Origin of the sequence: Bradyrhizobium sp. AZCC 1588 (genome assembly GCF_036924735.1) — a bacterium.
Lineage (GTDB): Bacteria > Pseudomonadota > Alphaproteobacteria > Rhizobiales > Xanthobacteraceae > Bradyrhizobium.
In genome coordinates this window covers 4646503-4704173 of record NZ_JAZHSC010000001.1, presented here as the reverse complement: position 1 = coordinate 4704173, position 57671 = coordinate 4646503, and the positions used below count along the sequence as shown (strand labels likewise).

General features: G+C 63.2%; 49 protein-coding genes, 1 other RNA gene and 1 pseudogene (2 of these 51 only partly in view). 17 read left to right on the top strand and 34 right to left on the bottom strand.

The annotated features are described in order from the left end of the window. The 11 genes from murC to rsmH form a co-directional block, all read right to left on the bottom strand. Positions 1 to 380, bottom strand: the 5' portion of a protein-coding gene (murC, locus tag V1277_RS22120; RefSeq protein WP_334418097.1) for a UDP-N-acetylmuramate--L-alanine ligase. Its footprint begins 1024 nt before the window's first position; the window shows 380 of its 1404 coding nt (coding positions 1-380); its start codon is at positions 378 to 380; its stop codon lies off the left edge, out of view. Positions 381 to 537: 157 nt separating this feature from the next. Beyond that, positions 538 to 1638: an undecaprenyldiphospho-muramoylpentapeptide beta-N-acetylglucosaminyltransferase gene (gene murG, locus V1277_RS22115; RefSeq protein WP_334418096.1), complete on the bottom strand. Its 1101-nt coding sequence runs from the start codon at positions 1636 to 1638 to the stop codon at positions 538 to 540. A gap of 38 nt (positions 1639 to 1676) precedes the next feature. Then, positions 1677 to 2828 carry a putative lipid II flippase FtsW gene (gene ftsW, locus V1277_RS22110; protein WP_334369909.1) on the bottom strand — a complete coding sequence of 384 codons (1152 nt, stop codon included), beginning with the start codon at positions 2826 to 2828 and terminating at the stop codon, positions 1677 to 1679. Between the two features lie 229 nt (positions 2829 to 3057). Beyond that, positions 3058 to 4395 (bottom strand): DUF5107 domain-containing protein, encoded by a 1338-nt coding sequence (locus tag V1277_RS22105; RefSeq protein WP_334418095.1) that lies wholly within the window; start codon positions 4393 to 4395, stop codon positions 3058 to 3060. A gap of 228 nt (positions 4396 to 4623) precedes the next feature. Beyond that, entirely contained in the window at positions 4624 to 6024 is a 1401-nt protein-coding gene (gene murD, locus V1277_RS22100; protein ID WP_334418094.1) for a UDP-N-acetylmuramoyl-L-alanine--D-glutamate ligase, read from the bottom strand. Positions 6025 to 6028: 4 nt separating this feature from the next. Beyond that, on the bottom strand, positions 6029 to 7135 hold the full coding sequence (gene mraY / locus V1277_RS22095) for a phospho-N-acetylmuramoyl-pentapeptide-transferase (protein WP_057847013.1): 1107 nt from the start codon (positions 7133 to 7135) through the stop codon (positions 6029 to 6031). 184 nt (positions 7136 to 7319) lie between these two features. Then, positions 7320 to 8702 (bottom strand): UDP-N-acetylmuramoyl-tripeptide--D-alanyl-D-alanine ligase, encoded by a 1383-nt coding sequence (locus V1277_RS22090; protein WP_334418093.1) that lies wholly within the window; start codon positions 8700 to 8702, stop codon positions 7320 to 7322. Beyond that, complete coding sequence (locus tag V1277_RS22085; RefSeq protein WP_334418092.1) at positions 8699 to 10156, bottom strand: UDP-N-acetylmuramoyl-L-alanyl-D-glutamate--2,6-diaminopimelate ligase; 1458 nt, start codon at positions 10154 to 10156, stop codon at positions 8699 to 8701. Before V1277_RS22085 ends, V1277_RS22090 begins: the two co-directional genes overlap by 4 nt. Positions 10157 to 10295: 139 nt before the next feature. Further along, a complete protein-coding gene (locus tag V1277_RS22080; RefSeq protein ID WP_334369916.1) occupies positions 10296 to 12050 on the bottom strand; it encodes a peptidoglycan D,D-transpeptidase FtsI family protein in 1755 nt (584 codons plus the stop codon). After that, on the bottom strand, positions 12047 to 12439 hold the full coding sequence (gene ftsL / locus V1277_RS22075; RefSeq protein ID WP_057847016.1) for a cell division protein FtsL: 393 nt from the start codon (positions 12437 to 12439) through the stop codon (positions 12047 to 12049). The genes V1277_RS22080 and ftsL overlap by 4 nt, the downstream gene beginning before the upstream one ends. Before the next feature lie 3 nt (positions 12440 to 12442). After that, entirely contained in the window at positions 12443 to 13438 is a 996-nt protein-coding gene (gene rsmH, locus V1277_RS22070; RefSeq protein WP_334418091.1) for a 16S rRNA (cytosine(1402)-N(4))-methyltransferase RsmH, read from the bottom strand. A 464-nt stretch (positions 13439 to 13902) separates the two neighbouring features. On the opposite strand from rsmH, the gene V1277_RS22065 reads away from it, so the two are divergent. Further along, on the top strand, positions 13903 to 14769 hold the full coding sequence (locus tag V1277_RS22065; protein ID WP_334418090.1) for an N-acetylmuramoyl-L-alanine amidase: 867 nt from the start codon (positions 13903 to 13905) through the stop codon (positions 14767 to 14769). 104 nt (positions 14770 to 14873) lie between these two features. Here the strand turns inward: V1277_RS22065 and V1277_RS22060 are convergent, their stop codons facing one another. From V1277_RS22060 to V1277_RS22050, 3 genes are all read right to left on the bottom strand, one after another. Continuing rightward, positions 14874 to 16127, bottom strand: coding sequence for an RNA polymerase sigma factor (locus V1277_RS22060; protein ID WP_334418089.1), 1254 nt, complete (start codon positions 16125 to 16127; stop codon positions 14874 to 14876). A gap of 120 nt (positions 16128 to 16247) precedes the next feature. Beyond that, positions 16248 to 16598, bottom strand: coding sequence for a YciI family protein (locus V1277_RS22055; RefSeq protein WP_334418088.1), 351 nt, complete (start codon positions 16596 to 16598; stop codon positions 16248 to 16250). 125 nt (positions 16599 to 16723) lie between these two features. After that, positions 16724 to 17155, bottom strand: coding sequence for a PAS domain S-box protein (locus V1277_RS22050; RefSeq protein WP_334418087.1), 432 nt, complete (start codon positions 17153 to 17155; stop codon positions 16724 to 16726). Positions 17156 to 17288: 133 nt separating this feature from the next. Between V1277_RS22050 and rnpB the strand changes: the two genes are divergently transcribed. Continuing rightward, an RNA gene (rnpB, locus tag V1277_RS22045) (RNase P RNA component class A) lies at positions 17289 to 17711 on the top strand. A 133-nt stretch (positions 17712 to 17844) separates the two neighbouring features. Here rnpB and V1277_RS22040 read toward each other — a convergent pair. The 3 genes from V1277_RS22040 to V1277_RS22030 form a co-directional block, all read right to left on the bottom strand. Continuing rightward, positions 17845 to 18573: an alpha/beta hydrolase gene (locus tag V1277_RS22040; RefSeq protein WP_334418085.1), complete on the bottom strand. Its 729-nt coding sequence runs from the start codon at positions 18571 to 18573 to the stop codon at positions 17845 to 17847. Between the two features lie 100 nt (positions 18574 to 18673). Further along, entirely contained in the window at positions 18674 to 19639 is a 966-nt protein-coding gene (locus V1277_RS22035; protein WP_334418084.1) for an AraC family transcriptional regulator, read from the bottom strand. A 103-nt stretch (positions 19640 to 19742) separates the two neighbouring features. Then, positions 19743 to 20459: an alpha/beta fold hydrolase gene (locus V1277_RS22030; protein WP_334418083.1), complete on the bottom strand. Its 717-nt coding sequence runs from the start codon at positions 20457 to 20459 to the stop codon at positions 19743 to 19745. 188 nt (positions 20460 to 20647) lie between these two features. Between V1277_RS22030 and V1277_RS22025 the strand changes: the two genes are divergently transcribed. Further along, entirely contained in the window at positions 20648 to 21391 is a 744-nt protein-coding gene (locus tag V1277_RS22025) for a sulfite exporter TauE/SafE family protein (protein WP_334418082.1), read from the top strand. A gap of 72 nt (positions 21392 to 21463) precedes the next feature. Further along, entirely contained in the window at positions 21464 to 22396 is a 933-nt protein-coding gene (locus V1277_RS22020) for a DMT family transporter (protein ID WP_334418081.1), read from the top strand. On the opposite strand, the gene V1277_RS22015 is transcribed toward V1277_RS22020, so the two are convergent. The 4 genes from V1277_RS22015 to V1277_RS22000 all read right to left on the bottom strand — a co-directional run bounded on the left by V1277_RS22015 (position 22378) and on the right by V1277_RS22000 (position 27916). Further along, positions 22378 to 22806 (bottom strand): hypothetical protein, encoded by a 429-nt coding sequence (locus V1277_RS22015; protein ID WP_334418080.1) that lies wholly within the window; start codon positions 22804 to 22806, stop codon positions 22378 to 22380. The two genes, V1277_RS22020 and V1277_RS22015, sit on opposite strands and share 19 nt — an antisense overlap. Positions 22807 to 22845: 39 nt before the next feature. Then, on the bottom strand, positions 22846 to 24648 hold the full coding sequence (locus V1277_RS22010) for an ABC transporter ATP-binding protein (RefSeq protein WP_334418079.1): 1803 nt from the start codon (positions 24646 to 24648) through the stop codon (positions 22846 to 22848). A 332-nt stretch (positions 24649 to 24980) separates the two neighbouring features. Continuing rightward, a complete protein-coding gene (locus tag V1277_RS22005; protein WP_334418078.1) occupies positions 24981 to 26564 on the bottom strand; it encodes a DHA2 family efflux MFS transporter permease subunit in 1584 nt (527 codons plus the stop codon). Positions 26565 to 26614: 50 nt separating this feature from the next. After that, on the bottom strand, positions 26615 to 27916 hold the full coding sequence (locus tag V1277_RS22000; RefSeq protein WP_334418077.1) for an HlyD family secretion protein: 1302 nt from the start codon (positions 27914 to 27916) through the stop codon (positions 26615 to 26617). A 188-nt stretch (positions 27917 to 28104) separates the two neighbouring features. Between V1277_RS22000 and V1277_RS21995 the strand changes: the two genes are divergently transcribed. Next, a complete protein-coding gene (locus V1277_RS21995) occupies positions 28105 to 28746 on the top strand; it encodes a TetR/AcrR family transcriptional regulator (RefSeq protein WP_334418076.1) in 642 nt (213 codons plus the stop codon). Between the two features lie 32 nt (positions 28747 to 28778). On the opposite strand, the gene V1277_RS21990 is transcribed toward V1277_RS21995, so the two are convergent. Continuing rightward, complete coding sequence (locus tag V1277_RS21990) at positions 28779 to 31028, bottom strand: TonB-dependent siderophore receptor (protein WP_334418075.1); 2250 nt, start codon at positions 31026 to 31028, stop codon at positions 28779 to 28781. 533 nt (positions 31029 to 31561) lie between these two features. Between V1277_RS21990 and V1277_RS21985 the strand changes: the two genes are divergently transcribed. The 5 genes from V1277_RS21985 to V1277_RS21965 all read left to right on the top strand — a co-directional run bounded on the left by V1277_RS21985 (position 31562) and on the right by V1277_RS21965 (position 36715). Next, on the top strand, positions 31562 to 31999 hold the full coding sequence (locus V1277_RS21985; RefSeq protein ID WP_334418074.1) for a YunG family protein: 438 nt from the start codon (positions 31562 to 31564) through the stop codon (positions 31997 to 31999). A gap of 111 nt (positions 32000 to 32110) precedes the next feature. Beyond that, on the top strand, positions 32111 to 32794 hold the full coding sequence (locus tag V1277_RS21980) for a TetR/AcrR family transcriptional regulator (protein ID WP_334418073.1): 684 nt from the start codon (positions 32111 to 32113) through the stop codon (positions 32792 to 32794). After that, positions 32791 to 35481 carry a molybdopterin-dependent oxidoreductase gene (locus tag V1277_RS21975; protein ID WP_334418072.1) on the top strand — a complete coding sequence of 897 codons (2691 nt, stop codon included), beginning with the start codon at positions 32791 to 32793 and terminating at the stop codon, positions 35479 to 35481. The genes V1277_RS21980 and V1277_RS21975 overlap by 4 nt, the downstream gene beginning before the upstream one ends. Further along, positions 35478 to 36401, top strand: a complete 924-nt coding sequence (locus tag V1277_RS21970) for an FAD binding domain-containing protein (RefSeq protein WP_334418071.1) — start codon at positions 35478 to 35480, stop codon at positions 36399 to 36401. Before V1277_RS21975 ends, V1277_RS21970 begins: the two co-directional genes overlap by 4 nt. Before the next feature lie 62 nt (positions 36402 to 36463). After that, positions 36464 to 36715: a type II toxin-antitoxin system VapB family antitoxin gene (locus tag V1277_RS21965; protein WP_334418070.1), complete on the top strand. Its 252-nt coding sequence runs from the start codon at positions 36464 to 36466 to the stop codon at positions 36713 to 36715. A 27-nt stretch (positions 36716 to 36742) separates the two neighbouring features. Here the strand turns inward: V1277_RS21965 and V1277_RS21960 are convergent, their stop codons facing one another. Then, positions 36743 to 38011 (bottom strand): extensin-like domain-containing protein, encoded by a 1269-nt coding sequence (locus V1277_RS21960; RefSeq protein WP_334418069.1) that lies wholly within the window; start codon positions 38009 to 38011, stop codon positions 36743 to 36745. Positions 38012 to 38364: 353 nt separating this feature from the next. Continuing rightward, positions 38365 to 39186 carry a DUF2147 domain-containing protein gene (locus tag V1277_RS21955; RefSeq protein WP_334418068.1) on the bottom strand — a complete coding sequence of 274 codons (822 nt, stop codon included), beginning with the start codon at positions 39184 to 39186 and terminating at the stop codon, positions 38365 to 38367. A 289-nt stretch (positions 39187 to 39475) separates the two neighbouring features. On the opposite strand from V1277_RS21955, the gene V1277_RS21950 reads away from it, so the two are divergent. Next, the gene (locus tag V1277_RS21950; RefSeq protein WP_334418067.1) at positions 39476 to 40207 is read left to right on the top strand and encodes a DUF2147 domain-containing protein; all 732 of its coding nucleotides are present in this window, start codon (positions 39476 to 39478) and stop codon (positions 40205 to 40207) included. A gap of 111 nt (positions 40208 to 40318) precedes the next feature. On the opposite strand, the gene V1277_RS21945 is transcribed toward V1277_RS21950, so the two are convergent. The 3 genes from V1277_RS21945 to asd all read right to left on the bottom strand — a co-directional run bounded on the left by V1277_RS21945 (position 40319) and on the right by asd (position 43003). After that, a complete protein-coding gene (locus tag V1277_RS21945; protein ID WP_334369942.1) occupies positions 40319 to 41032 on the bottom strand; it encodes a DNA helicase in 714 nt (237 codons plus the stop codon). Between the two features lie 529 nt (positions 41033 to 41561). Beyond that, the gene (locus V1277_RS21940; protein WP_334418066.1) at positions 41562 to 42065 is read right to left on the bottom strand and encodes an NUDIX hydrolase; all 504 of its coding nucleotides are present in this window, start codon (positions 42063 to 42065) and stop codon (positions 41562 to 41564) included. Positions 42066 to 42133: 68 nt separating this feature from the next. Next, on the bottom strand, positions 42134 to 43003 hold the full coding sequence (gene asd / locus V1277_RS21935; RefSeq protein WP_334420428.1) for an archaetidylserine decarboxylase: 870 nt from the start codon (positions 43001 to 43003) through the stop codon (positions 42134 to 42136). A gap of 34 nt (positions 43004 to 43037) precedes the next feature. Here asd and V1277_RS21930 point away from each other — a divergent pair, with 34 nt between their 5' ends. Further along, entirely contained in the window at positions 43038 to 44702 is a 1665-nt protein-coding gene (locus V1277_RS21930; protein ID WP_334418065.1) for an aminotransferase class III-fold pyridoxal phosphate-dependent enzyme, read from the top strand. Between the two features lie 216 nt (positions 44703 to 44918). On the opposite strand, the gene V1277_RS21925 is transcribed toward V1277_RS21930, so the two are convergent. The 3 genes from V1277_RS21925 to V1277_RS21915 all read right to left on the bottom strand — a co-directional run bounded on the left by V1277_RS21925 (position 44919) and on the right by V1277_RS21915 (position 47462). Beyond that, positions 44919 to 45536 carry a hypothetical protein gene (locus V1277_RS21925; RefSeq protein ID WP_334369945.1) on the bottom strand — a complete coding sequence of 206 codons (618 nt, stop codon included), beginning with the start codon at positions 45534 to 45536 and terminating at the stop codon, positions 44919 to 44921. A gap of 121 nt (positions 45537 to 45657) precedes the next feature. Beyond that, positions 45658 to 46347, bottom strand: a complete 690-nt coding sequence (locus V1277_RS21920) for a class I SAM-dependent methyltransferase (protein WP_334418064.1) — start codon at positions 46345 to 46347, stop codon at positions 45658 to 45660. Positions 46348 to 46406: 59 nt separating this feature from the next. After that, entirely contained in the window at positions 46407 to 47462 is a 1056-nt protein-coding gene (locus V1277_RS21915) for a glycosyltransferase family 4 protein (RefSeq protein WP_334418063.1), read from the bottom strand. Between the two features lie 129 nt (positions 47463 to 47591). Between V1277_RS21915 and V1277_RS21910 the strand changes: the two genes are divergently transcribed. Both V1277_RS21910 and V1277_RS21905 read left to right on the top strand, forming a co-directional pair. After that, the gene (locus V1277_RS21910) at positions 47592 to 48992 is read left to right on the top strand and encodes a TAXI family TRAP transporter solute-binding subunit (protein WP_334418062.1); all 1401 of its coding nucleotides are present in this window, start codon (positions 47592 to 47594) and stop codon (positions 48990 to 48992) included. A gap of 137 nt (positions 48993 to 49129) precedes the next feature. Next, positions 49130 to 49306 (top strand): hypothetical protein, encoded by a 177-nt coding sequence (locus V1277_RS21905; protein WP_176722067.1) that lies wholly within the window; start codon positions 49130 to 49132, stop codon positions 49304 to 49306. Between the two features lie 304 nt (positions 49307 to 49610). Here the strand turns inward: V1277_RS21905 and V1277_RS21900 are convergent, their stop codons facing one another. Together V1277_RS21900 and V1277_RS21895 are read right to left on the bottom strand one after the other, a co-directional pair. Continuing rightward, entirely contained in the window at positions 49611 to 49820 is a 210-nt protein-coding gene (locus tag V1277_RS21900; RefSeq protein ID WP_334369949.1) for a hypothetical protein, read from the bottom strand. A 1218-nt stretch (positions 49821 to 51038) separates the two neighbouring features. Further along, complete coding sequence (locus V1277_RS21895) at positions 51039 to 51320, bottom strand: hypothetical protein (protein WP_334418060.1); 282 nt, start codon at positions 51318 to 51320, stop codon at positions 51039 to 51041. A 416-nt stretch (positions 51321 to 51736) separates the two neighbouring features. Between V1277_RS21895 and V1277_RS21890 the strand changes: the two are divergent. From V1277_RS21890 to V1277_RS21880, 3 genes and pseudogenes are all read left to right on the top strand, one after another. Next, positions 51737 to 52412 (top strand): annotated as a pseudogene (locus V1277_RS21890) (L,D-transpeptidase). A gap of 149 nt (positions 52413 to 52561) precedes the next feature. Beyond that, positions 52562 to 54130 (top strand): DUF4403 family protein, encoded by a 1569-nt coding sequence (locus tag V1277_RS21885; protein ID WP_334418059.1) that lies wholly within the window; start codon positions 52562 to 52564, stop codon positions 54128 to 54130. A 102-nt stretch (positions 54131 to 54232) separates the two neighbouring features. After that, positions 54233 to 56746: a hypothetical protein gene (locus V1277_RS21880; RefSeq protein ID WP_334418058.1), complete on the top strand. Its 2514-nt coding sequence runs from the start codon at positions 54233 to 54235 to the stop codon at positions 56744 to 56746. On the opposite strand, the gene V1277_RS21875 is transcribed toward V1277_RS21880, so the two are convergent. Together V1277_RS21875 and V1277_RS21870 are read right to left on the bottom strand one after the other, a co-directional pair. Then, positions 56739 to 57284 (bottom strand): hypothetical protein, encoded by a 546-nt coding sequence (locus V1277_RS21875; protein ID WP_334418057.1) that lies wholly within the window; start codon positions 57282 to 57284, stop codon positions 56739 to 56741. The two genes, V1277_RS21880 and V1277_RS21875, sit on opposite strands and share 8 nt — an antisense overlap. Next, positions 57281 to 57671, bottom strand: the final stretch of a protein-coding gene (locus V1277_RS21870; RefSeq protein ID WP_334418056.1) for a hypothetical protein. Its footprint extends 458 nt past the window's final position; only the last 391 of its 849 coding nucleotides appear in the window; its start codon lies beyond the right edge, outside the window; it ends in the stop codon at positions 57281 to 57283. Before V1277_RS21870 ends, V1277_RS21875 begins: the two co-directional genes overlap by 4 nt.

Here is a 57671-nt window from a genome sequence, read left to right as displayed (position 1 = left end):
GCCGCGACCATCGATGTCGTCGTGGTCTTGCCATGGGTGCCGGCAATCGCGACGCAGCTTTTCAGCCGCATCAGTTCGGCCAGCATTTCGGCGCGACGCACTACCGGGATGCGCTGCGCGCGGGCCGCCATCAGTTCGGGATTGTCGCGCTTGATCGCGGTCGAGACCACGACCACGTCGGCGCCGTCGACATTCTCGGCCTTGTGGCCGACCGAGACCTTGACGCCCTTCTCCCGCAGCCGCGCGACATTGCCGCTTTCGGAGGCGTCCGAGCCCTGCACGGTGTAGCCGAGATTGACGAGCACTTCGGCGATGCCGCTCATGCCGATGCCGCCGATCCCGACGAAGTGAATGGGTCCGATCTCGCGCGGCAGTCTCATGGGTATGTCCTTGGCCGTCATCGCCATCGAAAGCGGGCGATCCAGTATTCCGCGAAGCCAGTATTCCTAAGAGCCAAGGCTCAAATCAGGCGCCGCGGCATACTGGATGCCCCGCTTTCGCGGGGCATGACAAGCGCTTTTTGGGCCACCGTCGACGTCAAATTCCGGCCGTTTTCATGACCAGATCGGCCAGCCGTTCCGCGGCATCGAGCCGGCCGACCTGGCGAGCGGCGGCGGCCATCGCGGTCAGCCGGGCGGGCTCGGCGGCAAAGGCAGAGATTTCGGCGGCGAGCCGGTCGGGCGTGAATTCTCCTTGCGGGATCCGCAAAGCGCCGTCCACCTTCGACAATACGCCGGCATTGGCGAACTGGTCCTGGTCGATCGCCCCTGGCAATGGCACCAAAATCGAGGGCCGGCCGATCGCGGCGAGTTCCGCCACGGTGCCGGCGCCGGAGCGCGAGACCACGAGATGGCTGGACGCCAGCCGCGCCGGCAGGTCGGTAAAGAACGGCGCGAGCTCAGCCTTGATCTTGAGCCGGTCGTAGACTGCCCGTACCCGCGCCATGTCTTCCTCGCGCACCTGCTGCGTCAGGGCGATGCGGCTCCACAACACCGGCTCGAGCCGTTCGATCGCACCCGGCACGATGTCGCTCATCACCCGCGCGCCCTGGCTGCCGCCGACCACCAGCAAGCGCAGCGGCCCGTTCGGTTCCGGAGGGGCAAACGGCTGCGCGGCGGCGGCAAGGATCGCCGGGCGCATCGGCGTGCCGACTGTCGTGGTTTTTCCCGCGAGCGAGGGATCGCGATCGAGCACGCCGGGCAGCGAGGTCGCGATCGCATTGACGCGCTTGGAGAGAAAACGGTTGGCGCGGCCGAGCACGGCGTTGGCATCATGAATGATACCGGGCACGCCGAGCAGCCGTGCGGCGATCAAGGGCGGCAGCGTCGGATAGCCGCCGAAACCGACCACGGCCGCGGGCTTCAGCCGCCGAACCAGGTTGAGCGCTACGCCTGTTCCGTAGCCGAGCATGACAATGGTGCGCGCCAGCGACAACGGATTACGGCCGCGCACGGTCTCGCTCGGCACCACGTCGATATTGTCGCGGGTAAAGAGCCCGCTATAGCGCAGCGCGCGGGCATCGGTCGCGAGCCGCACGCGCAAGCCCCGCTTGATGAGCTCAACCCCGAGCGCTTCGGCGGGAAACAAATGGCCGCCGGTGCCGCCGGCAGCCAGCAGAATGAGAGGCGTCGTGTCCATGGCTTCAAATAGCCGACGCCGCAGCGCTAGTCACGCCCTCAGGCGTAGCCCCGCGCCACGCCGGCCGCGTTCATCGATTCCACTTCGGTGCGCGGGCGCTGCCGCGTCAGTGCCAGCATCATGCCGACGCCATAGGCCAGCGAAATGATCGACGAACCGCCATAGGAGATGAAGGGCAGCGTCATGCCCTTGGCGGGGATCAGTTGCAGATTGACCGCCATGTTGATGGCAGCCTGCATGCCGAACAGGATCGCAAGTCCCGACGCCGCAAAGCGCGAGAACATGTCCTCGCTCGCGTAGGCCCGCGTCAGCGTGCGGATTACGACGAAGGCGAACAGCCCAACCAGCGCCAGGCACAGGATGATGCCGAATTCTTCCGCCGCCACCGCGAACACGAAGTCGGTATGGCTGTCCGGCAGGCTGCGCTTGGCGATGCCTTCGCCGGGGCCGAGCCCGAACCAGCCGCCGTTCCAGAACGCTTCCATTGCCATGTCGACCTGAAAGGTGTCGCCAGAGGCCGGATTCAGGAAGCGCCTGATGCGGCCCGCGACGTGCGGAACCAGCAGATAGGCGCTGAACAACCCGGCCATCGCGACGCCAGCTAGGCCGGCCACCCAGATCATCCGCATGCCTGCGATGAAGAACAGCGCGCCCCACACCATCAGGATCAGCATGGTCTGGCCGAAATCCGGCTCCATCACCAGAAGTGACACCAGCGTCAGCAGCAGCACCATCGCCATCGAGGTCGCCGGCATTTCCGGCCGCTTGGTCGATTCCGCAAATAGCCACGCCGCCATTACGACGAAGGCGGGCTTGGCGGATTCGGAGGCCTGGATGTTGACGCCGAGCAGCGTGATCCAGCGCCGCGATCCCTTCACCTCCGCACCGAAGACGAGCGTCGCCACGATCAAGAGAACGCTCACCACGAACACCAATAGCGCAAGACGGCGGATCTGCCTCGGCGACAGGAACGATACCCCAATCAGCACCAGCAGAGACGGCAGCAGGAACAGCATGTGCCGGCTGAAGAAATGGAACGGATCAAGCCCGATCCGCGTCGCCACCGGCGGGCTCGCCGCCAGCGACAGGATGACGCCGCCCAGCATCAGCGCCATGATCGCGCCAAGCAGCAGCTTATCCACGGTCCACCACCAGTCCGAAAACGGGGTGCGTTGGTCACGGGCGAGCATGGGCGTCCCCAAAATGGCAGAGGTAACACCCATTGGTGGCGCAGGATGGTTTATGGGGGGTTAATGAATTGCAGATGATTGAACGAAGCAGCGCACTCGTGCCCCGGATGCGGCGCAGCGCGGAGCGGTGCGCTGCCAGGCCGGGGCCCATGGAAGTGTGGGTCCCGACCGTGCGTCGCGGCATTACATGCCGCAACGCGTCCGGGACACGATTGCGGTCGGCAAGGTTTCACTTTGTCCTTGTCTCGGCTGCGATCAGCTCTTTGCCGTCCATGGTCGTGATCGTCAGCCGCACCTGATCGCCGCTGCCGCCTGCAGGGATCCGCGCGGAAATGCGATTTCCGTTCGTCGGGTCGGCTTCCACGGCGTTGTCGAACAAAATCGTATCGCCGCGCCTTAACGTGACGCGCAGCGGCGTCGCCGGCTCGATACTGAAGAACTGAAGATTCACGCCGGACGCCGCGGCCGAGAAATTGATCAGGATATTCTCGTTTGCATGCGTCACGTTGCTCATGCCGACGGTGGGGCTGTAGGTTTCCGGTATAGACAGTTCGCCGCGCGCGGGAAGCTTGGCGCGGTGGAAGAACTGGTCCGACACGCCCGCCCACAATTCGACGTAGGGCCGAGCTTCGCTCGGGTCCTTGCGTGCGTCAGTTTCGTTGGTGAACGACGGAAATCCCCACGTCCACATCTTCAAACCCCGCGTGACGGTATTGTCAGCGATGCGGATGATCCCCTCCTCGTTGTCGTGGTTGATCACACCCCAGAAATTCCTGCCCTGCATGTCGGGCGCCGCGTAGGCGATGCCCATCGTCGGCCAGTTCCTGAAATAGCGCAGCTTTTCGAAACGGCTCTTGCCTGGACCAAAGCTCTCATCACCTTCAGACAGATTGGCCGACCAGGCAGGCGTGCTGTAGGCTTGGATCGGCGCGATGATTTCGGCGCCGCCGGTCGTCTTGGGGTTCTTTGGGTCGGAGCCCGGCGCGAGTGTCGTGCACGTCCAGTACTCGTAATCGATCGCCTGGGGTTGCGGGTTGTTCAGCACCACACGCGCATCAAGCGCGGCGCGATCGGCTTTCAGCGTGACGTAGTAAGTCGCTTCGACACCCGTCGATCCCTTGAGAAACTGCGTAGGCGCCGCCGAGTACGCAAAATCGTCCTTGAGCGACATCGACACCGTCACCTCGGCGGCACTTTCCTTTTCCACCTTGAAATCCCATGGCTTCAGCCACGTCTTGCCGTGCTCGGGATCGGGAAATGTGGGGAAGATGCCGCCGTACACCATCAGCCAGTCGTAATAGAAGTTGCCGGCCTTCATCCCGTAAGGCACGCCTACTTCGGTGCGATAAAGTTGTTCGTGGCCGGTCGGCTTGTAGATGATGGAAAGAATGCGTCCGCCAAATTCGGGCAAGAGCGTTACCTTCAGATAACGATTCTCGAGCACGTAGGTCTTGAACGTGCGGTCGACGATGGTCTTCTTGTCGAGCGACCCGCTGACGAATCCGTTCTCCGCAGAGGTCGCGTACTGGACCGTGCTCCACGAAATCGACGACTCGCTTAAAGACACTCCGTCGGACACCGGCGAAGCCGCATCTACGACCTCATGAAATGCTAGGGTCGCCGCGAGCACCGCAAACGCAAAACAAGTATGGTTGCGTGAGGGAGCATGAATTGCCATTTGCGACGCCCTCGAAATAAGCAGGATGTAGGATGGGTAGAGCGAAGCGAAACCCATCAATCCAGTGCCGCTGCGATGGGTTTCGCTGCGCTCTACCCATCCTACGGATCAGCATTATCACACCACCGGCTTCACGCCCGGCAGCGCCGTCACCAGATCGCGAAACTTGGTGCCGCGGATTTCGAAGTTGCGGTACTGGTCGAACGAGGCGCAGGCCGGCGACAACAGCACCACGGGATCGACGAGCCCTGACGCTTCGGCGTCGCGAGCGGCGCTGGCCACTGCCACATCGAGCGTCTCCGAAATCTCGTGCGGCACGCGCTCGCCCAGCGTTCCCGCAAACTCCTGCGCGGCTTCGCCGATCAGATAGGCTTTTCGGATGCGCGGAAAGTATTCCGTCAGCCCCGTGATGCCGCCCTGCTTCGGCTTGCCGCCGGCGATCCAGAAGATGTCAGTGAACGACGACAGCGCATGCGCGGCGGCGTCGGCATTGGTGCCCTTGGAGTCGTTGACGAACAGCACGTTGCCGCGGCGGCCGACCTGCTCCATGCGGTGCGCCAACCCCGGAAAGCTGCGCAGACCGTTTTGCAGCGTATCGGTGGAGATACCCATCGCCAGCGCGCAGGCCGAGGCGCATGCTGCGTTCTGCGCGTTGTGCAGGCCGCGCAGCGAACCGATGCCGCCAAGCCTTGCAACCTCGTTGCGCGCGCCGCCGGAGGCCTGCACGACGGTTTCGCGCTCGACATAGACGCCGTCGGGCAACGGATTCTTCACGGAGATCCGCACCACGCGTTTTCCCGCCTGGTCGAGGCGATCGGCGATGTTGCGGCACCAGATGTCGTCGACGCCGACGATGGAGGTGCCCTGCGGCTGCACGCCGGCAACCAGCCGCGCCTTCACGGCGGCATAGTTTTCCAGTGTGCCGTGGCGATCGATATGGTCTTCGCTGACATTGAGCAGAATGCCGACGGAGGGATCGAGCGAGGGCGCCAGGTCGATCTGATAAGACGACATCTCGACGACGTGCACACGTCCCATCCGCGGCGGCTCCAGCGAGAGGATCGCGGTGCCGATATTGCCGCCCATCTGGGTATCGTAGCCGGCGACATCAATCAGATGCGCGATCAGGGCCGTCGTGGTGGATTTGCCGTTGGTGCCGGTGATGGCAACGAACGGCGCATCCGGGGCGTGACGGCGGCGCTCCCGGCAAAACAGTTCGATGTCGCCGATCACCTCAATGCCGGCCTGCCGCGCCATCAGTACTGACCAATGCGGCGCCGGATGCGTCAGCGGCGCGCCGGGGGTGAGGATCAGGGCCGAGAAATTCGACCACGACACCGTGCGTAGATCGGCCGTGGTGAAACCGGCTTGTGCGGCCTTGGCGACATTGTCGGCGCTGTCGTCGCCCGCGATCACCTCGGCGCCGCCGGCCTTCAGCGCGTGGCAGCTCGCCAGGCCCGAACCGCCGAGACCGAAGACAGCGACCGTTTTGCCTGCGAAGGAAGTGATGGGAATCAAGCGATCACCGCAGCTTCAGCGTGGAGAGGCCGGCGAGCGCCAGCATCACCGAGATGATCCAAAACCGGATCACGATCTGCGGCTCGGTCCAGCCCTTCTGCTCGAAATGGTGATGCAGCGGCGCCATCCGGAACACGCGTTTTCCGGTCAGCTTGAACGAGGCCACCTGCACGATCACGGAGACGGCTTCCAGCACGAATAATCCGCCGATCACGGCGAGCACGATCTCATGCTTCACCGCCACCGCCGTGGCGCCGAGCATGCCGCCGAGCGCGAGCGAACCGGTATCGCCCATGAAGATCGAGGCCGGCGGCGCGTTGAACCAGAGGAAGCCGAGGCCTGCGCCAAGCACCGCGCCGCACAGCACCGCGAGTTCGCCGGTGCCGGCGACGTAGCGGATCTGCAGATAATCGGAGAACACCGCATTGCCGGTCAGATACGAGATCATGCCGAAACTGGCGGCGGCGATCATGACAGGCACGATCGCAAGCCCGTCGAGACCGTCGGTCAGGTTCACCGCGTTGCCGGCGCCGACGATGACGAAGGCGCCGAAGATCACGAAGAACCAGCCGAAATTGATCACGACGTCCTTCAGGAAGGGCACCGCCAGCGACGTCGACGTCGCATCGCGGCCGAGCCGCACCAGCGCGTAGCAGGCCGCGAGCGCAATCACCGCTTCGATCAAAAGCCGCAGCTTGCCGGCAAAGCCGCTATGGCTCTGTTTGGTCACCTTCAGATAGTCGTCGTAAAATCCGACGAAGCCGAAGCCGAGCGTCACCGCGAGCACGATCCAGACATAGGGGTTGAGCGGATTGGCCCACAGCAGCGTCGCCACCACGAGGCCCGACAGGATCATCAGCCCGCCCATCGTCGGCGTGCCCTTCTTGGAGATCAGATGCGATTGCGGGCCGTCGGTGCGGATCGGCTGGCCCTTGCCCTGCCTGAGCCGCAAGTGATCGATGATCCAGGGCCCGAACAGGAAGACGAACAGCGCGCCTGTCACCATCGCCCCGCCGGTGCGGAAGGTGATGTAGCGAAACACGTTGAAGAAGCCGCGGAAGATGCCAAAACCGGGAACAGTATTGGAAAGCTCGATCAGCCAGTAAAACATTCAGGTAGGCCCTATCACGCGACTTGGTTGCGCCGCCTTTGGCGGCAAGCGCTCCGGGAACGCGTTCGTTCCGGGAACGCCTTGATAATCGTTTTCATCCTCAAACCAAGCAAATCTTGGTCATGCATGGGGTATTGACGAATCGCCTCTCGCCAAAGCAACGGGCACGCCGGGTGCGGCCAGCTTACGCCTTTGCCTGCAAGGCGGCCAGCAGCCGGGGCACAAACTTGTTCACCCAGAACATTTTTTTGCTGCCCTTGACCACCACGACGTCCCCGTCCCGCAGCAATGCGGCGATTTGTTGGGGATCGAGCGTCGCCGGGTCTTCGTGCCAGCCGAGCGCCCGCTCCGCCGGCACGAGGTCGTACAGATGGCGCATCAACGGGCCGACGCAGTAGATGCCGTCGAGGCCCGGCAGGTCCTTCGCGAGTTTTGTGTGATAGGCCGGCGCATCAGCGCCCAATTCCAGCATGTCGCCGAGAATGGCGATACGCCGGCCTGATGTCACCGGCCGCGCCTTAAGGCTGCCGAGCGCGGCCACCATGCTGGCCGGGTTACCGTTGAAACTGTCGTCGATCACGGTCACGCCGTGGGCGGCCTGCTCCACGCCGCGGCCGGTCATGATGCCGACATCGTCGAGTTCCTTCGCCAGCGCCGCCGGATCGAGCCCCGCAGCGTGGATCGACGCCAGCGCGGCCAACGCGTTCTGCAGACGATGCGGCGCGCCGGGCGTCAGGCCGAATTCGATCCGGCTGCCGTTGACCTGCGCGGCGACGTCCCAGCTCTCGCCCCGGGCGGTATGCCTCAATGCGTGAATATCCGAACCTTCACCGAAGCGGATCACCTTGCCGTTCCATTCCGGCGTAAGGACATCATCAGGCAATACGAGCACGCCATCTTTCGGCAAGCCCTGCGCGATGCTCACCTTCTCACGCCGGATCGCCTCCAGGCTGCCGAGCTTTTCCAGATGCACCGGCTGCACGTTCACCACCAGCGCCACCGTCGGCTTTGTCAGCTCGCTCAGCCGCGCGATCTCGCCGGTCTGGTTCATGCCCATCTCGACCACCCACACGCTCGCTTGCGGGCTGGCATTGCACAGCGTCAGCGGCACGCCCCAGAAATTATTGAAACTACTTGGGCTCGCGTAGGCGGCAGGATAGGCGGCGAGGAATTCCTTGGTGCTGGTCTTGCCGGCGCTACCGGTGAGCCCGATCACCGGGCCGGCAAAGCGCGCCCGCGCCGCGCGCGCCAGCGCCCACAAGCCATCGATCAGCGTATCCTTGACGATCAACTGCGGAACGCGGACGCCGTCGATGGCGTGCGGAACGATCATCGCCACCGCGCCGGACGCCTCGGCCTGGCCGGCGAATTCCCAGCCGTCGCGGGCGCTGGCAAAACTGGAGATGAAGCCGCCGCTCGGCGTGCCGCTCAACGCCACGAACAGGCTTCCGGGCTTCACCAACCGGCTGTCCTGCGTGACGAAATCAATCGGCGTGTCCGGATAATCGCCCGACAGCCCCAGCGCGCGCGCAATCTCGGCAATCGTCCACAATGGCGTCGCGCTCATGCCATCCTCGCTGCGAGCGCGGCCGCTACCGCCTCATGATCGCTGAACGGCAAGACCTTGTCGCCGACGATCTGGCCGGTCTCGTGACCCTTGCCGGCGATCAGCAATGCATCGCCAGACTGCAGCGCCGCGATCCCTGCCCGGATCGCCTCCGCGCGATCGCCGATTTCAGTTGCGCCCTTCGCCGCGGCCAGAATGGCGGCGCGGATCGCAGCCGGATTTTCGCTGCGCGGATTATCGTCGGTAACAATGACCTGATCGGCATTCTTGGCCGCAATCGCGCCCATGATCGGGCGCTTGCCGGCGTCGCGGTCGCCGCCGGCGCCGAAGATCACGACAAGCTTGCGCTTCGCGTAGGGTCGCAGCGCCTGCAGCGCCTTGGCCAGCGCATCCGGCTTGTGCGCGTAATCGACGAAGATCGGCGCGCCATTGTGCTCGCCGACCCGCTCCAGCCGGCCCTTGGCGCCTTCGAGATGTTCAAGCGCTGCCAGCACCGCATCCGGCTCGCTGCCGGTGCCGATCGCGAGCCCCGCGGCAACCAGCGCATTCTCGATCTGGAATTCGCCGACCAGCGGCAGCTTGACCGTGTAGTTGCGCCCGCGATGTTCGAGCGCGAGATCCTGCGCAAATCCTTCGACGGTGACGCCAACGAGGCGGATGCCTTCACCGGCACCATCGGCATTGCCGCCGACGGCGATGATCCGCAAACCCCGCGCCTGCGCCGCCTCGATCACTTGCTGCGAACAATCATGATCGGCCGAAATCACGGCCGCGCCATCAGGCGCGACAAGATCGCGGAACAGCCGCAGCTTGGCCGCGAGGTAATGCGCCTCGTCCGGATGATAATCCATGTGGTCGCGCGAGAGATTGGTGAAGCCGCCGGCGGCAATGCGGACGCCGTCGAGCCGGAACTGATCGAGCCCGTGCGAGGAGGCTTCGAAAGCCAGATGCGTCACGCCATCGCCCGCGATCTCATCGAGTTGCCTGTGAAGCGCGATCGGATCCGGCGTCGTCAGCGAGCCGTAGACCGTGCGCTTTTGCGACACCAGACCGATGGTGCCGATGCTGGCGGAAGCGTGGCCGAGCCGTTCCCAGATCTGGCGCGTGAATGCCGCGACCGAGGTCTTGCCGCTGGTGCCGGTCACCGCCGCAATGGTTGCGGGCTGACGGGGATAAAATCGCGCCGCCGCCAGCGCCAGCGCGCGGCGCGGATTTGGCGTGACGACGAAGGGAACGCGGGCGTCCGCAGAGACACGCTCGCCGGCTACCGCAACTGCGCCCGCCTTGACCGCGGAATCAATGAAGCGCGCGCCGTCGGTTTTGGTCCCCGCGAGCGCGAAGAACAGATCACCGGGCTTCACCGCGCGGCTGTCGGCGCTAAGGCCTTTCACATCGACAGCTTCCGCGTGCGGCTCGATCGCAGCGTCATCGCTGAAGAGGTCGCGAAGTTTCATCTTGTTCCAGTCCGGCCCCGGCGCAGTTTGGCGCACGTGGATCATGATCCGATTTGGATCATGATCTATCTCTATTTTGGGAGCATAATCTTGTCGGAAAACCGGTCTCCACTTTTCCGGATCATGCTCCTCCTACGCCTTACTGGGTTGTCTTTGATGCTGCAAGAATAAGGCGGTCGGACGGCGGCAGGTCGAAGCGCGGCTCAATGCCCAGCAGCGGGCCGATGCGGGCAATCACCTTGCCGCCGGTCGGCACCGCGTTCCAGCCCGAGGTGATGAAGCCATGGGTTTCCGGCAGCGCCTTCGGCTCGTCCAGCATGACCAGCAACTGATACTGCGGATTGTCGGCCGGGATGATCGCAGTGAAGGAGTTGAGCACCTGTTTCTTGGAATAGCGGCCGTTGACCACCTTTTCCGAGGTACCCGTCTTGCCGCCGATATAGTAGCCCTTCACGTCGGCCTTCTTGGCGGTTCCGATCTCGGCGTTCAGCCGCATCAGATAGCGCATCTTCTCGGAGGTTTCGGTTCGGAGCACCTTCTTGCCGATCGCCCGCGCCTCCTCTTCCGACCGCTTGAGGAAGGTCGGGGGAATCAAAAGACCGCCATTGATGCAGGCATTGATGCCCATCACCGCCTGCAACGGCGCAACCGCGATGCCATGGCCGAACGAAGCCGTGATGGTGTTGAGCTCGGTCCAGCGCTTCGGCACGATTGGCGAAGCGCTTTCAGGTAACTCGGTGCGCAGCCGGTCCATCTGGCCGAGCTTTTTCAGGAATGCCTTGTGTGCCTCCACGCCTTGCGCCAGCGCGATCTTGGCCGCGCCGACGTTGGAGGAGAAGGTGAACACTTCCGACAGCGTGATCGCGCGGCCGACCGGATGGGTGTCGTGAATGGTGAACTTGCCGAACTTCAGCGTCCCGCGCCCGTCATAGAGCGTGTTGAGGTTGGCCTTGCCGGAATCCAGCGCCATCGCCAGTGTCAGCGCCTTGAAGGTCGAGCCCATTTCGAACACGCCCGTGGTCAGGCGGTTGATGCGCTCGGGGTCGTGCGCCTCTTTCGGATTGTTCGGATCGAAATCCGGCAGCGACACCAGGGCTACGATCTCGCCGGTCCTGACATTGGAGACGAGGCCGGAAGCTGCCTTGGCCTTGTACTTCTCTTTCGCCTTCAACAATTCGTCGCGCAGCGCGTGTTCGACGCGCAGGTCGATCGACAGTTCCACCGGCTTTTGCAGCCGATCGGTGGCGAAGCCGGCGCGGTGCAGGTCGGCCAGACCGTTATTGTCCAGCCACTTCTCCATCCCGGCGATGCCCGCGTTGTCGATGTTGACGAGGCCGATCAGATGCGCGACCGCGGCGCCGGTCGGATAGACGCGCTTGTTCTCGCGCAGGAAGCCGATGCCGGGAATGCCGAGCTTGTGAATGTCGTGCTGCTGTTTGGGCGTGATTTCGCGCTTCAGCCAGACAAAGCCCTTGCGCGACGACAGGCGCGTGCGTGCCTCTGCCGTATCGAGGTCCGGCAGCGCCGCGGTCAAGAGTTCGATCGCCTCGTCCTTGTCGATGATGCGCCTGGGCTCGCCGAACAGGCTCGGCGCCTTGACGTCGGTCGCCAGCACCTCGCCGTTGCGGTCGACGATGTCGGGCCGCGCGGTCGCAATCGCGTCCTGCGAGGCGGTACGGCGGGCGCCGTGGCTGTCGGCGCCGACGGCGAACATCACCAGACGTCCGGCCAGCACCGCATAGATTGCCGCAAACAGCAGGATCGCAAGGCCCACGCGCGCCCGCGCCTTGACGGCGCGGTCGACATTGCGCCCATAGAGCAGGCTGCGGATCAGCCGCCGCCGCCACGGTTCCGCGGGCTTTCGCGCCATCTTTGTCAGCGCACGGCCGGTCATTGCTGATCTCCCGGTGCGGGCACGGAGCCGGTTGTGGGCGGCGCCTCGGCGGCAGCCTCGATAGTGTTGATCATCGCGCCGATCGGATCGGGAGCGCCCGGCCGCGCAAAAGCCGGTGGCCGTTCCGGCAAATTCTTCAACTGGTCATATTGCGTGGCGACCAACGGCTTCAGGCTGAGATGGCGCTCGGCAAGTCCCTGCAGCCGCAGCGGCGCATCGAGCTTGGCCCATTCCGCGCGCAGCGCCGCAATCGCGTCGCGCTGCTCGCGTATCTCGGCGTTGAGCCGCAGCACGCGCTCGACGCGGGCGGTCGATTCCATCTTGATCCGGTAGACATAGGCAGCCGCGAACACCAGCACGCCGATGACGAGGAAGTGGATGATCCGCATCGATCAGCCTCCCCTCATCACGTCGGCAAGCGTAGGCCACGCCGGCAGGCGGCCGGCCGGATGCGCCGGCGCCGCGGTGCGCTCGGCGGCGCGCAGTTTTGCCGAACGCGCGCGCGGATTGGCGGCAAGCTCGGCTTCACCGGGGGTGACCGGACGCTTCGTCAGAATCTGAAAGCTCGGCGCCGCCTGCGCCACTTCGGGCAAATGCCGCGAACCGCCGCCAGCCTTGCCGCGCGCGTTGAGGAAATCCTTGACGATGCGGTCTTCCAGCGAATGGAACGAGACGACCGCCAACCGCCCGCCGGGTTTCAGCACGCGCTCGGCCGCAGCCAGCGCCAGATGCAGCTCGTCGAGCTCGGCGTTGACGAAGATCCGCAAGCCCTGGAACGTCCGCGTCGCCGGATGAATCTCGTTGGGCTTTGAGCGAACCACCTTGCCGACGATATCGGCCAGCGCCTGCGTGGTCGTAATCGGCGCCTCTTTCCGCGCCGCCACGATGGCGCGCGCCACCGCGCGGGAATAGCGCTCTTCACCGAAGATATAGATGATGTTGGCGAGGTCGCTCTCGGAGGCCTTCGCCACCACATCGGCCGCCGTCGGGCCGTCATGCCCCATCCGCATGTCGAGCGGGCCGCCGAGCCGGAACGAGAAGCCGCGCTCGGCCTGATCGAGCTGCATCGAGGAAACGCCGACGTCCATCACGACGCCGTCCACGAGAGGCGCGCCTTGCGCCGCGCAGATTTCGGCAAGATTGGAGAATCGGTCCTCGACCAGGGTCAGCCGACCGCCGGACTGCTCGACCAGATCGAACCCGCCGGCAACCGCCGACCGGTCGCGGTCGATGCCGATGACCTGAGTTCCCGGGATCTCGAGAATCGCGCGGCTGTAGCCGCCGGCGCCGAAGGTCGCGTCGACATAGATGCCGCCGTCCCTGGGATCGAGCATCTCGACCGCCTCGCGGCCGAGCACCGAGATGTGGCGCGGCGCAACCGGACTCATGCGCCGTCCTCTGGCGTTTTCCAGTCTGTGGTACGAAAACTGGACGCGAACGGGCCCATTGCGCCTCAAATCTCTGCGCTTCGCCGGGCTTTTCCGGCCAAATGGCCGCGAACAGGCGGGATGGCCGCCTCTCGCCCGGCCCCGCGACCCCTCATTTCCCGACGGAATTTGCTGGGTTGCCATGGCATTTCGAGCGTGAAAGAGGGCCTCGGCCGTCCCCAACCCGGTTCGGCTATTCACCACTTAGTAACGGCACTTAGCGTTAAGAAAGCGTTGATGGTCGGCCGCGGGTTTTCCACGCTTTTGAGACACCGAAAAATGGTGATACGCCTCGCCCACACTCGGTCAAAATACGAGAGGGAACTCGGCCGCCGCATTGCGCGGGCACGCGGTAAATGAATAGTAAACGATATTGCCGTTTGAACACGATGTTGCCGCTCTGCCGCCCGGTTTGGGTTTAAAAAATGGCTTCTGGTTCGTTCACATCTGCTGGTATTGATTCGAGGCGTCAACGCGCCCTTCCCGTTCCCAGGGCCAACGCCGACATGAAGACCTTTACCCCGGATTCCTCGATCGCATCCGACGTCATCCCGTCGCCGAACTATGGCGACCGCAACAACGGCCGCGTCGCCGATATGATCCTGCTGCACTACACCGGCATGCCGGATGTGGAAGGCGCGATCGCCCAGCTCTGCACCCCCGGCACCGACGTTTCAGCCCATTACATCGTGCTGGAGGACGGCCGCATCGTGCAATGCGTGCCGGAAGCCAACCGCGCCTGGCACGCCGGCGTATCCTCTTGGGCCGGCGAGGAAGACATCAATTCCTGCTCGATCGGCGTCGAGATCATCAACCGCGGCCACGACTGGGGCTATCCGGATTTCCCATCGCGCCAGATCGCCGCCGTGATCGCGCTGTGCCGCGGCATCATGCTCCGCCGCAAGATACCTGCCCATCGCGTGCTCGCACATTCCGACGTCGCGCCGGCGCGCAAGAAAGACCCCGGCGAGAAATTCCCGTGGCACTTGCTGGCGAATTCCGGCGTCGGCCATTGGGTGCAGCCGGCGCCGATCGTGCGCGGCGAAACGCTCAAGCTCGGCAGCATCTCAGACGGCGTCGCCAACATGCAGGCAGCGCTCGCCAAATACGGCTACAACATCCCGACCCACGGCAAGTTCGACGGCCCGACCATGGAAGTAGTCACCGCGTTCCAGCGTCACTTCCGCCCCGCGCGCGTCGACGGCATCGCCGATCACTCGACCATGAGCACGCTGCATGCGCTATTGGCGAGCCTGCCGGCGGAGGCGATGACGACGGTGGCGGCGAGGTAACTCACCGGTACTTCCATCGTCATTGCGAGGAGCGAAGCGACGAAGCAATCCATCTCTCCAGACGTGCGGAAAGATGGATTGCTTCGCTGCGCTCGCAATGACGGTTAGAGTCCGCCCGCGCTTGCCTCCATCTCCGCTATCCTTCGCGCATACAGCCTTCGCAGCGGCTCCAACTGCGTCGCAACCGTCGCCTCCTGATACGCTTCCCGCGCGGCGTCGTGCCGCCCAAGCCTGCGCAGCAAATCAGCGCGGACGGCCGGCAGCAACTCATAACTCTTCAGCCCACCGCGCGCCGCCAGCGCATCGACCAGATCGAGCGCCCGCGCCGGTCCATCGACCATCGACACCGCAGCGGCGTGATTGAGTTCGATCACCGGCGACGGGCTGATCCGAAGCAGCACCTCGTAGAGCCCGGCGATCTGCCGCCAGTCGGTGTCTTCGTAACTGGGCGCACGCGCATGCAGCGCGGCGATCGCCGCCTGCACCGCGTAGGATTGCGGCCGGCCCGGTATCCGCAATGCCTCTTCCACAAGAAGCAAGCCTTCCGAAATCTGTGCACGATCCCATAGCGTGCGGTCTTGTTCCTCCAGCAGCACGATGTCGCCGCCTGCGGTCTCGCGGCCGGCGCGCCGCGCATCATGCAGCAGCATCAGGGCGAGCAGGCCCTTGATCTCGCCACGCCCAGGTATCAACGCATCGAGCAGCCGCGCCAGCCGAATCGCTTCGCGCGCGAGATCCGGCCGCATCAGGCCTTCCCCTGACGTGGCCGCGTATCCCTCGGTGAAGACGAGATAGACCACCGCGAGCACGCCGCGCAGCCGGGGCTCCAGTGCTTCGCGTTCCGGCACCTCATAGGGAATGCCGGCAAGACGGATTTTTTGCTTGGCCCGCAGCAGGCGTTGCGCCATCGCATCTTCGCTGGCGAGAAAGGCGCGCGCGACCTGCGCCGTCGTGAGCCCGCATACGGTGCGCAGCGTCAGCGCGACCTGTACCTCGGCGGCAAAGGAGGGGTGACAGCACGTGAAAATCAGCCGCAGCATGTCGTCGTCAAGCGCGCTGTCGGCGTCCTCGCATGGCTCGGATGCGTTGAGCAGCAGTTCGTGCGTCAGCTCCTGCTGCTTGCCGCTGAACGCGATGTTGCGTCTGATACGATCGACCGCCTTGTTGCGGCCGACATTGACCAGCCAGGCACGTGGATTGGACGGCAGGCCCGCGGCCGGCCAGCGTTCCAGCGCCACCGCGAACGCGTCCTGCAAGGCATCCTCGGCCAGATCGAAATCGCCGACGAGACGGATCAGCGTGGCCAGCGCCCGCCCCGTCTCGTCGCGGAATGTTTTTTCGATTTCGGTGGGTGTCATAAGGTGCCCAACGTCGTCATTCCGGGGCGATGCGAAGCATCGAACTCCGATGCGCAATTGCGCATCGGAGAATCTCGAGATTCCGGGTTCGCTTCGCGCCCCGGAATGACGGCTTCGCCGTCAATCATAGACCATGATCGGCCTGACCTCGATCGAACCCGTCTTGGCGCCGGGAATCCGGGCGGCGATGCCAAGTGCGGTGTCGAGATCCTTGGCTTCGACCAGATAATAGCCGCCGAGCTGTTCGCGCGTCTCTGCGAACGGACCGTCCGTCGTCATGACCTTGCCGTCGCGGACCCGGACGGTGGTTGCCGTCGTTGACGGCTGCAAGCCGTCGCCGGCCTTGAAATGGCCGCTCTGGATGATGGATTGGGTGAACGCCCCGTATTCCGCCGTCGTCTGCTTGCGCGCCGCGGCGTCCATTTTTCCAAGCTCGGCCTCGCTCCGATAGATCATCAACAAATACTGCATCTTGAATACTCCTCTTGATCGGCTGGATCGCCGACACCCAGTCGAACGGGCCGCTCGGAAAACGACATCGCCATCATAATTATTTTGGGCCGAAGCCGGGCCGCCGGAATCTGCGCAGGAAGTATTCAGGAACGACCGCCGGCCTCGGCGAGCCGCCGCTTCAATTCCCTCACCTCCGCAAAGCGCTTCGTTACGTCGCGCATCACCGCCACGGTGCCCGCGACCTCCTGCGCTTCGCTTCGCAACAGGACGATGGTGAACTCGACCGAGATCCGCCGGCCGTCCTTGGTCAGGCCGGGCACCGACAACAAATCGCCGTGCCCGTAGCGGCTCGTTCCCGTCTCCATGGTATGCCTAAAGCCGGCCCAGTGCCGCGCCCGCAAATTTTCAGGGATGATCAGGTCGAGCGACCGGCCGGTGGCTTCCGCAGCCGTGAAGCCGAATATCCGCTCCGCGCCAGGATTCCAGAACGTGATGCGTCCGTCGCGATCGGTCGCAATGATCGCGTCAGAAGCGCTGTGCAGCAGAGCTTCGCCAAGACCGGGAGGAATGTTCATCGCTCGCATCCAGAAATCGAACCGACCGGCATCAAATGCCGCGCTGTCGCGCATGTCAAAATCACGCTGACGGAACCGGATTAACCATCGCTATCCCTTGACGGCGCGGCCCCGAGCCCCCATTCGTAATGCGTCAGTCGGCCGGACGGCCGCTTCCGCTATGGTCGAAAGGCTGCGGGGGAGGAAAGTCCGGGCTCCATCGACATGCGGTGCCGGATAACGTCCGGCGGGGGTAACCCTAGGGAAAGTGCCACAGAGAACGAACCGCCCTCCTTCGCCTTCGGGCTTCGGAGGGTAAGGGTGAAAAGGTGCGGTAAGAGCGCACCGCGTCTCCGGCAACGGAAACGGCATGGCAAACCCCACCGGGAGCAAAACCGAATAGGGACGGCAACGCGGGCTGTTCGCGAAAGCGATAACGCCGCAGGGCTATGTCAGGCTCGCCGTCCGGGTAGGTTGCTCGAGGCCATGTGCGAACATGGTCCCAGAGGAATGGCCGTCACGTATCATTCGAAAGAATGGTGCCCTACAGAACCCGGCTTACAGGCTGGCTGATATCTCATAAGCGTTTTCGAGCGAAGTGGTCTTCCGGTTCGCGTAAAGAAAACGCGTCTTACTGAGGAAGAGAATGAGGGGCTCGGCGCGACCACGCCGGGCCCCTCGCCATTTTGTTTGACGTCGCGCAAACAATCTCAATCGCGCCCCGCCTCTCCGATCGCCTGCGCCAGCCGCGCCGGGTTGCTGAAGAACATTTCATGGCTGCCGTCGCATTCGACCAGCCGGAACAGGCCCAGCCGCTCCGACAAGCGCGGGTGCCATGGCAGGCCGTGCGGCAGGGCAATGTCCTGCCGGCAATTGACATAGGATTTGCCGATCGGCAGCTCTGCCAGTGGACGCTTCAGCGCGATCTTGTCGGTGAACGTCTTGTACGGATGCAGGTTGAGCCTGGCATAGGCCGACTTTGCCAGTTCGAGATCGGCATCGTTGATGAAGGCATCGCGCCAGATTTCGAACGGCAGCATAACAGCGTTGTTGTTGGCAGCGGCCACGGCATCGAACAGGCCGACATAGTGCGGCGGCACCATGTCGTTGAGACACTGCCCGTCCAGTGGAACGAAGGCGTTGACGTAGACGAGGCGCTTGATCCTGTCAGTCAGGCGGTCGGCAACGCCCGAGATCACCATCCCGCCATAGGAGTGGCCGACCAGGCGGATGTCGCGCAGATTGTTCGCCTCGATGTAAGTGACGATCGACGAGATCGCTTGCTCAAGCCCAGTCGTCTCGCGATCGTCGTCCTTGTTGTTGCCGATAACTGTCGGGCAATGTACGACGTGGCCGCTTTTGCGAAGATGTCCGGCCACCGCTTCCATTTCGGCGCCGGTGTGCCACGCGCCGTGAACCAAAACGTAAATGTCTGACATGCAGTCTCCCCCTGATTTTCTGGAAGTCAGACATTGATGGGGACGGCTATTCCCGGATGGCCGCATTCGGCCACCGCCATCGTCTGATTGCGCCAGGCCCTTACCGCTGCTGCCGGAACGCGCCCGGCGTCATGCCGAGGTATCTGCGGCATTGGCGGATGAAATGGGACGGATCGGAAAAGCCGACCCGCAGCCCGATTCCGCCGACGCTGATGCGATCGAAGCGCGGCTCGCTCAGCATCCGGCGCGCCGCCGTCATGCGGCAATCGTTGAGCAGCCCACTGAACGTCAGGCCCGCTCTGTTGAGACAGCGATGCAGGGTTCGTTCCGAGACACGCAGATGTGCGGCGACGGTCGCAGCCGTCAGTCCCGGTTCGGCGTAGCGCAGCCGGATGGCCTGGCCAATCTGGTCCAACAGCCTCGCGGCATCGCGCTGCTCGGAGGGCGCGGCCGGAATCTCGCTTCCGCATGCGAGCGCCAGCAGCGATCCAAGCTGGTCCGTCAGAACCTGGGCAGGCAAGGGCCGCTCGATCGCCAGTTGCGGCGTCAACTGGCATGCAAACGCGCTGAGCGCGGCGCCCCAGCCCGCGCGCCCATCGATACGCCGCCCGATGCGCCGCTCCGGATCGGTGATCCAGGATTCGACCCACGCGATCGGAAGCTCCAGCGACAGCGTGTTTGAAGTTACCAGAAAGTTGAACTCATAGCAGCGCCGGGAGTCCAGCAGCACGAGATCGCCGGGCTGCAGGCGCGACGCGTGGCCGTTCTGCATGGCGGTCCAGTCATTGTCGGTCTTGCACAGCAGGTAATAGTAGTTCGATGCACTGCGCGCGAGGCTGGCTTTCCTGCGGTAGACGTGCTGCGCCGAGCCCTCGACGTGGTTGATGCCGATCGTGTCGAGTTGCCCGCGCTGAATGGAGCAGTCGAAGCCCGACCGCACCGGCGTTGTGATATCCATTTCGAGAAAACATTCGCAGACGGCGCCGATCCAATAGTCCAGGCGCCGTTCCGGCTCGACCAGGCCGGTTGACCACGTCTCGATGACTGAAGTCGCTCTGGCCGCCATGGCCTGCCCTCCGCGATCGATGTCGACCACCGGTTTGCCAGCTTGTTGGGCGGATGGCGGAGAGTCAATCCGCCTGCGACATCCCATAGATGGGGTAACGGGCCTACGCCACGATCTTTTGCAACAACGCCATCAGGGCCTCCGGCGCGGTGACATTCGGCGAATGGCTGGCGTCGATCTCGTAATAGCTCCAGGCGGGGTCACCTTTTGTCATCCTGGCGAACGGTCCGAACGTATCGGCGGGCGTGATGCGGGTGGCGTAGATGTAGCTGCGCGGCAGGGTCAGCGCACCGCCCTGCAGCTTGAGCCTGGTCTCGAAACACTTGATCGGCATGTCGACACGGCGCGCGTTGAGCCATTCGACGTCCGCAGGCGACGTGTCCGGCGGCGTCGGGTTCGGCGGCACGCGCCAGCCATCACCGCTCTTCGAAAACTCCTGCATCCGCGCCCGCCCCGCCTCGTTCAAATCGAGCAGCGACTGGCCGTCCTGCGGCACGAAGGCGTCGATATAAATGAGCTGCTTGACCTTGTCGCGCGCCCGGTCGGCGACGCCGGTCGCGACCATGCCGCCATAGCTGTGGCCGATCAGCACGAAGTCGCGCAGGTCTTCATACCTGATGACGTGCAGCACGTCTTCGATATGCGAATTGAGATCGATCCCCGGATGCGCCAGATGCGCGCGCTCGCCGAGACCACTGTAGGTTGGCGTGACCAGGCGATGCCCGGCGGCCTGCATCAGCGGATGCATCTTCTTCCAGGCCCAGCCCGCCGACCACGCGCCGTGACAAACGAGGAAGGTTTTCGAAGAGGTCGAGCTCATTGGGGGCGTTCCACTAGGTTATTGTTGAAGGCGTCGATTGCGATAGTACCCGCCCGCCGCCTCGTGTAAACGTCGGCGCAAAATCGTAGCATCGTCATTCCGGGATGGTCCGAAGGACCAGACCCGGAATCTCGAGATCCCGGGTTCGCATCTTCGATGCGCCCCGGGATGACGGGGGAATATCAAGAGTGGAATTAGCCACCTACACCATCCTGCTTGCCGGCGCGCTCGCCGGCGGTTTTGTCTCCGGACTTTCCGGTTTCGGCACGGCGCTGATGGCGCTGGGAATCTGGCTCTACATCTTGCCGCCGGCCATTGCGGTGCCGCTGGTCCTGATCTGCTCGGTGAGCTCGCAGATCTCGACACTGCCGTCGATGTGGAAAGTTCTCGACTTCAAGCTGGCGTGGCCGTTCGTGGCCGGCGGTCTTGTCGGCATGCCGATCGGGGCGCTGCTGGTCGCGCGCGCCGACCCGCAAAACTTCAAGCTCAGCGTCGGCGTGATGCTGCTGGTATTTCCCACCGCACTCTATTTCATCCGCAAGCCGATGGCCTTCCGCTTCGGCGGCCGGCCGGCAGACGCAGCCATCGGATTTGCCGGCGGCATCCTCGGCGGCCTCGCCGGCCTGTCGGGCCCGCTGCCGACCTTGTGGGCCAGCATCCGCGGCTGGACCAAGGATCAACGCCGCGGCGTCTTCCAGATCTTCAACGGCAGCGTGCTCGGCGCCGCGCTCATTCTGCAGATCGCCAGCGGTTTCGTTAAATGGGATGTGTTCTGGCTGGCTATGCTGGCGCTGCCCGGCACGCTGATCGGCGCCCGTCTTGGCATGCGCACCTATCACGCCCTGAATGATCGAAACTTCTACGACGTCGTGCTGGCCCTGCTGTTTCTATCCGGGGTCGGATTGGTGTGGAGCAGCATTGCTCCGAGATAGGCGCGCATAGCCGCCATGTGCTCCGAGTAGATTGCTGTACGCTGACCTGCAAAGCGGCTAACCAATCGCGTCATGAGCTCCCCTGCTTCGCGCGAGCGCCTCGGCCTGTTGCTGGGCTTCATCGGCATGGCAATCTTCGGCGGCACGCTGCCGGCGACGCGGATCGCGGTTGCGGAAATTGATCCGATTGCACTGACCGCGCTGCGCACCGCGATCGCCGGGCTGTGCTCGCTGGTGCTCCTTCTCGTGTTGCGCCGTCCGCTGCCGCCCCGCGCGCTGTGGCTGCAACTGATCATTGCGATGCTTTGCGTCGCGATCCTGTTTCCGCTGTTGATGTCGATGGGCATGCAGAGGGTCGACGCCTCGCATGGCGGCGTGGTGCTCGGCGTGCTGCCGATCGCCACCGCGCTGGTCGCGGTCGCCATCACCCATGAGCGGCCGCGGCCGCTGTTCTGGATCGCTTCCGTGGCCGGAGCGGCGCTGGTGATCGCATTCGCATTGCGGCAAGGCGGCGGCGCGCTGGTCGCCGGTGATTTATTCCTGTTCGCATCAGTGGCCGTTGCCGCGATCGGCTACGCATTCTCCGGCCGGCTCACCTCGCAAATGCCGGGCTGGGAGGTCATAAGCTGGATTCTGGTGATTGCGCTGCCGCTATCGATCCCGGCCGCCGTGCTGACCATGCCCGCCGATATCACCCACATCGCGCTGAAACCCTGGCTCGGGCTGCTCTACGTCGCGCTGTTCTCGCAATGGATCGGGTTCTTCGCGTGGAATGCAGGGCTGGCGATGGGCGGCATCGCGCGGGTTTCGCAGATCCAGTTGCTGCAACCCTTCATCACCTTTGCGCTCGCGGCGTTCTTCAACGGCGAGACCATCACGCTGCAGATCCTGCTGTTCGCTGCCGCCGTCGTGGTGACGGTCGCCATTTCGACGCGCACGCGGGCCAAGCCGGCGCCCTCACCGCCGCAGCGAAATCGCGAGCCGCCTCAACTCGCGGCGTCCTGATCGGTCAGGACCGGATTATCCGCGATCAATTCGGCCCTAATCTTTTCGGACTGGATAGCGCGCAGCAGAACTCTCGCCGTTTTCAGATGGTTCGCCTTTACGGACAGGCGGATGATCTGGCTGACCGAGACATCGCGCATCGCGTCGTCGGACATTTTCTTGGCGATTTCGAGCCCGCATTTCATCGCCGCCTGATACCGCTCGCCTTCGGCGTTCCTCTGGCTTTCTGCCTTGGGACCGCGCAGCGTCGCCATCCTCTCGACGATGGCTGCGGCCGAGAGGCAGATCTCGCGAATCCTTTGCGCCGCCTCGATATCCCCCTCGGGCTGAGCTTCGATTTCCCAGACTTCCGGCGGCCGATCCTTGCGAAACCAGCGCATCGTGCGGGCCCTCTCGATGCCGGAAAACATATTCCGACATCGATCGGGTCCGCAAGAATACGTGCTACCTCACTCCGCCGCCGAAATGCGGCTGAACTCGGTGGCCTGCAGCTCGAACAGCCCGCGATAGATGCCGCCGGGGCGCGCCGTCAGCGCCGCATGCGTGCCCTGCTCGACGATCTCGCCGCGGTCGAACACCAGGATGCGGTCGAGGCTGCGCACCGTCGACAACCGGTGCGCGATCACGATCGAGGTGCGGCCTTTCATCAGCCGCTCCATCGCCTGCTGGATCAGGCCCTCTGACTCCGAATCAAGGCTCGAGGTTGCCTCGTCCAGGATCAGCACCGGCGCGTCCGCCAGGAACGCGCGTGCCAGCGCGACGCGCTGCCGTTCGCCGCCCGACAGCTTGACGCCGCGCTCGCCGACCAGCGTGCCGTAGCCCTTCGGCAGCCGCAGGATGAAGTCATGCGCGTTGGCAAGCCGCGCCGCCTGCTCGATCGCAGCCATGCTGGCGCCCGGCCGGCCATAGGCGATGTTCTCGGCCAGCGTGCGGTGAAACAGGATCGGCTCCTGCTGCACGATCGCGATCTGGCTGCGCAGCGATTGCTGCGTGGCTTTCGCGACATCCTGACCGTCGATCAGGATTTTTCCGCCGCCGATATCGTAGAGCCGTTGCACCAGCTTGACGAAAGTGGTCTTGCCGGAGCCGGAGCGGCCGACCAGGCCGACCCGTTCGCCGGCGCGGATCTCGACCGACAGTCCGTCATACAGCGGCGCGCGGTGGCCGCCGTAATGGAACGCCACGTCGTCGAACACGATGCCGCCGCCCTGGATGTCGATCGGCTTTGCATCCGGCGCATCGGCAATGCCGATCGGCTCGTCGTGAATCGCGACCAGCTCCTCCATATCGTTGACCGAACGCTGCAGGTTGTTGATGTGCATGCCGACGTCACGCAGGTACGCGTGAATGATGTAGTAGCTGGTCAGCACATAGGTGACGTCGCCCGGCGTGGCGCGGCCGGCGATCCACAACAGGATCGCCCCGCCGATCACGGAGCCGCGAAAGCATAACAGCACCGCAAGTTGCGCCGTCGAGGTGTAGTTATAGCGGTACCACGTCCGACGCACGCGCGTGCGCCAGCGTCCGACGACGCCGGCCAGCCGCGCATCCTCGCGCGCTTCCGCGCCGAATGATTTCACCACCGCATTGCAGGTCAAGGCATCGGCCAGCGTGCCGCCAACCTTGGTGTCCCAGGCGTTGGAGACGCGCGCGGCGGGTGCGATGTAGTTCACCGAAAACGCCATCGTCATCGAGACATAGATGACGGTACCGACCGCGATGACCGCACCTAACACCGGCCAGTGCAGCCCGAGCAGGATCATCGAGCCGACCAGCACCAATAGCGACGGCAGCAGCGCCATCAAGATGGTGTCGTTGAGCAGGTCGAGCGCCCACATGCCGCGCGTGATCTTGCGCACGGTGGAGCCGGCAAAGCTGTTCGCGTGCCAGTCGGTCGAGAAGCGCTGCACGCGCGCGAAAGCGTCGCGCGACACGTCGGACATGGTCGTGAGCGTGAACGGCACGATCGCCTGCAGGCCGGTCAGGCGCAGGATCATCGACATGAGGCCGAGCGCGACGATCCCGCCGAAGGCTACGAACGCAGCCTGTCGCGCGCCGGGATCGGAGGTGCCCAGCGTCAGCGCATCGACCAGCCGGCCGGAGAAGATCGGCATGAACAGGTCGGCCGCGGTTGCCCCCAGCAGGCCGCCGGTTACGACGGCGGCGCGGCCGGGCTGTTGCAGCCAGTGGCGGAACACGAACGGGATCACCACGCGTATCGCCGCGGGACGTTTGTCTGTTTGAACGGTCATGGCGTCATCCGGCTGCGCGAAAGGCGCACGCCGGCTCCATCTGGGTTTGACGCGCGGGCAGCCTCGGGCCGAACGCATGCGTCGTTGAAAACTGTCGTTAAGTCGTTGGGAAGTTTGGAAAGATCGGGCGTCAGGCCCGATCAGGGCCGGCGGAGATCGCGCTCAGCGACGCGACCGAAAAACCAGCACGAGCATCGGACGCGAGGGCGCGATCTGCGAATACATCGAAATCATGCAAATCTCCCCGGTTCGAGCGACAATGCGCAGCTTATAAATGCATCGCGGGTGATTTGCAACATGACAAGGACGTGAACAGCGTTGTCTCGCCGCTTTTAATGCGCATCGCCGCCGAGCGCCGCTGCAGAAGGCTTTTTCAGAACCATCACCAGCAGGCTCAGGGCGAAATAGAACACGGCCAGCATGAAGAAGGCGTCGCCATAGCCCATCACGACGGCCTGGCGGTGCACGATCTGCGACAATTGCTTCATCGCCATCAGCGCGGAATCGCCCATGCCCTGCAGGCGCTGGGTGAACATGTTGAGCGTCTCGACCGCGGTGGCGTTGCCCCAGGTGACACGGTCGTGGAGCCGCGAGATGTGCAGGTCGGCGCGCTCGTTCAGCACCTGGTTGATGACGGCGAGGCCCACCGCACCGCCGAGATTGCGCGTCAGGTTGAACAGACCCGAGGCGTTCTTCACCCGCTCCGGAGCCAGCGTGCCGAGCGCGATCGTGTTGGTCGGCACTATCACCAGCATCAAGCCGGCTCCGCGCAAAATCTGCGGCAGCAGCAATTCGTAGAAATCATACTCTTTCGTCATCCAGGTCATCTGGTACGAGCCGAGCGCGAACAGCACCAGACCGATCGCGATCAGGTAGCGCACGTCGTATTTCGCCATCAGCCGCCCCACGATTGGGGCGGTGAGGAACATGGCGATACCAGAGACGAACATGGTCTCACCGATCATCATCGGGCTGTAGCCGCGCACTTCGGCGAGGTAACGCGGATACATGTAGGTGAGGCCGTAAAGGCCGATGCCGACGCAGAACGAGATCAGGCAGCAGAGGCTGAAATTGCGGTCGGTGAAGGTCCGGAGGTCGACGATCGGCTCTCGCACACTGAACACGCGCCAGAAGAAGGCGATCGCCGAGATCGCACAGATCGCGGCGCAGACCGCGACCGAGGTGTCTTCCAGCCATTGCGACTGCGGCCCCTCTTCCAGCACATATTCGAGCGTGCCGAGGAAGCCGGCCATGAACAGCAGGCCCCACCAGTCGAAATGCTCGAGCAGCGCGAAATTCGGCTTGTCGAAATCGCACAGCGCCCACACGCCGATGGTGATCCCGATGCCGGGAACGATGTTGATGAAGAACAGCCAGTGCCACGACATCGTGTCTGTAATGAATCCGCCGACCGTCGGCCCGATCGTCGGCGCCAGTGTCGCGACCAGGCCGATGATCGGCGCGACGATATGGATTTTCGAACGCGGGAACACCGTATAGGCGGATGCGAACACGGTCGGGATCATGCCCGCGCCCAAAAATCCCTGGATCGCGCGCCACACGATCATCTGTTCGATGGTCGAGGCAAAGCCGCAGAACAAGCTTGCGACGGTGAAGCCGGAGGCGGAAATCGCAAACAGCAAACGTGTGCCGAACGCGCGCGACAGGAAGCCGGATAGCGGGATCGCGATCACCTCGGCGATCAGGTACGAGGTCTGCACCCATGACACTTCGCTGGAACTGGCCGAAAGGCCGGCCTGAATCTGCTGCAGCGACGCCGAGACGACCTGGATGTCCAGGATCGACATGAACATCCCGAACACCATGATGAGAAACGCAAACAGCCGCCGCGGCGGGATGCGCTCGTCGGCCGCGGCATTCATCAGCGAAGGCGATGCGGTGGTGGCGTCGGCCATGATCAGCTCGGCACAGGCGCCGGGCGTTTCGCCCGGGCTCGAGGTATGAATTACTGCGGTTGAACCGTCGCGGGCGCGTCGAGGTCGGCTTCGCTGTCCGCGTCGGCGGCGCCTTCGCGGGTGTCGACGGTCACATAGACAGACATGCCGGCGCGCAGCAGGTTCTGCTTCGCAACGTCCTTCGGCACGCGAATGCGAACCGGCAGCCGCTGCACGATCTTGGTGAAGTTGCCGGTGGCGTTATCTGGCGGCAGCAGCGTGAACACCGATCCTGCAGCGGGTGAAATGCTGTCGACGACGCCGGCGAATTTGCGATGGCCGTACGCATCCACCGATATTTTTACGGGCTGGCCGGGACGGATGCGCTTGAGCTGGGTTTCCTTGTAATTGGCGTCGATGAAGACGTCGTTGAGCGGCACCACATTGGCGAGCCGCTGCCCGGCCTGGATGAAATCGCCGGCATTGACGAGGCGATTGGAGAAGGTGCCGTCGACGGGAGCGCGCACCGAGGTGAAGGCAAGGTCGCGCTCCGCCTTGGCAAGCTGGGTCTGCAACTCCACGAGCTGCGCGCGGGCCTCGGCCTGCTGCGCCTTCGTCACCTCGACGTTGTCGCGCGCGGCGTCATGGGCGGCCTGCGCCGACTTCACCGCGGCAAGGCTCTGGTCGCGGCCGGCTTCGGAAACCTCGAACGCGGCGCGCGAGGCAAAGCCCTTGGTGCTCAGCGTCTGCTGGCGATCGAAGTCGAGGCCTGCGCGCTTCATCGCCGCTTCCGCGGAAGCGAGCTGCGCCCTGGTCTGCTCGACGGCGCTTTCCAGCGCCGTGACCTGACGGCCGATACGGTCGATGGTCGCCTGCTGGGTCGCGATCTTGCTGCGCGCGGCATCCACCGCGATGCGGTAGTCGCCGTCGTCGATCCTGAAAATCACGTCGCCGGCGCGAACGAGCGAATTGTCGCGCGGCAGGATAGCCGCGACATGGCCCGATACCCGGGCGCCGAGCGTGGTGTTGTTGGCGCGAACGTAGGCATCGTCGGTCGAAACATAGAAGCGGCCGACGAGAACGAAGTAGACCCCATAAGCGGCGGCCGCGAGCACGAGCAAGCCGAGCACGCCGATCATGATGAACTTGCGCTTGCCCGGTTTCGCCGTCGCCGAGGCATCGACGGACGCCGCGGCCGGCTTTTCAATTGCGGGGGCGCCGGGCGGCTCCGCGGGACGACGCCTGGTTTCTTCCGCTACGTGGGTCCGCAACTGATCGGCGAACTGAGGTCCGGCCTCGGGCGCGGCTTCATCCTGCGCCCCGTCCGGCTCGGCGCGAACGACGCGTGCCGCCTGGTCTCTCGCTGCGGCCATTAAAGGGCCTCCCCATTCCAAAATATCGCGATGCATGAGGCCACGGAAACCGGCCGCACTGGCGCCTTTAACTCAAAATATCATTGACCGAACGGTTCGGTCAAGTTAGATTACTGATATCGACCATAAAGCGAAAATAGGCTTCCCGCTATATCCGGGGTTGAATACTCGCGCGAGAAGATAAACCAATGGTTGCACCCACAGCAAACACGATTCATCCCTTAGGCGAGGAGGACAGTTCGAAGCGCCGCCAGATTTTGGACGGCGCGCGCAAGGTGTTCATGGATCTGGGTTTTGATGGGGCCAGCATGAACGAAATTGCGCGGTCAGCCGGCGTCTCCAAGGGCACGCTTTACGTTTACTTCGCCGACAAGAGCCGGCTGTTCGAGGCCATTGTCGAGGACGACGCGCTCGAAAAAAGCAAGATCGCGTACAATCTCGATCCGAAACGCGATGTCGAGACCACGCTGCGCGAATTCGGCCGAACCTATATCGGTTCGATCTGCCGGCCGGGCGGCGGTTCGTCGATCCGCACGGTAATGGCAATCGCCGAGCGGATGCCGGAGGTCGGACGCCAATTTTACGGGAACGTGCTGGCAAAGACGATCAACCGCCTCGCCGAGTATCTGCAGGCGCATGTCCGGTCGAACGATCTTGCGATCGACGATTGCGCCCTCGCCGCCGCGCAGTTCCTGCAGATGTGCCAGGCGACGCTGTTCCTGCCGTTCGTGTTTCAGGCCGAGCCGGCGCCGTCGGCAGAGCGCATCGCGCGCGTGGTCGACAGCGCAACGCGGATGTTCCTGCAGACCTATCGGGCGAAGCCGGCGTAAGACCGGCCTGCGCTTTTCCGATGATGCCCTCGCTAGAATCTGTACGTCGCGCTCCCCAGCACGGTGCGGCCAATGCCGAAGAAGCAGTCGCCACGCGACCAGCAGGTGGTGACATGACGCTTGTCGGCGATGTTGCTGGCGTTGACCTGAAACCGCCAAGGGCCGGTCTCGTAGCGGATCATGGCGTCGAACAGCGTGTAATCAGGCGTGCGGATGGCGTCGGTGCCGTCCCAGGACTCGCCGATGTAGCGCACGCCGCCGCCGACGGTGACGCCTTGCAGGCCCAGCGCGGTGAGACGGTACTTCGCCCATAGCGAGGCCTGATGGTCAGGGACGGTCTCGACACGCTTGCCGGCATTGTCGCCGCTTTCCACCCGAGCATCGAGGTAGGAATAGGCACCGATCAGATCGAGGTCCGGTGTCACGCGGCTGATCACCTCGAGCTCGGCGCCGCGAATGCGCACCTGCCCGGTCTGGACCGAGAGCAGAGCGCCGTCGGGGCTGCTCGCCAGCCGGTTCTTCTCGATGGTGTCAAAGATCGCACCGTTGATCGCCGTGCCGGGCATTGGATTGTACTTGAAGCCCAGCTCCACCATTTCGCCCTGCTGTGCCTTGCAGGTGCCGCCGACGCAGATGCCGGAGCCGAAGATCGGAGTGAAGGATTGCGCATAGGTGACATAGGGCGTCAGGCCGAACGGCAATTCGTACATCAGTCCCGCGCGGCCAGTGGTCGCCCTGGTGTCTTCCGCCGGCGCCCCTTGCACGTTGTTGGTGACAAAATCCTGGCGCAGGCCGACGACCGCCAGCCACGGCCCGAGCCGCATCTGGTCCTGCGCGTAGAGCCCGAGCTGGCTCTGCCGTAGGTCCGGTTCCCGCGATAACGGCGGCGCAGCGACGCCGTTATAAACCGGCGCATAGAGATCGAACCGCGTCAGATCGAGGTAGGTGCCAGACAACGCGCTTTCCTGAAGGCTGCGATAGTCGACGCCGAACAGCACTTTGTGCGTGATCGGGCCGGTCGCGAACTTCAATTCGGCGTTGCTGTCCGAGGTAAAACTGTTCTTGCTGGTTTCCCGTCCCGAGACGAACCGTGCCACGGTGCGCCGCTGAGGATCCCCCAGAAATGGATCGGGGTTTGAATAGATGTCCGGATAGATGAACCGGTAGATGCCCTCGATATGGGCGTAACGCATGTTCTGCCGGATCTTCAGGCCGTCGCTGAAGCTGTGCTCGAACAGGCTAGAGACCGCGCCGGTTTCGGTCTGGTAGCGATCATAGCTGGGCTCGCTGGCAAATCGCCGCACTGGAATAAGCCCGTTGGGGCCGGGGAACAGTGTGCCCTCATGCGGCAGGAACGCAGTGGAGATACCGCTCATATCCTTTTGATAGGTGCCGAGCACGGTCCAACTGGTGTTGTTGGTCGGCCGCCACGTCAGCGACGGCGCCAGCACGATGCGGTCATCCTTGACGTAGTCGGTTTGCGTATTGCTGTCGCGGAATACGCCGATGAAGCGATATAGCCACTCGCCGTCCTTGGTGAGTTTACCTGTGCTATCGAGCTGCACCTGCTTGCGGTTGAAACTGCCATATTGCACGCCGATCTCGTTGAAGGCCTCCGCCTGCGGACGCTTCGAAATCAGGTTCAGCAGGCCTGCCGTCGAGGTGTCGCCATACAGCACCGATGACGGCCCGCGCAGCACCTCGATGCGCTCCAGCGTGTAGGGATCGGGCCGCCATTCGTTGAACTGGAACGTGTTCACCACGCGGGTGCCGTCGAGATAGATATTTGGATCCTGGCCACGAATGCGCGGATAGTCGCCGCGCGAATCCGGGCCATAGGCGTCGGCGAACACGCCGGGCACGTAGCGCAGCGTTTCCTGCACGGTGAGCGCGCCCTGGTCGGTGACGCGGTCGGCGGTCACCACCGTGATCGATTGCGGCGTTTCGCGCAGCGGCGTGTCGGTCTTGGTGCCGGTGCCGCTTTGCCCGGCGAGATAGCCGCGCACCGGTCCGGTGCCCGTTTCCGGGCGTGCGCCGGCCGCAGCCGCCGCATCGGGCGTCACGGCGTTGCGCTGGGCCGTGCGACGGCTCGCCGCTGACGCGGCTTGCCGTCTCGGTACGGGACGCGAGCGCGCGGCCGGCGGACGTGAGGGCTGGTCGACCACGACGGCCGGCAATTCACGCGCGGACGATTGCGCTTCCGCCGGCGTCACATCGATCATCGCGGCGAGCATCGGCAGCGCGGCGCCGAGCCATCCCGCGGTCTTCAAGCATGCAGTCATTTCCAGTCCTCATCGCTTCGCGCGGGACCAGTAACAAGCATGACCATGGTGATGAAGCGCGCGAAGGATGAAACAACGAACCAATCACGGGTTTAGAATTAGTATTCCTCCAAGAACCTGGATTGCGCCGATCGGCGGTTGTGAGGAATTGGCAATACGCGGCTTTGCGCGAGTACGCGGATGCATCGTTGTTGTAGCCACTGTGGCGCAGCAGCAGCTCGCAGGGAACCAAGGAAGTGGGGAACAAAATGATGCCATCGCACGTAATGGTTGCGTTTCGCAGCGACATCAACGAAAATGCCTTGGCTTAGGAACCAAAGTTCCGCTGGATAGTTTATCTCCGCTCGGAGGCAGGGATGATGTCCGTCAAGAGCGCACTTTTTTGGATGACCGGCGTTCCGCTGTCGATCATTCTGCTGCTCGCACTCTTCCTGCATCCCGGCTGACGCGTTCGTTAGCCGGTCTCTGCTCGCGCCACGAAGCCGTGACGCGCGACTCGGCAGAAGCACCATCGCCGCACGCACGGGGTAATGATGACGACGGGTTGCTCATCCCTGATCGGCCTCTACCACAAGCTGCGCAGCGCCTGGTCGGCGGAGACGAGCAGCCAGTGGCGGTCCGACAATCCCGCGGCGGGTCAATGCTCGGTGACGACGCTGGTGATCCAGGACGAACTCGGAGGCGAGATCCTGAAAACGCAGGTCAACGGCGCCTGGCATTTCTACAATCAGGTCAACGGGCGGCGCGTCGATTTCACGATGAGCCAGTTCGACAGCCCAATCGGGTATGATGACCTGCCAAGCAACAGGCAGGAGGCGCTCGATGACACGTCCATGAAGCGATACGAATTGCTTCTCGGACGGATTCGATCGGGTCGACTGCTTTCGGAACCTGTCGCGCCTGTCCCGGGCGCGCTGCAGCGCGCCAGCGACGCGTCGCAGAACCGGGACCCATCATCGCGCGGCGGATAGTGGCCCCCGGCTCTGCGGTGCACCACTTCGTGGCGCATCGCGTCCGGGCACGTATCAGTGCGCCCCGGTGGCCCGACTTGACATTTTGTATAATTTTGTCAAAATCGTCAAATGGGTCCGCGCACGCGCATTCTGGATGCCGCGATGCTGGTATTCCGCCGGCACGGTTTTCGACGCTCGTCGATCGAGCAGGCGGCGGAGGCCGCCGGACTGACGCGGCAGGCGCTCTACCATCATTTCAAATCCAAGGAAGCGCTGTTTCGCGCCGTCATCGAACGGCTGCATGAGGAAGCGCTCGCCGCCGAAATCGCCGCGGCCGGCGCCGCCGAGAAGCAAGGCCGCAGCCTCGCCGATATTCTCGTCGCATCGGTCTCCGCCAAGCTCGGACAATTGGCCGCTTCGCTCGACGGCTCGCCGCATGTCGAGGAGCTGTTCTCCGAACATCTCCTGCAGGCGCGCGACCTCTATCAGAAATATGCCGCCGCCTATGCGGATCAGCTCGACGCGACGATCACACGCGTTTGCCGCAAGCAGGGCCTCGTTCTCAACGCCGGCATGACGCCGCGCGATCTTGCGCGATGCGTGGAGATGGCGGTCAACGGCACCAAATCCGCCTACCCCGCGATGCAGCCGACTGACGCCTTCCTGAAGGATCTGGAAATCATGCTGCGCACGCTGATCGCCGGGGCCGTCGGCCCGGCGAAGCAGCCGCGCGGGGCCAAACCGAAGCCGGCCAAGAAACCCGACAAGAAACCCGACAAGAAATCCGCCCGCAAACCTGGAGATCGCAGATGAGCACCATGACGATCAACGGCAAGCTCGCTCCCCTCCCCGACGATCCCGATGCGCTGCTGGTCGACGTCGTGCGCGACGAACTCGACCTCACCGGCACCAAGCTTGTGTGCGGGGCCGGCGTCTGCGGCGCTTGCACGGTGCTGGTCGACGGCGAGCCTGCCGTGAGTTGCCTGATGCCGGCGCGCACCGCCGCTGACAGAAACGTGACTACGGTCGAAGGCATCGACGCGGAAACGCTTCACCCGGTGCAGAAGGCCTTCATGGCGCACGACGCCCTGCAATGCGGCTTCTGCACGCCGGGCTTCATCGTCGAGGCTGCGGCGTTTCACGATTCCTGGCGTGCGGCCAAGGCAACGGCGGTGCCCTCGCGCGAGGAAATCGGCGCGGCGCTGTCGGGGCATCTCTGCCGCTGCGGCGCCTATGACGGAATCTTCCGCGCCGTGGCGGATGCCTGCGCCGGCCACTTCGACGGCGAGGAGTTCGTTCCGCCGCGCATGGAAGCGCGCGACAAGGTGACGGGATCGGCGAAGTATACCGTCGACATCCATCATGACGGCCAGCTCGAAGGCGTGATCCTGCGCTCGCCGTTCGCGCATGCGCGCATCGGTGAGCTCGATCTCACCGCCGCGCGCGCCATGCCGGGTGTGAGTGCAGCGATCTCGCTGCTCGGCGACGACCGCATCGTCCGCTTTGTCGGTGAACCGATCGCGGCGGTCGCGGCCAGGGATCGCAAGACGGCGCTGGCCGCCATCGCCGCCATCAAGCTCGTAGGCGAACGCCTGCCGTCGGTGATCGGGCTCGATGAAGCACGCAGGGCCGATGCGCCCGTCGTGTTCGAAAAATCCACGCGCAAGAAGGCCGGTAACGTCTCCGAAGGCGCCGGAGCGCCCGCCTCCTGGAAAGGCAACATCCGCGGCCCCTCGGCGGCGTTCTCCAAGAAGCCGAAGAAGGTGCGAAGCTGGATCGACAGCGCGCGCTCCGCGAACAATCCGCTGCTGGTGGAGGGCACCTTCCGCACCGGCACGCAACAGCATGCCTGCCTCGAGCCGCATGCGGCGGTCGCGCGTTTCGACGGCGATCGGCTCACCGTGCATGTCTCGACGCAAGCCGTGTTTCACCTGATGGAGCTGATCGCCAAGCGCTACAAACTCGCCCACGATAAGGTGCGCGTGATTGCCGACCATGTCGGTGGCGGCTTTGGCTCGAAGGCTGCGCTTGGCGTGGAAACGACCACCGCGATCGAGCTGGCGCGCGAGGCCAAGGCGCCGGTGCGCGTCGCCTACGATCGGCACGAGGAGCTTTCGGTTACCGGCTATCGGCCAGCGGCGGAGATGAAGGTCGCGCTGCTGCCGTCCGACCAGGGCGAATTGAAAGCGCTTTCGTTCACCGCTTATGCCGATACAGGAGCTGCGACCAATTCAACCATCGCGGCACTTGCCCGCCTGATCTATCCCGCAGAAGGCAAGGAACTGGCCGATTTCGATGTCATCAGCAATTTGCCGGCTGGTGCCCCCTTCCGCGGTCCCGGCGGGCCGCCGATGGCGTTTGCGCTGGAGCAGGCGATCGACGAAGCGGCGGTGCGCATGAACATCGACGCGATCGCGCTTCGCAAACGCTGGGATCCCGATCCCAACCGCCAGCGGCTCTACGATTGGGCTTCGAGCCTCGAGGTCTGGCGCAACCGCAAACCGGTCGCTGCGCAAAGCGGCCGTTATCGCCGCGGCGTCGGCGTCGCCACCGGCTACTGGCTGTACTTGTGGCAGCCCGGCTCCAAGGTCGAGGTGGCCGTGAAGGGCGGACGCCTGATCGCCAGCACCGCGACGCAGGATATCGGCACCGGCACCCGCACCGTGATCGCCAATACGCTCGCACGCGAGTTTGGGCTGGAGCCGCACGAAGTCGAAGTCCGGATCGGCGATTCCAAACTGCCGGAAGGGCCGGGCTCCGGCGGCAGCCGGGTGACGGCTTCGGTGATCCCGCCGATGCTGCTCGCCATCGAGCAGTTGAAAGCCGCGATACAGCAAAGCGCAAAACGGCAACCGGTCCCCGGCTCCAATGCGCCGTGGCGCGAAATGCTGGCGGCCTCGCCCGACCTCTCCGCTTCCGGAGTGCGGCCGGAAGACTCCAGGCAGATGGCGCCGGGCATCCAGTCGCCGCTCAAGCAAGCCGGCTTCATGGGTTGGATCTTCGGCTGGATGATGCGGCGCTTCTCCAATCTTGCGATCGGCGCCGGCGTGCCGAGCTCGGTGCAGATTGTCGAAGTCGAGGTCGATACCTGGCTCGGCCATGTCAGCGTCGTAAAGGTTCACACCGGCATTGCGGTCGGCAAGGTGGTGGCGCCCGCGCTGGCGCACAGCCAGGCTGCTGGCGCGGTCATCCAGGGCGTCGGCTACGCGCTCTATGAAACACGCGAGGTCGATTCCCGCACCGGAGATGTGCTCAGCGGCGGCATGGAAGATTATCGCATTCCCGGAATCGCCGACACGCCTGTCATCGACGTGCATTTCGACCAGGGCGGATTCGATCACGTGCTCGGCGGCAGTGTCGGCATCGGCGAGGTCGCAACCGTGCCGACCTCGCCCGCGGTCGCCAACGCTATTCACCACGCGACCGGGGTTCGGCTGACCGAACTGCCGATCCGCCCCGACCGTCTCGTCGCCGCGCTCAAAGGGAGGGCCGCCGCATGACACCGACAGCCATGACCGCCACGCAAGCCGGCGAATTCCGCGCCGCCGGCACCGACCTCTCCGAGCGGCGCCGCAGCGGCGTCTCGACGGGACCGTTGATCGATATTTCAGCCGCGCCCGACATGATCGGGATGCATTGGGGCGCCGACGGAAGTTTGCGCCTCGGTGCCTTCACCACCATTGCCGCCATCGCGGCCGATGCACGCGTCGCCGCGGCGTATCCGGGCATCGCCGCTTCCGCGCAAGGATTAGCGACACCGCAGGTCCGTCACTTCGCCACCCTCGGCGGCAATCTCGCGCAACGTTCGCGCTGCTGGTATTTTCGAAATCCGCACATCGCCTGTCTCAGGAAGGGCGGACCGGATTGTCCCGCGCGGTCCGGCAATCATCTCTACCACGTCGCGTTCGACCTCGGCCCCTGCGTGGCGCCGCATCCCTCGACGATGGCCGCGGCGCTGCTTGCCCATGATGCGAAAGTGATGACCGACCAGCGGAGCTCCCTGACGATCGGCGAGCTCCTCGGCGACGGCCGCGACGGCGGCTCCGACAACGCACTGCAGCCGCGCGAGATGATCAAGAGCGTCGAGCTTCCCTCACCGCTCCAAGGCGAGCACGCGCTGTACAAGCGCGCGATCAGCCGCACCCATGCCGAATGGCCGCTGGTCGAAGTCTGCGCCCGCGCCGTGGTAAGGGACGGCGCATTCCAGTTCGTCCGCCTGGCCGCCGGCGGCATCGCCCCGGTGCCGCTGCGGCTTGCGGCTGCGGAAGCGGCGGTGCAGGGCAAGGCGGCCAGCGCAGCGAATATCGCTAGCGCCGCCGAGCAGGCGACGGCAGGCGCCAAGCCGTTGCCGATGACGGGCTACAAGCTCGATCTGCTGAAGGGCGTGGTGCGGGACTTGCTGGAGCGATTGGCGGGGTAGATCGCGATATTGTTGGATCGATGATGGATGCTTAATGTATTCTGCCATCAACGGATATGCCCATGCGTCTGATCATCGAGAACGATGAAGCGTACGAGCTGGCAATCGAACTGGCGGAACTTACGGGCGAAACCCCGACGTCCGCCACATTATTGGCGCTGCGACAACGCCTGATGCGAGAACGCCGTCGCCGAAGCGCTGATACTATTGCTGCGAAGCTGATGAAGATCGGAAAGCGGTATGCGGCGTTACCAGACGCCGGCCCGACGCCTGACGAGCTTCTCGGTTATGACGAGCGCGGCTTACCCAGGTGATCTACGCGTTAGGCAGTTCGCTCAACGCTAATGATGATGATCCTCGTACTCGTCGTCCTCGTTGACCTTGCTGTTGCCCCTGGGCCAGCGCGACCAGGTTTTTTTGCTGCCGAGCGATCCCGTCAAATAGGGATCGCGTGACGCATAAGGATTACGCTGGGCGCGCGCGGCGACCTGTTCGCCCGATACCGCGGCGGGCTGACAGATGGTGCGGCGCGAGGGGCGGCGCATCAGGTCGACGTGAAGGTGATCCTCGTGGTGGGAGTTGGAGCCCGGCGCCAGCACGGTGTTGAACTGCTGGCAGGCGGCCGCGTGCACATCGCGCAGAAAGCCCTGCTCTTCCGGCACGCCGCGCCAGCCGCCTTTCACCGTGATGCGCCTGCCGTCGGCGAGCGTGAAGGCTGCGATGTCGAGCGCGTTGCCGAACGCGTGCTCGGAAATATGCGCATGCGGATTGCCGTTCATGCCGCGGCAGGAATAGGCGGAGATCTGCTTGATCTCGACGACGCGCATGCCGAACCAGCGCATCGCCGCCGGCTGCACGGAATCGGTCAGCCAGCGGTCGAGCGCGGAGACGATCGGACATGCCAGCGTCGCCGCCGGCTTCATCGAGACCTGACCGAAGGCGCTGACGGAATTGCCTGGCGCGGGACCGAGCCGCGGCGCAGCCGGCGATGGCGAATTGGATGGCGGCGGATACGGCGCAGAAGACGGCGCGGTGTAACGGTCACGCGGTGGATAGGATGGTGGCGCCGCATAACCGCCGCCGTGCGGCGTCGGCACGCCTTCGGGCGGCAGATCGATGTCCTCCTGTTGCGAGGCGACACCCGGCGCGGACAGCGAGATCGGGCCGTTCGACGGCGCGGCATAGTTCGGCTGGCGCGGCGCCGGATTCGGATAGTTTCCTGAATGGCTCCCAGGATAGTTTCCAGAATAGCTCCCAGAAGAGTTCCCTTGGGGCGGAGGCGCCGGGGCGCGCGCGATCGGCCAGCGCGGCTGATTGCCGATATTGGCGGGCGGCCGCAGGCTTTCGTCGGCAAAGCCGAAAGAGGTGGTGTTTTCGCCGAGCGCCGCCACTTTCAGCGGATATTCCGCGCCGCACACGCCGGGACCGGAGATCGGATCGATCCGGACCAGCTCCGGGCTCTCCTTGACCGCGCCGGACTTCAGACATGCGACTTCGGCCTCGGTACGCCACGGTTCGCGCTCGGCGGACTGAAAAAATCCGCGGCCACAACCCGCTAGCGAGACGAGGACGAAGGAGCCGACGAGATACAAACGAACTCCGCGCGTCATCCCGCGCACGTTCAACCAATTTATTTAAAGACTCTTCAACATGTTGATTTAACGATTTTTTTACCACGTTGCCGGGGCTGCCGACCGTGGAGATTCCGTGGATGGACAGCGGCGCTGACTTTTTGGGCCGGGAACGCTTTGCTAACCTTAAGTGTTAGGTGCGGGCAGACGTGAACCCAGGGAGCCTTCCCAATGGATTTCGTAAGTCCTCTCGTCAGCAGACTTGGCGTTGTAACCGCGTATGTTGCAATTGCCTTCGTCGGCGCGATTGTGCTTGGCGTGTTCTAGACTACCCGTCCAGACAATGGACCGAACGCCCGGTGACCAAGTCACCGGGCGTTTTCGCGAGCCATTCATGAGCGCGGCTCGGCGGACACCATCGTCAGGCTATCGGCGCGGCGCATGATACGGCTCCAATTGTTACCAGAGCAGTAGAAGCGGAGAAGCGCGCAGGCCTCGACGCGAAGCGTATCGCTCCCCTTCATCGACATCGTGCCGTAATACGTCTCGCCGCTGTCCTGGCTGTAGACGCCGCCGGTCCATTGCCTTTCCGTCTTCGGCTTCATATTGATCAGAACGGCCTCACCCTTCTCGTTCGACGATGAATTGAGCACATAGCCGCACAGCGCGCCGCCGCATTTTCCGATCCGCACCCTTCCCTTGCCTTCCGTCTGCCAGTCGCCGATCGGCGAATCCGATGGTTCTTCCTCGGCCTGACGCGAGACGCGTTCAACCTGTAGCGCAGGCTGCACAGTTTCGGCCGGTTTCGCAGGCGGCGGCGGCAATGGAATCGAAACCTGCTGAGCCGGCGGGGGCGCAGGCGGCGGAGTTGGCGGAGACGGTGGCGGCGCGACGATTTCCGTCGTCGATGCGGCCGGGGTGTAGACGGCCGGCGGCGCGGCGACGACGGTGGGCGCCGCCGCTGGCGGCGCAGGCGGCGAAACCGTCTGTGCAGGCTTCGCCGGCATGGCCCCATCGCGATCATCGTCATGGCGGTCGCGTTTGTGGCGCCAGTTGAGGCTTCTGGAGACCGACATCGAGGCACAGGACGTCGAACGGCAATGCCTGGAGGATTCGATGTGCACCCGATGGCTGCCGATCTTGAATGAAATCGCGCCTGCATGGGCGGAAGAACCAAACAGCATCAGCACGGCGAGAAAACAAATCTGTTTCATCGAAGCCTCCCGCGGGTGATCTCGGAAAATTAGTCGCGCGGAACTTCGGCTGGATGTGATTTGAATCACCGAGCCACTTCGGCGCTGCTTAGAGCGTTTTCAAGCGAAGTGGACACCGGTTCGCGTCAAGAAAACGCGTCAAAACAAGAATCTAGAGCCCGGTTCTGATTCAATCAGAACCGAAGAGGCTCTAGCGCTTCGTGACCTGCATCACAGAGCTTATCCCCGTGCCCGCGTAGGGTCCGGCCACGTTCACCGCCACCACGCACAAGCCGCTCAGGAGGCTCTCATGAAGAAGCTGTACATCCTCGCCGCATTGCTGATGGCCACCACCTCGGCGCATGCGGGCGGCATTACCCTCCAGATCAACGGCGAGCGCATTCGTGTCGAATCGCCGCGCAACTGCAACGCCATTTCCTGCATCAAGATTACCGCGCCCGGCTATAACGGCACGCTCGGCAATATCGATCTCAAAGGGCTGGGCTCGAAGAGCAAGGACGACGATGAGGTGGTCGCGACCGCGCCGGCCAAACCCGCGGCGCCCGCGCCGGTCCAGGCCGCCGCGCCGCAGCCTGCGGCTCCCGCGGCACCAACTGCAACGCCTGCGCCCGCTCAAACCACCGTCGCGGCCGCAACACCGGCGCAAACCGAAGTCGCACCGCCCGCTCCGCCTCCGCCGCCCGCCCCGGCCGCCGCCGCGCCTGCACCGCAGCCGGCCGCGGCCGCAGCGCCCGCTGCTGACTCGCCGATCGGTGTCTGGGCGACGGAAGAGAACAAGGGCAACGTGCGCATCGAGCAATGCGGCGCCAATCTGTGCGGCTATTCCGTCAACACCGGCGAAAGGATCCTGATCAACATGAAGCCCCAGGGCAGCAAGTGGACCGGCCGGATTCATGATCCCGACAGCGGCCGCAACTACGACTCGACGATCGCACTGAAGGGCGCCAGCTCACTGCGCGTCCAGGGCTGCGCCTTCGGCGGCATGTTCTGCGGCGGCCAGACCTGGAAGCGCGTGAGCTGAGGATTTGTCACCCGAGTTCTACCCGAGACTTATTCTCCCCAGACTTATTCTCCCCAGACTTGGGCCCCGTGAGATTTCACGGGGCCTCTTTCATGCATCACGGCGTCGCGTCTAGCTTGCCGCCCGGAACCGAACCTCACCATTGTTCAGGAAACATGTCTTGGTGAAGAGGCTCAGATCCAGCGGATTGGGCAATCTGACATCTTCCAGATCGGGGCATGGTTTCTTCAACGGATCGTACGAGCGATCGATCTGCGAGATAAAGACGAAGATCAGCCCTCGATCGCGTGCGAACGACTGCAGCGCCCGAACCTGAACCATCAACTCCGGATTCTCACGCTTCTGGTCGAGCAGTTGCAGATAGTCCACGACCACCAGGGTGCCGCGAGGCGCGGCGGCCAGCCGCTCGATGATGTAATCCGAACTCATGTCGTCGGAGCTATCGAATTCAAACAGACCGGCGAAATCCTCCCGCGCCACGCCGATGGCGCGGAAACGATCCAGAATATCCTTCTCCGTATACTCCAGCGTGAAGAACACGCCTCGACTGCCGGACTTCATGGCTTGCACGGCGAGTTCGAGGCTCATCAGGGTTTTGCCCTGCCCCGGGCGCGCGCCCATCAGCACCAGGTCGCCAGGAGCCAGTCGCGCAAACAGTTTTTCAGCGGGCGCGGTTGCAGTCATTTTGGCCGCGAGCAAACTCCAGGCGCTGAAGCCTTCTCGCCTCGCAATGCGGTCGAGCGCCTCGTGCAGCGGGATGTTTTCGGCACGGGATAGAAGTTTGGCCTTACGCTTCAAGTGATAAAGGGGCGCAGATAGCTTCATCGAAAGAACCTCCTATTGCGAGCAATTTCACAACCCCTCCTTATGCTTTGCGTGCTCGAACAGTTGGTTCGATGATCGAAATGGCCCCGCATGAATGATGCTTTCCCGACGGAGGGAGGAGGCGTGGACCGCGCCAGAATCAGATTATAGCCAATCCCTGCTGAAGGGACATTGCCCACCTTGGGTGACGGTACGAAAAATAGTGGAAACGATTCGACCGGCAGCGATGTGGGAATCGCGCTCCCGCGACGAAACACTTTTCCCGCAACAACGAAAAATCCCGAAACCGAAGCGCCATACGCGCCGCTGGCACGGCCGGAATTGCCGACTGCGTCGCGGCGGCCTGCGCCGGCACCACAACGCGGCAAGCCGCCGCCGAAGGAGTTGCGCTGATTCCACTTGCGTGCCCTGGACGCGATGCACCACAAAGTGGTGCGCCGCAGAGCCAGGGCCATTACCTGCCGCGCGAGTGTGGGTCCTGGTTCTGCGATGCATCGCTGGCGCGCTGCATCGCGCCCGGGACACGGGGCTAGCGAAACAGTCGAAGCAGGTTTTGAAGAAAGCCGACGCGCTCGGCCTTGTGCTCTCGCAACACCGGCTGCAACGCCATCCCTTCCACACCATTCGCCGCCGCCAACGCGATCGGCCCGACATGTTCCAGAAACGCGCGCTCATAGCCGCGCGACAGGCGCGCGACGGCTGCGTCAAGCGGCAGCCAGTCCACCGTCTTCACGTCGCTCATCGGTTTGCGCATGGGCAGATCACCCGCCTTCATGCGCCAGTAATGCACCACCTTGGCGCCGCCGCGGGATTCATAGGCTAACGTGCCCAGAAATTCGTGCACGGCAACGTCGTGCCCGGTTTCTTCCATCACCTCGCGTTCGGCAGCAGCGCGCGGCGTCTCGCCGTCGTCGAGCTTGCCCTTCGGCAAGACCCATTCATTGCGCTTGCGCAGGCGCACCACGGCGATCAGCGGCGGCTCCGCCTGTCGCAACACGATTCCTCCTGCCGCCATGACGGGCGCTCTCGCCATCTATCTCTTCCCGCGTCGTCGCAACTGCGACCGCGAGCATATAGAGGCAATAGCCCGTAGAATCGAGATTAAACCTGCGGCTTTCGCAACAGTCGTTCGCCGGCGCGGATGCGCCCGCCCTCCGCGACGTTGTCGCAAAATTCGAAATTCTCGGGCGCCAGCACGATGATGGTCGAGCCGTGCTCGAACCAGCCGAGCTCGTCGCCCTTGCGCACGGCCGTATCGCAGGGAAACACCGTCGGTCCCCTGCTCTGCGCATTGAGCGTGCGATCCAGGAAATGCAGCCGGATGCTGGCGACCAGAATGGCCGCGACCGGCACCAGCGTCAGCGCCTCGCCGGACGGCAGGCGTGCCTGCAGTACCGCCCGCTCGTTCTTGCAGAACAGACGCTCGACCCGCTTCAGCGCAATCGGATTGACGTTCCAGACGTCGCCATGGATGAAGGTCACCTTCTCGATCCGGCAATCATACGGCGCATGAAAGCGGTGATACATGCTGGACGTCAGCCTGAGCGTCAGGAAGCGGCCGTTGCGATGGCTCTCCACCAGCGCGGGATCGCCGAGCAAATCCAGCAGCGAATACGGCGCGCCCTTGATCTGGAACAGCTCGGTATCGGCGATCTTGCCGAAGGCGCCGATGATGCCGTCGGAAGGACTGGCCACTAGGTGCGGATCGGGATCAGCCGGCCGCAGCCCCGGGCGCAACTCGCGCGTAAAGCAATCGTGCAAGCTCTTGAATTCGGTCTTTCTCGCTTCCGACAAATCGAGATCGGAAAACAGCCGCCAGCAGCCAATCGAAAAATCGCGCACGAGCGGATTCTCGATCTTGCTGAACCAGCCCATGAAGCGCGTCAGCGCGGCGCGCGGGATGCGGTTGGTCAGGAGGAAGTTGAGGTCTTCCTGCTGGGTGAAGCGGGCGATCAGGCGCCGGACTGTCATCAATCTGTCAGCAGGATTGGCTAGCGCTTCAGGCATGGATTCGTCCCTTCCGATTCTTTCCCTGTCCGCCGCTGCGGTCGCTGGCGCCGCGGCAGTGTTCCCCAAATTGCAGGCGCGGCTGGCGCTGTCGCGCGCAAAACACCGCTCGCTGACCGGGCATTCCAAAATGTCCAAGATGGTCGCGCGGCTGGTGCCGCATTACGAATTCGACATCGACGATTTCTTCGCTTCCGACGGCGCGCCCAGCGATGTCGCCATGCAGCGGCAGGACGCCTTCTTCCGGCTCGCCTGCCTCTACGAGGAGCGCTACGCCAAGGGTCGGCAGATGACGGCCGAGGCCGCGACGCACATCTCCGACCTGCAGTTTACGGAAACCTACCGCGTGCCGTTCCAGTACAGCCGGCTGGTGCGTGAAAATCTCGGCACCGGCGCTTTCATGCAGTCTTCCGCCGGCGTCACCGTCACCGATGTCGACGGCAACATCTTCTACGACCTGACCGGCTCCTACGGCGTCAACATTTTCGGCAATGATTTTTACAAGGAGTGCATCACGGAAGCCGAAAAGCGCGCCCGCGCGCTGGGCCCCGTGCTCGGCCCCTATCACCCCGTCATCACCGAAAACGTCCGCCGGCTGTGCGAGATTTCCGGCCTCGACGAAGTCTCGTTCCACATGTCCGGCACCGAAGCCGTCATGCAGGCGGTGCGGCTGGCGCGCTATCACACCAAACGCTCCCATCTGGTCCGTTTCGCCGGCGCCTATCACGGCTGGTGGGGCGACGTGCAACCGGGCGTCGGCAATCCGGTCTCGCCGCATGAGACCTATACGCTGGCCGATATGTCGGAGCGCACGCTGCATGTGCTGCGAACGCGCAGGGACATTGCCTGCGTGCTGGTCAATCCCTTGCAGGCGTTGCATCCGAACGCCAACGCGCCCGGCGATTCCGCCCTCGTCGACAGTTCGCGAAAAGGCGCGTTCGATCGCGCGGCCTACACCGACTGGCTGAAGAAATTGCGCGAGGTCTGCACCGAGCGCGGCATCGTGCTGATCTTCGACGAGGTCTTCGTCGGCTTCCGCCTCGCCGCGGGCGGCGCGCAGGAATATTTCGGCGTGCGCGCCGACATGGTGACCTACGGCAAGAGCCTCGCCGGCGGCTTGCCGGTCGGCGTGGTCTGCGGCGCTAAGGACTTGATGCGGCGCTTCCGCGACGACCGCCCTGCCGACGTCTGCTTTGCCCGCGGCACCTTCAATTCGCATCCCTACGTGATGACGGCAATGGACGAGTTCCTGTCGAGGCTCGCCAGCCCGAACTTCAATGCCGTCTACCAGGGGCTCGACGAGACCTGGAACGGCCGCGCCAACGCGTTGAACGAGCGGCTGGCCGCGCAGGATCTGCCGGTCCGCGTCGGCAACATCTCCTCGATCTGGACGGTGCAATATACCGAGCCGTCGCGCTACAACTGGATGCTGCAATACTACCTGCGCGCCGAAGGGCTGGCGCTGAGCTGGGTCGGCACCGGCCGGCTGATCTTCAGCCTCAACTACACGGATGCGGATTTCGCTGAGGTGGTCGACCGGTTTGTCGCGGCCAGCGAGAAGATGAAGTGCGACGGCTGGTGGTGGCATGATGGCTCGCTGACCAACAAGAATATCAAGCGGCGGATTCTGCGGGAGATGCTTGCCAAGAAGTTCAGGCGCTGAGGCGAACATCTTTCTTCGGCGCACGACTCCCGCCTTTCCGTATTGCGACATCGTCATTCCGGGATGGTCCGAAGGACCAGACCCGGAATCTCGAGATTCTCCGATGTGCAATAGCACATCGTAGTTCGATGCTTCGCATCGCCCCGGAATGACGGGATGGGAAGACGGTCATGCCCGGGACAAGCCCGGGCATGACGCTTTCAGTAGCCGCAACGCTCACGCGTGCTTGACGTGCTTCTCCAGACCCGGGTCGATCAGCTCGCCCTTCATGAGAGCCAGGGGCGCCTTGTAGTACAGCTTCAGGTCGCTGAAGGGGTCGGTGAGGATCTTGGTCATCCAGACCAAACCGGTCTCGACGTCGCGGATGAAGAACAGGTGCACGGTGCGGAACAACAGCCCGCCGATGCCGACCGCAAGCCAGATCTTGGCGACCTGCCGCATGAAGTCCGCCGACGACGTCCAGGGCGTGAACAGGCCGAACAAGGTCGGGTCGAGATACAAGACCAGCGGCGACAGCGCCCAGATCGTCATCAGCACGACCTTGCGCTGCAGATTGTAGCCAACCTTGATCTCTTCCTTGTGCTCGTGGGTTGCCTGGTTGACGTGGTCATAGCCGCGCGGTTCGAAGAAGAAGTGACCGGCCTGCCGCGTCGTCATCGAGACCAGCCAGCCGACCAGCGCCGACACGACGGGATCGACGAACAGCATCGCGTAAGCGAACAGGAAGCTCGCAGCGCTGACGAAGTGCAGCGACTGGTTGATGCGGCTGTGGTGATAGTAGCGATGGTCGTCCCAGCGCTGGGTACGCAGTTCCTGCAGAAAGTTCTTGATCATGTTCTCCCCCAAATTCCGATGGGATCGGGTCTACTGAGATTCGATGTCCGGCATGTGACATCATGATAATGACATGTGACAGTTCGCAGCGGCGCGATGGCGCAACGGCGATCAGCGCGCGTCAGGCAGCCGCGGCGACGTCGATTTTCCGAAACCGCACCAGCGAGAAATGGCCGAGCGGCGGCACCAGGCGGCGCTCCGCCAGCTCCATGCCGCGCGCACCCGCCAGCCATTGCGCATAGCGCGACCAGGCGAATTCGGCGGTGCGGAAGCCGAGCGGGCGCACCACCGGCTGCAGTCGCCGCTCGATGAAGCGGCGCATGCCGGCATCGGCGCTGACGCGGGTGAGGATGATGAGTTCGCCGCCCGGCCGCAGCACGCGGGCGAATTCATCCAGCGCCTTTTCGGGGTTCGGCACCGCGGTGACGACATACTGTGCCATCACCACGTCGAAGCAATCGTCGGGGAATTCGAGATTTTCGGCATCCATCACCGCGAGGCCTTCGACGTTCTTGAGGCCGAGTTCATCGACGCGCTTCTTCGCCTTCTGCAGCATCGCTTCCGAAATGTCGGTGCCGAAGATGCGCAGGTGCGGCGCATATAGCGGAAGCGAAATGCCGGTGCCGACGCCGACCTCGAGCACCCGGCCACCGATCTTGTTGGTGGCGGCAATCGCCGCCCTGCGACCCTTGCTGAATACGCCGCCGAATACGAGGTCATAGACCGGCGCCCAGCGATCGTAGGCTTGCTCGACCGTTTCGCGGTCGAAATCGAGCGGCCTCGTGCCGTCAAGCTTGATGATGTCTGCCATGGTTGGTTTGCCTTTTCGTCTCACGCATATGACTTGTGTTGATGATCGCACTTTTCGGGTCAGCCCTGCACGGCGCTCCTCACAGGCGCCCGGCGCACCGGCCGCAACACGCGACTCGGCTGCAGCGCGGTCAGATTGCCGAGGAACTGCCGCGCGCTGTTTTCCCAGGAGCGCGCCAGCGCAAAGTTCCGGCAGGCCTCGCGCGACATCGTCAGCGCGCGCAGGCACGCGCTGCGCAGGTCGGTGTCGATTGCGCCGATCGGATGATCGGCAATAACGTCCTTCGGGCCGGTGACCGGGAATGCCGCGACCGGCGTGCCGCAGGCCAATGCCTCGAGCTGCACGACGCCGAACGTGTCGGTAAGGCTCGGAAACACGAAGACGTCGGCGGCGGCGAGATGCGCGGTCAACTCCGCGCCCTTCTTCTCGCCGAGGAAAATTGCGTCAGGGTATTTTTGCGCGAGCTGCGCCTTCTGCGGTCCGTCGCCGACGACCACTTTCGATCCCGGCAGATCGAGCGACAGGAACGCATCGAGGTTCTTTTCCACCGCGACGCGGCCCATGGTCATGAAGATCGGCCGCGGCAGATCGAGCGTCGCCCGCGTATGCGGGTTGAACAATTCGGTGTCGACGCCGCGCGTCCAGAAGCCGAGTTTCCGAAAGCCCCGCGCGGAAAGTTCCTGCCGCAGCGAGTCGGTGGCGACCATGACCGTGGAAGACGCGGCATGAAAGTGCCGCAGCACTGCATAGCCGACGGCGGCCGGGAGTCCGGTGCGGACGGCGATATATTCGGGAAAGCGCGTCGTATAGGACGTGGTGAACGAAAGCTTGCGGCGGCGGCAATAGGCGCGCACCATCCAGCCGATCGGCCCCTCGGTTGCGATGTGGATGGCATCGGGCGCCGCCTCTTCGATCCGTCGTGCGATCTCGCGCCGGTTCGGCAGTGCGACGCGTAAGCCAGGATAGGTCGGCACGCCGAGGGAAGGAAATCCGTCCGGGGTCAGGAAGCTGATATCGGCATCGAGCGCAGAGGCGCTGCGCGCCAGCGACGTCAGCGTGCGGACGACACCGTTCACCTGCGGATGCCACGCATCGGTCGCAATCAATATCTTCATGTCCGGACCCGAGATTAATGATTCTCAAATCCGACGTTCAGCCATGGATATTTCAAGCGTATGACGTCATCGATATGTAAGGATGTTTTTAAGTCCCCTCCACGCATTTTCGTGTAACGTGACAGCGAGATGACAGACCATAACGACAATCCTGCGCGATCCCGCCGCCGGCGGAAGCGGAAGAGCTATGCGCTTCTTATCCTTGCCGCCGGCCTGCTCGCGTTCGGCGTCGCCGCGGGCACGCTGTATTACGTGCTGCGGCCGACGACGCTGCGGATTGCAGTCGGCCCGGCCGGCAGCGACGACCAGAAGCTGGTTCAGTTGATGGCACAGACATTTGCGCGCGAGGGCAGTTCGGTACGGCTGGCGCCGATCACGACGGAAGGGGCGGTGGAAAGCATAGCCCTGTTCACGGACGGCAAGGCCGATCTTGCGGTGGCGCGCGGCGACCTGAATCTGCCGGCCAACGCCGAGTCGGTTGCCATCCTGCGCAAGAACGTCGTCGTGCTGTGGGCGCCTTCCGGCCTTCCCGCCAAGGGCTCGAAGAAGCAACCCACGCCTAAGATCAAGAGTCTCGATGAACTGGCCGGCCACCGCGTCGGCGTGATCGGGCGCACGCAGGCCAATGTCGCGCTGTTGCGCGGGATTCTGAAAGAGTCCGGCATCAATCCCGACAAGGTCACGATCAGCCAGTTCGCCACCAATCAGCTCGGCGAAATGGCGCGCGATCAGTCGGTCGATGCCTTCATGGCGGTCGGCCCGCTCAAGAGCAAGATCACCGTGGACGCGATCGCGGCAACCGCAACTGCCCGCGGCGAACCGAAATTCCTGCCGATCGAGGTTTCCGACGCGATCGCCAAGAAAAATCCGATCTACGAATCCGAGGAAATTCCTGCCAGCATCTTCGGCGCTTCACCGCAGCGGCCGGAAGACAAGGTCGATACGGTGGCCGTCAACCACCTGATCATCGCGCCGAAGTCATTGTCGGATACGGCGGTCGCCGCCTTCGCCCGCCAGCTCTTCACCAACCGCCAGCAGCTCGCGCGTGAATTGCCGACCGCCTCGCAGATCGAGAAGCCGGATACCGAAAAGGATGCCGCGCTGCCGGCGCATGCGGGCGCGGCCGCCTATATCGACGGCAACGAGCGAACGTTCCTCGAAAAATACACCGACTACATCTGGTTCGCGATCCTGATCCTGTCGGGCCTGGGTTCTGCCGGCGCCTGGTTCAGGCATTACTGGAACAGCGACGAGCGCGAAGTGTATGTCGGCCATCGCGATGAACTGCTCGACCTGATTTCCAGGGTACGCAAGGCGGAAACGGCGGAAGAGCTGGCGGAGATGCAGAACACAGCCGACGGCATATTGCGTCACGCGCTCGATTGCTATGACGACGGCGCCGTCGAGGACGGCGACCTGTCGGTGATCGGTTTAGCGCTCGAACAATTCCATCACGCGGTCGCCGACCGCCGCGTCGTGCTCAACGCCGGCGAGGCCGGCATGCCGCGAATGCGAGCCGGCCAGGCTTGATTGGTTAGGTGGCCTTTTCCCCCTTCGATTAGATTTGCCGGCGCCGGACGTAATGCAGCCGACGACCTAACATTTGTCAGGTCCGCCTCCTGTTCTCCGTGCCACCGTCACGGAAAATTAAGACACGCAGGGGGACAATGAAGGATTATCAAACCCATTTGGAGAAGCTGCGCAAAGACGCGGCCGAATGCGCGCTTGTCAGGGACTTGGCTACCGACAAAGCGAAGCGCGAAATGTTCGACCGGCTTGCGCGGCATCTGGATCAACTAGCCGACGAGGTTGAGCGGGCCATGAATGCTCGAAAGACCGGCTAAAGGTAGTGGTGCGAGTATGCGGGCAAAAACGCTACTCGTTCTACTGGTTGTCACGGCGCTAGGGGCTTACATTGTAGGCCGCCACAGCAGTCCCGTGAACGACGCGCCAGGCGCGCAGCCGCAGCCTCCCGTGGCCAAGCCCGTTGCCTTAGCGGGCCCTGTATCGCCTCCTTTGCCACGACCGAGACCCCAAGCGCCCCTAACAATCCGTTCCACACCATCAAGGCCCTAGCCAGGCAAAGCCAGGCGCCGCTTATTGATCAGCATCACGCGCATGTACGTGATGATGTGCTCCTCGTCATACTCAGTGAGGGCTGGTCCAGCGAGCGCCTGAACCTACGTGTCGCTGAGAACCATTCGGATGCCTGAAGAAGGCATCAAGGCTCACAGGTTCGCCGCTGTCTTGCCAAAGCAGCTTTTGACCGAGGCTAGCCGCCACCGCGATGCGGTGGTGCCCGCCGACCAACGTGCCGTCATGCGTTGCCTTGGCGATGATCTCACCGGTCTCGTTCACGATGTTTCTCATAGTCGAATAGCCCTGTCAGGATCGACTTCTGCATCCAGCGATCAACTCGCGGCTTTCATGTCTGTTCCTATGCCCGCAATGGTGCGCAGCCGGTCCAGCCTTGTGCCGAGCGGCCGCGCATTGCAAAGCATGTCATGCGCCCATGGCAGAGGACTATAACCTCGTCCATCACCAATTCCCGACCAATCCAACTCGCCGCGCTTATTGATCCGGTTGAAGTCATCGCCGCGGAAGCTGATCGCCTCCTATTGGGACGATCTGAGCATGAGGGCGAGAGCACCCAACTCGCCTTGGCCTCGGCGGGTGAGGGTAGAAGCCAAGCGGATTATCAGCGTGTAACCCTGGAATGCACCGGCTCTAATATGACGACTGCATGACGCAGGGATGCCGCAAATGCTGGCTGATGCTCGTTTTCAACATGAGTAAAAGCTGGAGATCGATGTTACGCCGCGTGCGTGGAGAAGAGCACCTTTTGCTGCACCAGTACTTCCGCGCGGCAACTGCATCGATAAGGCGAGTTGTACTTTACTCTCTTCCCTTACTGATCGCGCGCCATCAAGCCGCGATCCTCCCTCACATTAGTCCGTTCGTATCAAGAGGACCTAACATTGAGCCAACGCACCGTTGGAATGCCGGAATTTAATGAATTGATCGATATGGCGCGGTTGCTAGTGAACTTGTGGGAAGCCGCGCAACGGCTGCCTGAAGGATCAGAGCGGCGGGAAGCATTCAGACAGATCAGTAGCTTCCAGAGGCGGGTGGCTGCATTGGTTACACGCGCCCTTTAGGCTCTCAGGGATGGGAGAAGGTGGCATAGGCGGCCTATGGCCGCCGTCTCTTAGAACGCCGATGCTTTGCATCGGGGGCACATGGAGCGTGGACTATCCCGGCGGATTGAAGGGCCTCGCGCAGGTCACAGTCTCAAGCTTTTGAGCAAGCCGTTCCAAGCCTTGTTTTGGTTGCTGACATCGCCCCGCAGCTTCGCTTGCTCAAGCGTAACGAGATCACCGCAGCACTCGCAGGCAAATTGCGTTTCGTCGCGAAGTCATGGCATCACTTTCTTGTATTCATGCCCCGAACCGGCACGGGGAGGATTGACGTCAGCATCGTCGTAAATCGCCAATGATCAAACTCCTGGGACTACTGAACCGCATGTCCGAGAGAAGCTGGCGGCCTGCCCAGTCACAGAACCGCTTCAGTCCGTACCTATAGCTCTGGGTCGCCTAAAAGGGCGCAGTAAGGGCAGTACCGGTCAGCGGCTTTGCCGAGTTGGCGTCCAAACTCCTTCCGAAGAGCTTCACCCTCCCACGTCGTGCCATCGCTCTTGACGAGCTTTCTGGCACGCGCAAGGGCATGGCTCTCCGCCGCGTCGTCACCGATGCGGATCGTCAGATCCAAGTGAAAAGGGCAGACTGCTATGGCATGGGTCGTTTCCAGCGCGTAGTGCACGGCTGAACCCAGATCATCCGCGTGATTGGTTACGGACATGTGAGCCTCCTGCTCGGACAAGGCGGGCTCGGAGTGCCTAGGAGCCCGAGCCCATAGCCTCAACAGCCGGCGGGTTGTTCGGCTACAGCGCTTGTTTAGCGCGATAGGCAAACGCGTCCTTGATGTAGCGCAAAGGAACTCGGCTCTTGGCGAGCTGCAACCATACGGTATTTCGGCAGGACACTCTGTCCGGGCGAGTGCGGTCTCGCCGGCAGCGCCTGGGCGTGCCGTGCTACTTCTTTGAGTGGCATTGCCTCCCGCCGCACCACCAGCTTCCGTCAACGAAACCTTAACGAAACAATTCCCTAACGCCACGAAACCATTTTGGCGATTTCGTGCAAATGTCCTGAAACGGTTCATCTGTAGAGGTTTCCCCAACGACGCACCGAACTGGTGCGACAAACAGGGGGACGACCATGTCCAATTCATCGATGCTGAGCCGCTTCGCGGCCGCCGCCTTTGGCGCGCTGGCGATTGGCGCCACCGCATTTTCCGCACCCGCCACTGCGGCCCCGCTGCCGCTGTTTCCGTTTTTCCTGCCGCAGATCGAAGCGGCCCCGCCGCCGGTTGCCGCTGCGCCTGAGGAAGAAGAACGCTTCGAGCTGCCGGCACGCCTGCGCCGCCAGGTCGTGAACTACTATACCCGCGAGGCGCCGGGCACGATCATCATCGATACCCCCAACACCTATCTCTACCTCGTGCTCGGCAACGGCCAGGCGCTGCGCTACGGCATCGGCATCGGCCGCGACGGCTTCACATGGTCGGGCACCCAGACGATCACCCGCCAAGGCCGAATGGCCGGCCTGGACCCCGCCCCCGCAAATGATTGCCCGCCAGCCCTATTTGCCGCGCCACATGACCGGCGGCCCGGGTAATCCGCTCGGCGCCCGCGCGATGTATCTCGGCGGCACCATCTATCGCATCCACGGCACCAACGCGCCGGAGACGATCGGCACCCGTGTTTCCTCAGGTTGCCTCCGCCTCACCAACGAAGACGTCATTGATCTGTATTCCCGGGTCAGCGTCGGAACCAAGGTGATCGTGCTGCCGATGACGGATCGCCGCGCCGATCTCGGCCGGACCATCCGCTGAGGCATTAGCTTTTCTTAATGCGAGAAACGGCCCTGGCGCTCGCCGGGGCCGTTTTGCGTTGACCTAAGGTCGCGGCAATGTGCAGTGGCGTCCCCCTCGCCACCCCTGTAAAACGTTGTGGGGCGATTTCATTGGGGTCCGGGGGCACGATGCGTCTGCCGATGCGGGTCAAGACCATTGCGATCGCGCTTGCGGTCCTCGTCATGTCGTTTGTGGTCAGCCTGAAGGTGATGGACTTCGTCACGCCTCGCGCCACGAACAGCGCGCCGGCGCTCGCCGAATTGCCACCGCTGCCGCCGGCCGCGCGCGCATCCACGGTGATGGCGCCGATTGCGGTTGCGCTGTCGGCGATCCGCGATGCCGCCGATCGCGGCGCGCCGCGCAATTTCGCCGGCAAGGCCGACAATCCGATTTCGCAGATCCTGCAAAACGCCGACATCGGCTGGACCGCCTCGCGCGGGCCGATCGTAGCTACCGGCGCGCAGGACGTGCTGTCGCTGGCGACGCCGTTGACGGGCACACTGAACGTAACCGGCTCGCTGTCGGGCAAGGCGACGGGTGCGGTCGGCGAAGCGCTCGGAAGCCTGCTCGGCGGCAACGTCTCCAAGCAGATCGGCAGCGTGAACATCAAGAACCTCAACGCCAGCGCCGAGATCAAGGGCAACGTCGTCATATCAGCGCGACCACAGATCGCCGCGAACTGGCGCATCGAGCCCAATCTCGCAGCGCAGGTCAATCTCGGCGACACCAGCCTCAGCGTGGCCGGCGCGCGCGTCAACGTGCCCGCGCAGGTGAAGCCGTTGATCGACCAGAACGTCGCCGAGCAAATCGCGCTGGTGCAGGCGCGCATGCGCAACGATCCGACTTTCGAACGGAACGCGCGGGTGCAGTGGGCCAAGGCCTGTCGTTCGATTCCGCTGCAGGGCACGACAGCCGGTTCGACGATGCCGGCGCTGTGGCTGGAATTGCGTCCCACCCGGGCGATTGCCGCGCAGCCGCGCGTCGATGCTTCGAACCTGACACTGATGCTCGGCATCGAAGCGGAAACCAGGATCACACCGGGCGAAACCAAGCCGTCCTGCCCGTTCCCCGCTACGATCGCGATGGTGCCACCGACGCCGGGACGGGTCGCGATCGGCGTACCCATCGACATGCCGTTCACCGAGATCAACAAGATCGTGGAGGCGCAGTTCGCCGGGAAGACTTTTCCTGAGGACGGTTCGGGCGCGGTCGACGTCACCGTCAAGCGCGCCAGCGTGGCCGCTTCCGGCAACCGCCTGCTGATCTCGCTTCTGGTCAGCGCCAGGGAAAAGAAGAGCTTCTTGAGCCTCGGCGGCGAGGCCAACGTGCATATCTGGGGCAAGCCGGTGCTCGATCAGGCCGAGCAGACGCTGCGGCTGACCGACATCGAACTCGCCGTCGAGTCGGAGGCTGCCTTCGGGCTGCTGGGCGCCGCGGCGCGCGCGGCGATCCCGCATCTACAGAAGACGCTGGCGGAGAAGGCTGTCGTCGACCTCAAGCCGTTCGCCGGCAACGCGCAGAAGAAGATTGCAGCAGCGATCGCCGATCTTCAGAAGAACGAGGACGGCCTGCGGGTCTCGGCCGAGATCAGCAAGCTGCGGCTCGCCGGCATCGCCTTCGATTCCAAAACGCTGCGCGTGATCGCAGAAGCGGAAGGCGCGATCAACGTCTACGTCAGCGCGCTGCCGGCGCTGTAGAAAATCGTTGCAACAAAGCATTAGTACAATCTAGAATCGTCTAGTTTCTTTGTTTCCATAGAGGCACGTCTCGCGCGGCCACATTTATTTCCGGAATTTCCAATGTCATCGACAACAGAATGCGGAGACCAGAACGCTCCAAACCGGCGCACGACCTCTTCACCGGTGCCCGAAAAGATTGAGGTCCCTCCCAATACCCTGAAGGAGGAAGAGGCGCTCGAGATCGAGCGCGAAAACCTGAGACGATCCCGGGGTAAGAAAATAGAAGCCTGGACCGGCATCGGCTGTTCCGGAGGAGGGGTCAGGGCGGCAACCTTTTGCCTTGGCGCACTCCAAAGATTGGCTGGCGCCGGCCTGCTCAGGCAGATTGATTATCTTTCGACTGTTTCCGGCGGCGGTTACACAGGCGCATCGCTACAATGGTGGTGGTATCGCGATTCCAATTCAGATGCCGGCGACAAATTCCCGTACGGCGTGCAGTTGCGCAGCAAGAACCCACACTTACAGTTTCTGCGCGGCCACGGCAGTTATCTCACACCGGGAGATGGAATAACGCTCTGGTCGGGCATTGCCGTGGTGCTCCGGACCATACTCCTCAACATGATCGTCTGGTTTCCGTTGTTCGTGCTTGCGCTGCTTGTGTTGCTGATCCCCAAATTGTTTGTTGATGGCAAATATCGGATACTGTGGAATGACTTTCTTGGGTCAACCGCGTATCCGCCGTCATTCACTGCGTTCTTCGTACTCGCTTTCCTGATCGTGGCCTTGCTGGCCGTCTTTGCCGTGCTGCTGGCCTGGACCTCAATACTAATTCCTCCGGAGACCAACGACAGCAACAGCGCGAGATTGAGCAGGGCAGTGTATTGCACAATCATAGGCGTTGCCCTTTTGGCGCTGGCGGTTTTTGGACTGCAGTATGGCAAACTGCCTGAGGGGTATACGCAGTCTATGGAAAAGACTTTCGCTGGACTGGCCATCTGTGTGGCCGGCCCTTTCTCGGTTTGGACGATCGCTATCCTCGTGCCCCAGTTGCTCGGTAAACTGCCGGTAGGCCTGAACTACGTGCTGCGGAGGGCCTTCGACAGCCGCGCCGGAGATGCATTGGTATTCGCTTTCGCGGCCGCAGTCATCGGATCAATCCCACTCGTGTCAAATCTTCTGATTGACGCGGGAATTGAGTACAAGAAGACAGCCACTGCAGCAGGCGTCCTTACCGCAGCGGGTGGCATCGTCTCGGCCCTCTACGGCCATTTGGTGCAAGCACAACGAGCTGCCGACAACTTCACAGGACGGTGGGTAGCCGCCATAGTAGCCGCCATTTTTATCTATGGCCTTGCGATCACGGCATATCTGGTAGCCGATTTTCTAGTCGCGGAAGCCCCTATCATTTCCCGCGCCTTCCCTGAGTTGTCGAGCTGGCGCGAACAAGCAGTTGTCGTTGTCAGCGGCTCGATCGTCTTTGCCGGGCTGTTTGGATGGTACACAAATCTTAATCATCTCGGCATGCATCGCTTCTACCGGGACAGATTGATGGAAGCCTTCATGCCCTCCTACGACGAACTCGGCAAACCGTCGCAGTTCACGGCAGCGGAGGGAACGACGCTGACGGAGATCTGGCCCGTCGCAGCCAAGGAGGGATCACGATCGGGATGGCCGTATCCGCTGATCAACACCAATGTCATCCTCGTCAACGACCCAATCACCAAGCTGCAGGTGCGCGGCGGCGACAATTTCTTGCTCAGCCCCTTGCTGGTCGGGTCGTCGGCAACCGGATGGATTGAGACATCCAAACACATAGAAAAGCACGGACCACTGACCTTGGCATCGGCGATGGCCGGCTCGGGAGCCGCAGCGAATGCTAACGCTGCCTATATCGGATCGGGGATCACGCGGGATCGTATCATTTCCGCCCTGATGATGATCCTGAACGTGCGTCTCGGCATCTGGATTGGCTCGCCCAGCGGCAAGCCTGGACGCCCCAATCACTTCAGACCCGCTCTTACCCACGGAATATTCCGGTTTGGATATCGACGTACCAGCCGATTCATCGAACTTTCCGACGGCGGGCATTTCGACAACCTCGGCATCTATGAACTTGTTCGTAGACAAGCGGATTTGATGATTATCATTGATGCGGAAGAGGACCCCTCTACCGCCATGACGGCATTGGTCTCCGTCTGCCAGCGCGTCCGCGAAGATTTCGATACAGAAATCAAGATCGGGGACGCCGCAGACATTTTCCACGTGAAAGAACGTGATGGTTATCCGCTAGGGGCGAAGTTTGCACAGCAGCCATTTTTTTATTGCGCTGTCGAATATCCGAAAGGCAAGTCCGGAGCGCTGGTCTACATCAAGGCCAGCATGATTGCGGGATTGGGATTCACGGTGAGGGGCTATCGTGCTTCCAATGCCGCCTTTCCCAATCAGCCAACGGCGGACCAATTCTTCGATGCAGCACAATTCGAAGCGTATCGCGAGTTGGGCTACGCATGTGCTTCCGAGATGATCGATCACTTCAAGCTCGATGGGAAGCCACTGCTCGACACGGTCTTTACGCACATGAAATTGCCGGTCCCAACTCAACCGGTCGCCGTCCGAACTCCGTCGCCTACCTGAAGTTCAAGTCGGGAGGCAGACGATAGATGAATATCCACACGTACATGGCATTGAACGTCCATACGGCAATCAAATCGACCAGCGCGGAGATACCCATCGACCTCAAGCGGGAATTGTAGAAGGCGGCAGCCAGGCACGTGCCCAGGAAGGAAAAGCAGAACGAGACGACGAGACGGCGATAATCGGGGGGTTCTGTAACCAGATGTAGATACGAATCCACCGCATACACGAGCGGTGTGAGTCGTACGAACAGGAATACCGTCAGGGTTAAAATCCACGCTAACGACAGGAAGGCGAACAGCGTGCCACGCGATGCGATTGAACCGAAAAAATAGAAGCAGGCGAATGGCAGCGCGCCTAGCAGCAGAGTGAACCAATCATCAATGGTCACCCCTTCCGTCCAGCGGGTGGCGCGAGCCAACAGGAAGAGCACGCATCCAGCAGCGATCACCGCGAGCCATCCGGCGGACGCGCCCCCTTTGCGGGCGGCTCGCCTGATCCCGGTTTTCGAGTCCAACCGAGGCCCGTTATCGTTCATTTGACCTCAGGTGGCTGCCATCTCTTTTCTCCAGTCCGGAAAATTGAGTTTCTGTCTTCAACGTCATTGATCCGAAGTACTTGATCGGCGGTAGCCGAATTGAGGTCGAACATGATGCATGTGGGTTGAGTCGGCATCACTTTGTAGTGGAAAATCTCCGTGCGTTGCTGCTGCAGCCGGGAAGGAGCTGCCAACGCAGCGGGTATCAAACTAAGGACGAGGTTGGTAGTCGCATAGCTCCAGCCATTATCCACGACGGACGTGTCATATGAAAACTGAGACCGGTTATTGCGGTACTCGAATCCATCGTAGGTCGTGCTGTCACTGGAGCGGCAACCTCGTGCAGTCGGATACTTCGAATGAAATCGCTCGAGGACTTGCCGGTTA

Coding starts and splice junctions, on each gene's coding strand:
- murG (WP_334418096.1), bottom strand. CDS start 1,638: ATGGACACGACGCCTCTCATTCTGCTGGCTGCCGGCGGCACCGGCGGC.
- ftsW (WP_334369909.1), bottom strand. CDS start 2,828: ATGCTCGCCCGTGACCAACGCACCCCGTTTTCGGACTGGTGGTGGACC.
- mraY (WP_057847013.1), bottom strand. CDS start 7,135: ATGTTTTACTGGCTGATCGAGCTTTCCAATACTGTTCCCGGTTTTGGC.
- V1277_RS22090 (WP_334418093.1), bottom strand. CDS start 8,702: ATGAGCGCGACGCCATTGTGGACGATTGCCGAGATTGCGCGCGCGCTG.
- V1277_RS22085 (WP_334418092.1), bottom strand. CDS start 10,156: ATGAAACTTCGCGACCTCTTCAGCGATGACGCTGCGATCGAGCCGCAC.
- V1277_RS22080 (WP_334369916.1), bottom strand. CDS start 12,050: ATGACCGGCCGTGCGCTGACAAAGATGGCGCGAAAGCCCGCGGAACCG.
- ftsL (WP_057847016.1), bottom strand. CDS start 12,439: ATGCGGATCATCCACTTCCTCGTCATCGGCGTGCTGGTGTTCGCGGCT.
- rsmH (WP_334418091.1), bottom strand. CDS start 13,438: ATGAGTCCGGTTGCGCCGCGCCACATCTCGGTGCTCGGCCGCGAGGCG.
- V1277_RS22065 (WP_334418090.1), top strand. CDS start 13,903: ATGGCTTCTGGTTCGTTCACATCTGCTGGTATTGATTCGAGGCGTCAA.
- V1277_RS22060 (WP_334418089.1), bottom strand. CDS start 16,127: ATGACACCCACCGAAATCGAAAAAACATTCCGCGACGAGACGGGGCGG.
- V1277_RS22055 (WP_334418088.1), bottom strand. CDS start 16,598: ATGCAGTATTTGTTGATGATCTATCGGAGCGAGGCCGAGCTTGGAAAA.
- V1277_RS22050 (WP_334418087.1), bottom strand. CDS start 17,155: ATGAACATTCCTCCCGGTCTTGGCGAAGCTCTGCTGCACAGCGCTTCT.
- V1277_RS22040 (WP_334418085.1), bottom strand. CDS start 18,573: ATGTCAGACATTTACGTTTTGGTTCACGGCGCGTGGCACACCGGCGCC.
- V1277_RS22035 (WP_334418084.1), bottom strand. CDS start 19,639: ATGGCGGCCAGAGCGACTTCAGTCATCGAGACGTGGTCAACCGGCCTG.
- V1277_RS22030 (WP_334418083.1), bottom strand. CDS start 20,459: ATGAGCTCGACCTCTTCGAAAACCTTCCTCGTTTGTCACGGCGCGTGG.
- V1277_RS22020 (WP_334418081.1), top strand. CDS start 21,464: ATGAGCTCCCCTGCTTCGCGCGAGCGCCTCGGCCTGTTGCTGGGCTTC.
- V1277_RS22015 (WP_334418080.1), bottom strand. CDS start 22,806: ATGTTTTCCGGCATCGAGAGGGCCCGCACGATGCGCTGGTTTCGCAAG.
- V1277_RS22010 (WP_334418079.1), bottom strand. CDS start 24,648: ATGACCGTTCAAACAGACAAACGTCCCGCGGCGATACGCGTGGTGATC.
- V1277_RS22005 (WP_334418078.1), bottom strand. CDS start 26,564: ATGGCCGACGCCACCACCGCATCGCCTTCGCTGATGAATGCCGCGGCC.
- V1277_RS22000 (WP_334418077.1), bottom strand. CDS start 27,916: ATGGCCGCAGCGAGAGACCAGGCGGCACGCGTCGTTCGCGCCGAGCCG.
- V1277_RS21995 (WP_334418076.1), top strand. CDS start 28,105: ATGGTTGCACCCACAGCAAACACGATTCATCCCTTAGGCGAGGAGGAC.
- V1277_RS21990 (WP_334418075.1), bottom strand. CDS start 31,028: ATGACTGCATGCTTGAAGACCGCGGGATGGCTCGGCGCCGCGCTGCCG.
- V1277_RS21985 (WP_334418074.1), top strand. CDS start 31,562: ATGACGACGGGTTGCTCATCCCTGATCGGCCTCTACCACAAGCTGCGC.
- V1277_RS21980 (WP_334418073.1), top strand. CDS start 32,111: ATGGGTCCGCGCACGCGCATTCTGGATGCCGCGATGCTGGTATTCCGC.
- V1277_RS21975 (WP_334418072.1), top strand. CDS start 32,791: ATGAGCACCATGACGATCAACGGCAAGCTCGCTCCCCTCCCCGACGAT.
- V1277_RS21970 (WP_334418071.1), top strand. CDS start 35,478: ATGACACCGACAGCCATGACCGCCACGCAAGCCGGCGAATTCCGCGCC.
- V1277_RS21965 (WP_334418070.1), top strand. CDS start 36,464: ATGCGTCTGATCATCGAGAACGATGAAGCGTACGAGCTGGCAATCGAA.
- V1277_RS21960 (WP_334418069.1), bottom strand. CDS start 38,011: ATGACGCGCGGAGTTCGTTTGTATCTCGTCGGCTCCTTCGTCCTCGTC.
- V1277_RS21955 (WP_334418068.1), bottom strand. CDS start 39,186: ATGAAACAGATTTGTTTTCTCGCCGTGCTGATGCTGTTTGGTTCTTCC.
- V1277_RS21950 (WP_334418067.1), top strand. CDS start 39,476: ATGAAGAAGCTGTACATCCTCGCCGCATTGCTGATGGCCACCACCTCG.
- V1277_RS21945 (WP_334369942.1), bottom strand. CDS start 41,032: ATGAAGCTATCTGCGCCCCTTTATCACTTGAAGCGTAAGGCCAAACTT.
- V1277_RS21940 (WP_334418066.1), bottom strand. CDS start 42,065: ATGGCGAGAGCGCCCGTCATGGCGGCAGGAGGAATCGTGTTGCGACAG.
- asd (WP_334420428.1), bottom strand. CDS start 43,003: ATGACAGTCCGGCGCCTGATCGCCCGCTTCACCCAGCAGGAAGACCTC.
- V1277_RS21930 (WP_334418065.1), top strand. CDS start 43,038: ATGGATTCGTCCCTTCCGATTCTTTCCCTGTCCGCCGCTGCGGTCGCT.
- V1277_RS21925 (WP_334369945.1), bottom strand. CDS start 45,536: ATGATCAAGAACTTTCTGCAGGAACTGCGTACCCAGCGCTGGGACGAC.
- V1277_RS21920 (WP_334418064.1), bottom strand. CDS start 46,347: ATGGCAGACATCATCAAGCTTGACGGCACGAGGCCGCTCGATTTCGAC.
- V1277_RS21915 (WP_334418063.1), bottom strand. CDS start 47,462: ATGAAGATATTGATTGCGACCGATGCGTGGCATCCGCAGGTGAACGGT.
- V1277_RS21910 (WP_334418062.1), top strand. CDS start 47,592: ATGACAGACCATAACGACAATCCTGCGCGATCCCGCCGCCGGCGGAAG.
- V1277_RS21905 (WP_176722067.1), top strand. CDS start 49,130: ATGAAGGATTATCAAACCCATTTGGAGAAGCTGCGCAAAGACGCGGCC.
- V1277_RS21895 (WP_334418060.1), bottom strand. CDS start 51,320: ATGTCCGTAACCAATCACGCGGATGATCTGGGTTCAGCCGTGCACTAC.
- V1277_RS21885 (WP_334418059.1), top strand. CDS start 52,562: ATGCGTCTGCCGATGCGGGTCAAGACCATTGCGATCGCGCTTGCGGTC.
- V1277_RS21880 (WP_334418058.1), top strand. CDS start 54,233: ATGTCATCGACAACAGAATGCGGAGACCAGAACGCTCCAAACCGGCGC.
- V1277_RS21875 (WP_334418057.1), bottom strand. CDS start 57,284: ATGAACGATAACGGGCCTCGGTTGGACTCGAAAACCGGGATCAGGCGA.